The following is a 57,671-nucleotide window of genomic DNA, read 5'->3' as shown; positions in this document are numbered from 1 at the left end:
GCATAATCGATTGCACCGGCACTAAATGAGAAACCATCATGAATGCCAAGTGATGTTGTAATGAATAAAGAAAGACCTGTTAGTACAGCATGAATACCATATAATACTGGTGATAAGAACATGAATGAGAATTCAATAGGCTCTGTAATACCAGTTAAGAATGAAGTTAATGCTAGACCAGCTAACATACCAGTAACTGCTTTACGCTTTTCTGGTTTAGCAGCTGCAATCATTGCGAAACATGCTGCTGGTAAACCGAACATCATAACTGGGAAGAAACCAGTCATAAACATACCTGCTGTTTTGTCACCTGCAAGGAAACGAGCAATATCACCATTAACAACATTACCTGCTGCATTTGTAAAGTCCCCAAATACAAACCAGAAGTATGTGTTCATTACGTGGTGTAAACCAATTGGGATTAATAAACGGTTTAATAAACCAAATAATCCTGAACCAATTGCACCTAAATTAACAATTCCATGAGCTAATGCATCAATACCATTTTGAATTGTTGGCCAAATTTGTGCAAATAGAATTCCTAATATCAGCATCACAACTGATGTAACAATTGGAACGAAACGTTTTCCAGCAAAGAAACCTAACCATTCTGGAAGTTTAATCTTATGGAATTTATTATAAAGAAGTCCTGCTATAACACCAACAATAATACCACCTAAAACTTTCATATCTACTTTAGTCGATAATTCAGCAGCCTTAGATACTTGTGTCATTGTATCTGCAAGCTTAGATGGATCTACATTTGCGCTATTACCTATTAAATCTTGGACTTTACCTAATTTACCTTGTAATTCAGCAGTTGAATACCCTTTGCTAAGTGCATCAATACTATTTTTCATAACAAGATAACCAATTGCACCTGCAAGACCTGCTGCACCACTACCATCCACTGAAAGACCGATTGCAATACCAATTGCAAAAATAAGTGCTAAGTTATCAAAAACTGCTGCGCCGGCCTGTGCCATAACAGGAATATCAAATACATCTGGTTGCCCTAAACGAAGCAATAATCCTGCTGCTGGTAGTACTGCGATCGGAAGCATTAAAGCTTTACCAATACGTTGTAAAAACTGCAACATTTTAATTCCCCCTAATTAAATTTATGAAATCGTTATCATTATAAGTACGCTTTAGAAAACGCTTTCTATTACATAACCATAATAACATATAGTTGTATAGATGTGTAGTTTTTATTTCTGAACTTTTTATGGATAAATCTCCTATTTCCAAACTGTTATATAAAAGGAAAATTCTCCTTTTTAAAATACAGAATACTCGAAACGAAGGACCTATTATATCACATTGAACTTTCGTTTTATCATTCCACTTTTTCATGTTATTATTTATTTCCGAGCATATCGGGAAAAGTAAACTTAGTTAATTCAAAATAGGAGCGTTGGTACTATGCAGTGCATTGAAACAAACAACTTACAACAGTTGTTAGAACAAGTAAAACCATATACGAAAAAAGGAAAACTTGCTACTTATATCCCCGAACTAGGAAATGCAAATCCAGACGATTTAGGGATTGCCATTTTCCATAAAGAAACAGAATATATCCATGCAGGCAACTCACAAACACTATTTACTCTTCAAAGTATTTCCAAAGTAATTACACTTGCCCTTGCCCTTTTAGACCGTGGTGAAGAATATGTATTTTCTAAAGTTGGAATGGAACCAACGGGTGATCCATTTAATTCTATTATTAAGTTAGAAACAACAAGTCCGTCCAAACCCCTTAATCCCATGATAAATGCAGGAGCATTAGCTATTACAAGCATGTTAGCAGGAAAAGATAACGAGGAAAAAATGGAACGTATTCTTCACTTTGTACGTGAAATAACAGATAATCCTACTATTAATTATTCCTCTAAAGTTGCCGATTCAGAACTAGAGACAGCTTATCTAAACCGTTCACTTTGTTATTATATGAAACAAAACGGAATTATCGATTGTGATATTGAAGAACTTATGGATTTATATACTCGTCAATGCGCAGTTGAAGTAAACTGCATCGATTTAGCACGTATCGGCTTAATTTTTGCAATGGATGGATATGATCCATATAAAAAGAAACAAATCATCCCTAAACATATTACAAAAATTTGCAAAACATTTATGGTCACATGTGGTATGTATAACGAATCTGGTGAATTTGCAATTCGTGTTGGTATTCCTGCAAAAAGCGGTGTAGCCGGTGGTATTTTTGGCTGCGTAAAAGGAGACATGGGAATCGGTATTTTCGGACCAGCTTTAGATGCAAACGGAAATAGTATTGCTGGTTTTAAAATTCTTGAACTTCTTTCTGCTCAAGAAGGTTGGAGCATTTTTTAATCGCGAGTTATCCTGCTATACTAGCAGGATTTTTTATTTCGCCAAAACCTCACTTTTGTCAGTTATCAATCTTCTTATAAAAACAGTGCTGAAAGTTTCTCTATATCATGCATATTTGTTCCCCCCTCCTGAATAATATAGTACAACCTAGCGCTATATGTGGAGGTGTGAAAGATGAAACTAATATTTCAAATGGGAAAACAACCTGTTCTTGAAAAAACAATCCTTCTTTTTATATTGAGTATTGTAGAAAGCTTGAAGTTAAAAGTTGTTTCACTCGACGAAGCTCACCGATACATATTCAATTTAGAAGTACTTGAATTATTAATGGATCGGAACATCGATGATCAAGTACTTGAACTTATTCATTTCGGGATGGGACTTGAAGACATTTATCACGTGCTTCCTGAAGAACTTGAGCATACGATTGAGGAATTAAAATGGCTTTGCATTCAAGTATTAAGTGAGTACAGTATGCATGAAGAATCGGAACAATTAATTGAAGATATACGGTAAAAAAGCACCTATGTAGGTGCTTTTAATGTTTTTTTAAACTATTTTTATACGCCTCAATATTTACTGGTAGCTCTTCCTCTTCCAAAGTATGTTCATTTACATCTTTATGAATGAACGCACCTTTAGGTGGTTGATGATCATGCCCTTTTTTCTTATGATCAAATGCTTTCCCGCGTCCCATACAAATCCCCCTTTCTTAAAAGAAATCCGTATTAGTATGGAGAAAAGTACGTCGATATATGCAATCCCTTGCTGTATTTCCAAGGAAATACTCGAACCTTGTTTTCTACTCTCCTTACAACAACTGATCGATCCCAATAAGAATTAATAATACTCCTGCGATAATTGTCGCCCATTTCCCTAAGTATTCTGCTAAAAATCGTTTTCCTACATACGCAAAACCACTAATACAAATAAAACTAAACACCCCAGAAATAGTCGCTGTAAGCCAAAGATTTAAATTTGTTATCCCAGCATCAAATCCACCTGCAATATTATTAATAGACAACGCAATCCCTAATACAATTGCTTCTGAAAAACTAATTGTTTTAGAACCATCAAAATCTGCTTTTTCTGGATCACGTAAAATTCCCATAAGTACATTACCATCTTTAGAGCCTACGGTATTTCTTTGCCCCAAGAAAGGCTGGCACAAAATAAACACCCCGATTATCCCTAAAACTATCGCTCCAATCAGGTTTGCTGTAAACTCTGAAATAAATAACGCAATCCAGTTCCCAAAAAATCCAGCTAATAAAGTAAATAAAAACCCCAAAAATGCGATGATAAAATTGTTGAACCACGAAATTCTAATTTTACGAATGCCATATGCAATCCCAACACCTGCATTATCTAAATTAGAAGCAATCCCGATTAAAAAAATTGAAAATAGACCTGCCGTACTCATAAATAGCCACCCCTTTTCCTCACTTTTCCATGCATCTTATGAAAATGTTGAGCAACTGTGCCTGTCTGTTTCATATACATGTAATAAATGCTCAACATTTTTTCAACAATAAAAAGGAGTGCCTTCGCTATGCCTAAAGAAAATCCAAATGAGCGGCTTAGTAGATTAATAAAAAAACTTTTAAAAGAACGTGCCTTATCTATGCGCCAACTCGGAATGCTTACAAATATTGATCCCGCAACAATCTCAAGAATTATGAATGGTAAACAACCGCCAAAACAAAAACACCTACAAAAATTCGCAGAATGTCTACAAGTTCCACCCCAATTGTTATTTGATGAAATGTATCCTGATTCTCCTCACATTAATAAAGAAAAGACGGATATGTACACATCTCTTGATACAATTCAGCAAACTCTGCAATCCTCTAACTTATTCGATTTCGACTACACAACAACCCGCGTAAAACAAGAACTTGAAAACTATGAACGATATGCTCAAACAACAGAAGGTGAAAAGCGCATTCATGAAAGTTTCGCGAGCAAGTTAGAACAAATTGATAGTGCTGGCCCTTTCATTGAACAATTAACAGATATGTATCAACAATTTTGCAATGAAACGATTCCAAAAGAAGAGCGTGCAGTTCTTGGTGGCGCATTACTGTATTTCATTTTATCGACAGATATTATTCCCGACTATCTCTTTCCAATTGGCTATTTAGATGATGCGATTGCTGTTGAATTAGCAAAAGAGAAATTAATGGAACTAAAACGAAAGACATAGAAAAATAAAGAACTATTTCAGTTGTTTCTATTTAACTCTGAAATAGTTCACTAAAAAATCGTACAAGTATACATACCTGTACGATTTCAACATACTAATCTATTTTTTCATATGACACCATTCATATATAAATGCTGTTATTACTTTTGTAAATTCAATTAACTGCTCTACTTCTACTTTCTCATTTATTGAATGAGCTTCCTCTAATGTGCCTGGTCCGTAAATAACAGCCGGAATATGAAATTCACTAAACCAACCACCATCCGTTACCGTTGCAGACATATCTAAAATTGCGTTTTTAGAAAGAATTGATTCATGTACTGAGCTAAGCGTTTTTACAGCTGTATGTTCACTATCTATTTCTAAAGAAGGGAAAATTTCGCCACGATCCACAATCATTGATTCTCCGCCCCACTTAAATTGTGGTGGATTTTCACTTAGCCATGGATCGGCAGCTGCTACTTTACCGATATACTCTTCAATTTCTTTTATTATTTGTTCATGTGTTTCATTCGGATAAAAGTGCACTGTTATCCATAACCGGCACTCATCCGCAATAAAAGCTGCATGTCTTCCACCCTCAATAACAGCTGGATTAATTGTTGTTGTTCCAGACGGATAGCCTTCATATGTTTTCATAACTGCCCAATGACGCTCTAATTCTTGCAAACTTTGCACAATTTTCATCATTTTTTCAATTGCACTCGCTCCAAATAAACGTCCTCCAGCATGAATCATTTGCCTACGCATTGCATCATGAAACGTTTGAGGGCTTTTCACAGTAATCCAGCCAGTAATTACGCCGCCCTGTCCTTGCATATGTAAATTACTCGTATCCACTACGACTGCAAAATCAGCATCATAACCTCTTTTGCAGCATTGAAGTGTACCAGCTTCTCCAACTTCTTCTCCAATTACGGATTGAAAGATTAAATCTCCAGGTAATTCAATACCAGCTTCTTGTAATAGCTGAATAGCAAATAGCGCTCCAGCTAGTCCCCCTTTCATATCAGCTGCACCACGTCCAACTAACCAACCATCTTTTATAAATGGCTCAAACGGATTTGTTTCCCACGCCTCATCTGCCGATACTTCAGCTACATCCATATGTCCATTAATAATAAGACTTTTATATGAGTCACTTTTTGCCCCTTTTTTCACACCAACAACGTTCGGATCATTAGGATATACATCCCATTTATCAACACTAAAATTTTGTTCTCTTAGAAACTCTGCAACAAATTGTTGTGCCTCATTTGTATTTCTCGCCGGCGGTGCTGGTGTTTCAAAACGAATTAAATTCTTTGTAAGCTCTAGTAACTCATCTTTTCGTAAATCAATCTGCTCTAATAGCTGTGAAACTTTTTTATTCATCGCTAATTCCCCTTTACATACGTAGTATGTTTCCAACTTTATTTTCACAAAAAAAGAGACTGTTTACAAATCTTACAGTCTCCAAATTAATTCATATTAGAAGCTCTCTACTTCCGTCGTATTTGTCTTTTCAATATGTTCTACTTTACGTGCCTTATTTCTTGTCGCACGGTAAAACAGTAAACAAACAATCATAAATGGAATTCCGCAATACAATGCCATTCTTTGCTCTGGAATAAAGGCCATACCAATAATTACTGTTACATTTAATACTAGTGCAAGCAGTGGTACGAATGGATACAGAGGTGTTTTAAATTTCAATTCTTTCACATCCCCGCCCTGCTTTATGTATGACCTCCTAGCTAATAAGTTAGATAGAGCAATAGATGCCCAAACTAATATCGCCCCGAACCCAGCAATAGAAAGTAGCCATAAATAAACTGTATCTTCCGCATAAATACCTGATAGTAATGAAAGGCAACCTACAATTGTACTTACAATCAATGCATAAATAGGAACACCGTTTTTAGATAACTTACCAAAAATCGGACTAATCATTCCTTGATTAGACATAGACCATAGCATACGAGAAGTTGCATATAATCCTGAATTCGCAACGGATAGAACCGCTGTAATGATAACAAAATTTATAATATCTGCTGCATAAGGAATACCAATTTTATCAAATACAACTACAAATGGACTTTCTATTACTCCTGCTTGTTGCCAAGGGAATAGTCCAGCAAGAATAAAAATAGATAGTACAAAGAAAACAAGTATACGCCAAACTGTATTGTTAATTGCCTTCGGGATTGTTTTCTCTGGATTTTCACTCTCACCTGCTGCAATACCGACTAGTTCCGTTCCTTGGAAAGAAAAATTAACTGCAATCATCGTAATTAAAATAGCTGATAATCCATTTGGGAACAATCCACCATAATCAGTAAAACTAGAGAACATCGGTGCTGGCTCATTTCCTTTCATATCTAGAAAACCAAACATTGCTGCCCCGCCCAAAATAATAAATGCAATGATCGTAATTACTTTAATACTTGCAAACCAAAATTCAACTTCCGCAAAACTTCTTGAAGATAACGCATTAATAGCAAAGAGGAGTAACGCAAACACTACGCACCAAATCCATGAAGGTACATCTGGAAACCATCGCTTCATTAAAATACTAACTGCAATTAGTTCAATCCCTATCGTAGCTGACCAGTTTAACCATGACATCCATCCAACTACATAACCCGCTGCAGGGGAAATATGCTTCGTAGCATACGTTTGATAAGATCCTGCGTCAGGCATTGCAACAGCTAACTCTCCAAGACAGAGCATCGTTAAATACATAACAAATCCTCCAACAAGATATGCTACAATCGCTCCTCCAGGCCCAGCTTCATGAATTGTATACCCAGATCCTAAAAAAAGACCGGTACCAATAACGCCTCCAAGTGCAATCATAAATATGTGCCTGCTTTTCAATTCTCTTTTTAATCCTTGATTTTGATTCATCATATAAATCCCCCCTTTTCACTTTGTAAACCCATTTAATGTAAGCGTTTTTAAAATTATTCACCGTAAAAATAATGATTTAAAAGAGCAAAAATACACGTCACTTACATTAATCACTGCCTGTTACTAAAAGGTCATCCCTTACTGTTATTAATAACTTTTGATCAGCAATAGCTTGTCCTTCTACTACTTCTAATGATTCAATATAACCACTGATCCCTATCTTAATTTCTACTTTCTGTTTATCTATTGTTTCAATTAATGCTAATTTCTCCCACTCATATACGTAAGAACTTTCCGTAACAAATAACTTCTCTACTTTCCCGTAACAAGGACTATACACGCATTCTATAACCGTCTTCACTTTATACACTCCTCCTTCTTATTAGTTGGTACTGAAACGTTGCATATCCCTCCTTTAGATATATCAATTATTATTTATGCAAAATGCGTACCAATCTCCAATTCCTATTTAAAATGAAGGTTTCTCAAAAAAAAAACTTCATAACCGCAAAATTTTTCTATCATTTCAGAGATTTTAAAAGGAAAATAGCAAAAAATTTTTGCGATTTTATAAGAATTTTAATAAAATTATAAAAAGTCAGTCTTCATAGGGTGGAATGAGGAGAAGATAATCTATGCGTACAGAAGAAATTAATTTAAAACAGATCATTGAAATGAATATGCTATATGAAACTTTACTCAATGAACTCGACATCGGAATTCATATTATTAATGAGGAAAGTAAGACGATTATCTATAACCGCAAAATGATGGAAATTGAATCAATGGAGCGCTCAGATGTGCTATATAAAAGTCCTTTAGAAGTATTCGCATTTGAGGAAAATAAAAATAGTACTCTTATAGAGGCATTAAAATTTGGAAAAACAAAGAAAAATATAAAACAAACGTATTTTAACAATAAAGGACAAGAAATTACAACGATTAACGATACTTTCCCTATAATAGAAAATGGAAAAATTAAAGGCGCTATTGAAATATCAAAAGAAATTAGTAACTTAAAGCAAACGATAAAAATAGGTCCTTCTCGAAAACAAAGCACTAAATTTACCTTTGATCACATAATTGGTGATTCTGAAGCCATTCAATCAATCATTACAGAAGGAAAAAGAGTAATTCGTACATCTTCCTCCATACTTCTAGTAGGAGAAACAGGCACTGGTAAAGAACTATTTGCACAAAGCATCCATAATGAAAGTCAGCGTTCAACAAAACCCTTTATTTCACAAAACTGTGCCGCTATACCTGATACCTTAATGGAAAGCCTACTATTTGGCACAAATCGAGGTGCCTTTACAGGAGCAATAGATAAATCAGGCTTATTCGAAGAAGCAAACGGAGGAACTTTGTTATTAGATGAAATCAATTCATTAAGCCCAATACTTCAAGCTAAGTTGCTGCGGGCTATACAAGAAAAAACAATACGAAGAATCGGAGGTACACACGAAAAAGAAATTGATGTTCGCATTATAGCAACTATCAATGAAGATCCCTTTGAAGCCATCGCACATAATCGATTAAGAGAAGACTTATATTACCGATTAAGCGTCGTTACTTTATGTCTTCCGCCTTTACGTGAAAGAAAAGAAGATATTCCAGCTCTTGTTCAGCACTTTATTGAAAAATATAATACTCAATTCGGGCTCAACGTAACCGATGTAGATGTAAATGTAAGAGAATTTTTCTATGCATACGATTGGCCTGGAAACGTACGGGAGTTGGAACATATAATTGAAGGTTCCATGAACTTGATAGAAGATGAAACCATCATTACAGCGTTTCATCTTCCTACTCGCTTTCGCGAACGAATAAAAACAGAATTCAATATGCAACATGCACTAACTACTCACAATACTGATGCACCTAAAACTTTAAAACACACAATAGAAAAAATGGAAAAGAACTACATTAACCAAATTCTTAAAGAGAATCATGGCAACATCTCACAAGCTGCAAAATTTTTAGGATTAAGTAGGCAAAACTTACAATATCGAATTAAAAAACTGCATTTACACATATGAAATAAACATGTCTCCAAGTGTAAAAATAAATTGGTAAAATATGTTACAATAAACATATAACATGCTAGAAAGGGGCTATATATATGAGTAATGATAAAAAATTAAAGTTATTACAATACTTATACTTTTTCCCTGCCATGCTCTGTATGATGTTATTCATTAATGCCGATGTAAGCAGCTCTCCTTATGCAAAGCTATTAGGAACAATTTTTGGCTCCTTTGCAGCTATTATGCTTGCTGCTTTTTGGAATTTGAAGATACGTATAAAAAACGAAAAATCTTCTTAATACTAAAAAAATCGAGCTACTTAGCCCGATTTTTTTATTTGCCATTAAAACTCAACATTCTCTAAATACAACCCACTTGCCTCAGCAAGACAATTAATTTGATTGCGCTGCTTTTCCTCTAAAATGTTTGGAATTGCTTCAACATCTAATTGTCCTAATCCAACTTCAATTAATGCCCCGACAATTTTTCTTACCATATTATGAAGGAAGCCGTTACCACTTACTCTAATTTGTACAAACCCTGCCTCTTCCATCACATCAAGTGTATATACTTCTCGAACCATGGATTTTTTCTTTGATTTCGCATTTGAAAAAGCAGTAAAGTCATGTGAACCAACTAAATGTTTTGCAGCTGCTTTCATGCTTTTCACATTTAATTTTTTATTCACATGCATGCTGTATTTACGCATAAATGGATTTGTATGCTCTTCATTCCAAATTTTATACAGATATGTTTTTGCTTTAGAATTGTAACGAGCATGGAAACGATCATGTACTTCTTCCACATTCGTAATGCTAATATCGTTAGGTAAATATTGATTTAAATATTTTTTCACTTTATGTTCCACTAACTTCTCATCACTTTGAAAGTTAGCAACTTGATTCAAAGCATGTACACCAGCGTCTGTTCTACTACAACCGATAATTTCAATTTCTTTTCCGACCATTTCAGATATGACACTTTCGATTTTTCCTTGAATTGTATTATCGTTATTACCGAGACGTTGCCATCCTTTAAAACGTGCACCGTCGTACTGAATCGTTAATTTATAATTATGCATAATATTCTCCTTCATAGAAAATATTCCCTCATACCATGAGGGAATATTAATAAACTTTACTTTCTAACAAGCTTCACTACATTCTCAACATGCGCAGTATGCGGGAACATATCAACTGGTTGCACATACTCCACTTCATAGCTCTTCATTAATGCTTGTACATCACGTGCTAATGAAGAAGGATTACAAGACACGTACACAACTTGTTTCGGCTTCACTTTTAAAATTGTTTCCAGTAATTTATCATCGCAACCTGTACGTGGTGGGTCGACAACAATTACATCTGGACGCCATCCTTCTTTTACCCATTTCGGTAACCATTGTTCAGCTTTACCTGCTTCATATTTCGTATTTGTAAATCCGTGACGCTTTGCATTTTTTCTTGCATCTGCAATTGCTTCTGGAATTACATCCATACCACGTACTTCCGCTGCATCATTTGCAAGCCAAAGACCGATTGTACCAACACCACAGTACGCATCCACAATCTTCTCGTTTCCTGTTAACGCAGCTGCTTTTTTCGCTTCATTATACAAAACAACTGTTTGCTCTGGATTCAACTGGAAGAATGCACGTGCTGATAATTCAAATGATAAATCGCCAAGTGTTTCTTGAATGACTTCTTTTCCAGCTAATTTAAATGTTTTGTCGCCAAAAATAACAGATGTTTTACGCCAGTTTACATTTTGCATAATTGATTTAACCGCTGGCATCTGTTTTTGTACTTCTGCAATAAATTGTTCTTTATTTGGTAATTCTTCTTTTGTTGTAATAAGTGTAACTTGTACTTCCCCTGTTTGAACTGCAGTACGTGTTACAATTGTGCGTACTAAACCTTTTTGTTTTTTCTCATTGTAAATAGAAACATTTAATTTTTCTAAAATACGTCTTACAACTTTTGTCGCTTCATTCGTTGCTTTATGTTGAATCATACAGTGAGCGATATCAATTAACTGATGTGAGTTTTGTTTATATAGCCCTGTAATAACCTTTTCGTCTTTACGCCCCACTTGTAATTGACTCTTATTACGATAATGCCATGGATTTTCCATGCCAAGCGTTGGGCGAATTTTCTCTTCCATACTATTTTTCATGTACTTCTCAAATGCTTGTACAACGATATCACGCTTTTGATTCAATTGTTCTTTATAATCTAAATGTTGCAGCTGACAACCACCACACTCCTCATATACTGGACACGGTGCTTTCACACGATGCGGTGAAGCTTTACGAACTTTTTTCACTTTCGCTTCAGCGAAGCCACGCTGAATTTTCGTTGTTTCTGCAACAACTTCTTCTCCTGGTAATGCCCCTGGAATAAAAACAACTTGTCTCTTAAAATAACCAACGCCTTCTCCGTTAATCCCAAGACGTTTAATTGTCACAGGAAACGTTTGACCAACTTCCAACTTACTCTCATGTTGCTTTTGTATCATTATTACACCTCTACTCTATACTTTTCCATAAATATAACGCTGCATAACTGCAGTATGGTTCACACTCTTGTTTCACTTTTTCTAAAAATGCATCATCAGGTTTATCATCTAATTGAAATATACCTTGCACTGCACGCTGAATCCCAATGTCCGCTTTCGGGAACATATTTTTCCGTCCAAGCCCAAACATTAAAAAGTTTTGCACTGTCCATGCACCAATTCCCCTAATTGGCAACAATTGTGCTGAAATGTCTTCTTCCGCCCCATTTTCTATACTCGCTAAATTTAATGTACCCCTGACAATACTTCGACCTAATCCTACTATATATTCAGCCTTTCGCTGACTAAACTTCTGCTCTCTCAATTCTTCTATTGAAATATTTGCTACTATTTCCGGAGTGGGGAAAAAGAATACACCGTTCTTCTCTGTTCCATACCGTTTCACAAATTGTTCTGTTAACACAGTAGCAAATTTCAAATTTATTTGTTGGTGAATGATACAGCGAAGCAGACAAGCAAAATAATCAAATTCTAAAATAATTGGAGTATAAGCATATGTTTCAAATAGTGGACGTAATGATGTGTTTAAAAAATGATTTTGTATATCTTGAAACGGTTCATTCCAATGAAAAATGGCCCTCATTCGTTTCATGACTTTCTCTGGATCTCCTGTCTGACTAGAAATCCAAAACTGTGGATTTTGAACAGTACCAATCCCTTGTAAGCGAACAACAAACTGTTCCTCGTCTATACAAAGCGGGATATAAATAACTTTCTCATCTAATTGAATGACGTTAAGAGGATCAAAAGATAAACGTTTTAATACTTCTTCAAAATGATACGGATACTCTAACGTAACATGTTCGCTCCACATACGTTTCCCCATCCTTTTTACACATCATTATAGCATGAGAAAACCGTAAGCATACATGCTTACGGTTGATTGCCTTTTACTAAGTCATCTAGACTTTTAAAATGATACCCTTTCTCGCGCAAATCATCAATGATTTTCGCAAGTGCTTCTGCATTATCTTTTGATATTGCATGAAGTAATAAAATAGATCCTGGATGAATCATCGTCATTACATTATTATGCGCATATTGCCATCCTCTTTGCTGATCCACTTTCCAATCCAAAAATGCAAGTGACCAAAATACATTATAATAGCCCATTTCTTTCGTAAGAGCTAACGTTCTTTCACTAAATACACCGCGCGGAGGACGTACATATTTCACTTCTTTTTGCCCAGTTACTTTTTTAATTTCTTCCGTTACACTCGTTAATTCTTCACGAAGTTTCTCATCATTTACCGCTGTAAAATCAGGATGACTCCAAGAATGGTTTCCAATAATATGTCCTTCATCCTTCATTCTTAACAATAAATCTTTTTGCGTTTTAATGTAATGCCCCGTTACAAAGAAAGTTGCTGGTACTTTTTTCTCTTTTAATACATCTAATATTTTCCCTGTGTATCCATTCTCATATCCATTATCAAATGTTAAATAAATATCTTTTTTCTTCGTATCTCCTAAATAAAACCCGCCATTTTTTTGTAATAAATCTGTATATAACTTTCCTGCATCTGGTACTGTTTCATTTTTAGGACGCGGGATTCCCCAGTTATGTGGAGTATTTGTATAAGCCAGTGCTGAAACTGGAACAAGTGCCATCATAATTGAAAAAATGAGACCGATATATAACCATTTATATTTCATAAATAGTCTCCTTTCCATATATAATCGTACTTGTAGTTTCTGTTGCTACGCATTCTTTCATGCTGAACATGTTTTTCTATATATACCAAAAAAATGCATCTCGAATCATTCGAGATGCATTTTTTATTTACTTAAATACTGGCTCTTTAAAGCTAGCTAATTTTTCAAGTGATGTTTTATCAACATCTGCATGTAAGCTATTACCATGAGAGTCCATCGTTACAACTGCTTTAAACCCGTCGATACGTAAATGCCACATTGCTTCTGGAATACCAAATTGTAAGAAATCAACATCTTTCACTTCTTTAATACATTCAGCATAATATTGCGCTGCACCACCGATTGCGTTTAAATATACACCGCCGTGTTCTTCTAAAGCCGCTAATGTTTTCGCACCCATACCGCCTTTTCCAATGACAGCGCGAATACCGAATTTCTTCATAATATCGCCTTGGTACGGTTCTTCACGAATACTTGTCGTTGGACCTGCCGCTTTAATTTGCCAATTGTCATTTTCATCTTTCACAACAACTGGACCACAATGGTAAATAATTTGTCCATTTAAATCTACTGGACAATCATTATCCATTAAATGCTTATGGATTGCGTCACGACCTGTATACATCATGCCATTAATTGTTACAACATCACCAACGCGAAGTTCACGAATTTGCTCTTCTGTAATTGGTGCTTGTAATACAATCTCACGTTGCTCTGTTTTTTCTTGTACTTCATGCTGAAGTGTATCTTCACCTTCTTGATATAGCCAATCCATAATGTCTCCTGTTTCAGGATGGATTTTCACACCAAGGCGACGATATGCCCAGCAATTATACGCAACAGATACATAGAAACTAGCTGGCAAACGATTATAGACGCCAATTTTACAACCAAGTAAAGTTGTTTCTCCGCCAAATCCCATCGTACCAATGCCCAGCTTATTCGCATTTTCTAATACGTACTCTTCAAGATGTTGTAACTCTGGTACTGGATTGACATCATCTAATGTACGGAATAATTGATTTTTTGCTAATTCATAACCTGATGTGCGGTCTCCCCCGATACCAACACCAATTACACCAGCGCTACATCCTTGCCCTTGTGCTTGATATACTGCATGAAGAAGGCATTTACGAATCCCTTCTAAATCACGGCCAGCTCGTCCAAGTCCTTCTAGTTCACATGGTAAGCTATATTGAATATTTTTATTCTCACAGCCACCACCTTTTAGGATTAAACGTGCATCAATATAATCTTTTTCCCATTGTTCAAACTTAATCACCGGTGTACCTGGTCCTAAATTATTTCCACTATTATCTCCAAAAAGAGAATCAACAGAATTGGGACGAAGTTTACCATCTTTTGTCGCCCGCTCAAGCGCATTATAGATAGCTTCCTTCAACTTTAATTGATTCACACCAACTGGTGTATAAATTTTAAACGTTGGCATCCCTGTATCTTGGCAAATCGGCGAGATGTTATCATCAGCCATTTTAATATTATTTGTAATTGTGCCAAGTGCCATCGCAGAACGAGTCCCTGCATTTTCTCGCTCTTTCGCTTGTTGAATCGCACGACGAACATCTTTCGGTAAGTTCGTTGACGTTTCAACAATTAGTTGATACATGCTTTCTTGAAGCTTTTCCATTGTTACTTCCCCCTCAATTGTGAACGCTACCAAAACGTTATGAGCTGAAAATTCAATTGTTATGCTCTTTAGCTATTTATTTGTTTCACGCTATTAGAGCATAAATGAAATTTTTCACAACTTGATTATACCTCTTTTTCTATCGTCCTTCTATTACCCGAACAGAAAAAGGCTACCAAATTGGAATTGGTAGCCTTTTTAATATATTATTCGTCTTTTTTAAATTGCTCACATTTTAATTCTAATTCATCTAACATTGCAAGAAGACGATCTACATCTTCTAATTCTACTTCTTCAGGTTCAATTGTATCAATTACTTCAATGAACATATTTAAACGTTCTTTTAAATATACTAATTGTGTATCTTTATCTTGAATTGCTTTTCCCATGAAGGCACTCTCCTTTTAATTCGAGTTGCTTTTATTATACCGCAAAAACGATTGCTATGGGCATGAAATTTCATCAATTTTGTCACAGTCATCCACTATAATGTAAGCCCTCTCTCTTTCCATGCTAAAAAGTTTCACTTTATAAAAAGCACATATTCTTCTATTATAGAGAATGGACAAATTGTTATTTCAATAGTCAAAGGAGTATTTCATATGACGATATCACAAAAAATGAAGCCGATTACTCCTTCTTACGATCCATGGGAAGCGTATATGGACCTTGAAGAGTACGGCAAACTACTATTAACAAATGTTGAATTTACAACGACGACGTTATGCAACATGCGCTGTGAGCATTGCGCTGTTGGTTACACGTTACAGCCGAAAGACCCAAATCCGCTTCCGATGGATCTTTTATTAAAACGATTAGATGAGATTCCTCATTTACGTTCTTTAAGTATTACTGGCGGCGAACCTATGCTTTCAAAAAAATCCGTCGACAACTATGTAACACCACTCTTAAAATATGCCCATGAACGAGGCGTTCGCACTCAAATCAACTCTAACTTAACTATAGATTTAGCACGTTACGAACAGATTATTCCTTATTTAGACGTATTGCATATCTCTCATAACTGGGGAACAATTGATGACTTCGTTGAAGGCGGATTTGCAATGATGGAGCGTAAGCCTACTTACGAACAACGTGCAAAATTATTCGAAAGAATGATTACAAATAGTAAGGCTCTATCAGATGCAGGTGTACTTGTATCGGCCGAAACAATGCTAAACAAAAGAACTCTACCACATATTGAACATATTCACCGCCAAATCGTCGAAGAGATGGGCTGTAAACGTCATGAAGTTCATCCAATGTATCCAAGTGACTTCGCGAGTAATCTAGAGATTTTAACAAAAGCTGAAATTCGTGATGCGATTGAACATTTACTAGAAATTCGCGATGAAAATGTATGGATGCTATTTGGAACTTTACCTTTCTATGCTTGTAGCGATGACGAAAAAGACATAGCTACATTTAAAAAATTGCAAGAGAGCAAAAATGTAACTGTTCGTAACGATCCAGATGGTCGTTCACGCTTAAATGTAAATATTTTTGATGGTAATATTATCGTTACTGATTTTGGTGATGTTCCACTTCTAGGAAACATACAAACAAACACATTACAAGAAGCGTATGAAAAATGGAGCGCTTCAAAAACAGCAAAATCATTAAGCTGTCACTGTCCTGCAGTAAAATGTCTTGGACCAAATGTTCTTGTAAAAAACAGCTACTATCCGACAGAAGATTTCTTATCAAAAACAGCAAACATTACATTATAAAAAAAACGTCAGCTTATAAGCTGACGTTTTTTTTGTTATTGCGAGTGAGAAGAAGAAATAAATTTAAAAAACAAATGATCATGAATTGGAATTGCCGCTCCAATTCCTTGAGAAGTAATATTTTTCACAACAAGTCTTTTTTGATTTCCCTTTAATACAAGATACACTTCTCCAAATGTTACTTTTCCCTTTTCATTTACTGCTGGTGTATAAGCGTATAAATATCCAAGTTGACTCGGACTAATATTATACACACGCTCATGTCCAGTACCATAACCAATAGTTGTTTTAAACGAAAGGGGCAATTGTACTTTTTCAAGCGCTTTGAGAAGCATCATTTTTTTCACATCTGCAGCATCTTTCATATCTGCTGTTAAATCGCCTTCAACCGTCTTTTGTGTTTCTTGCTTATAGCGAAGTGGATACAAACGGTCTCCTCCGCGATTATCATACACATTTCGATTCACTTGTTTATATTCCCAATTAATCGATGTGTCTACTGATTCATAATGTAAAGCCCATTGACCTAAATAAATTTTTGCCCGATACCCTACTGCAAGCGGAGCATTTGAAATTGTCGTTTCATTAAACATCCGAATTAAGTCTGGATTTTCAATTTTAATATTAGCCGTTTTCAATAGCTCTTGAGCAAATTTACTTGGTTGTAAACGTGGCAAATCTTGCGCATCATTTGGAAATGTATTGTCTTTTGAAATATTTAAAACAGATGAAGGCATTTTTGTTCCTACTGTTGTCTTTGCAAAACTCATGTTAGGAAATAATAAAATAAACGAGACCATAGTTGAAAGACATATGCTGTATACTCGTTTCACCTGTCTGGCTCCTTCCTATGTAGGTATATATACTACTTCGTTTATTGTTTTCTCTGAGCGCAATTGTTATGCCTATTTTTCATAATAAATAAAAACCAATTCCCATAATGACATACGCCGCTAGTAAAGTGCCACCTTCAAACCAGTTTGTATCTCCATCATTGGAAATCGCAATCGTTAAGAAAACGGCTGTAATCATAGACACAAGTTCTGGTATGGTAAATACTAAAGGCATCCTTTGCGCGAAGAACATAGATAGCAATACTAATACAGGAGCAACAAACATGGCGATTTGTAATGTAGAGCCTATTGCAATTTCGACTGCAATATTTACTTTATTTTTATAAGCCATAATAATTGCAGACGCATGTTCCGCTGCATTCCCAACAATTGCAACGATAATAACCCCTATAAATAACTCTGACCAACCAAATGACTTTGCAACAGTTTCAAAAGTATGTACGAGTGCCTCTGACACATAAGCTACTGCCAGTGTTGCTATCGCTAAAATAAGGAGCGCCTTCCCTTTTGACCACTCTGGCTCTTCTTCATGCGCTACTTCGTCACTTTTATGTTGATATACACCACGGTGCGTAACTAACTTAAATAGTAATGCAGCAAGGTACATGATAATCATAATAATAGAAACACCTATACTTAATTGATACGTCTTGCCAGCGTCCATCTTCATTGAAAAGATCTCTGGAATAACAAAGGCCACAACAACAGCAAATATTAATAAAGCTGAATTATGCCTTGCATCATATACATTAAAACTTTGTCTTTTGTATTTAAGACCTCCAACAAAGAAAGATAACCCTCCTACTAATAATAAATTTCCAAGTACAGAACCCGTTAAAGAAGCTAACACCACTTCAATTAACCCTGCTTGAAGTGCAAAAATTGAAATGATAAGTTCAACAGCATTACCGAAAGTAGCATTTAATAATCCACCTATTCTAGGACCAGAAACAATTGCTAGACTCTCTGTTGCTCTACCCATAAAACCAGCTAATGCGATAATCGTAATACAATACACAGCGAACATAATTGTTTCTGGCCAATGAAGTGTTTTTCCAAGTACAGATAGTGGTACACCTATAAGCGCTACTATAAGAAATATTTTATTAAACATGCTTTTCATCCTTCCATCGTATGTATTTCTCCTCAATATTATTATTATTCTTCTCCTAACTTGTCCGATTTCATCACAATTACGTTTAAAAAATCGGATTGAAGAAAACAGTATGAAAGATATTTAAATTATCTTGTTTAAACAGACAGAATTATAAATTGTGAAAAGGGGTTAAAATTATGCACTTAAAAGAAAAAATCGCAACTATTATTCAAGGTCAACGTACTGGTGTATTATCTACAGTACGAAATGAGAAACCTCATAGCGCCTTTATGATGTTTTTCCATGAAGATTTTGTACTGTATGTTGCAACAGATCGACAATCAAAAAAGATAACAGATATTGAACAAAATCCTAATGTCCATGTACTACTCGGACGAGAAGGGAAAAAATTAGATGAAGATTATATTGAAGTTGAAGGATTGGCTTCAATTGAGGAAGACTCGACATTAAAAAACAAGTTTTGGAATAATAGCTTAAAACGTTGGTTACTCGGCCCTGAAGACCCTAATTACGTATTGTTAAAAATCAACCCCGACACAATTTATTACATCGATGGTGCCGGTACGACGGAGCCTGAGTTTTTACGACTATAAAATAAAACAAGCCCCCCTTAGGTGGGCTTGTTTTGTCGAAAAGTTCTTTTAAAAAAACAATAAAATAGGTGGAACTTTCTAAAGATTCTGTTATATAATAGCATTAACTTAAATAAACTGTATTAAAACAGATTGAGAGGAGAAATAAAATTGATGAAGAGAGAAGAACGCAAAAACATGATTGAGTTTATTGAAAAGAAAAAAGGGATTGAGCGTGACGAATTACTGTTTATGACAGACGATGAAGTAGAACATATTTATAATGTAACGTACTTTTTATATGAGGAAATTGCAGAGTAGTATAATAATCCCCACCTTATTAAAAATATAAGGTGGGGATTATTTCGCTATTTAGCCCACTATTTACAGGCAGTAAAACTCCCACCTTAAAATTCAGGTGGAGCAAGAAGTTAAGTTGAAGTCGTGCTTCCTATAAAGCTCAATTGCTTCAACTTTATACATGAGAATCATTTTCATGTATAATACTGTAAGATTGGAGGAATTTTACTATGAGTTCGTGGCTCTTATTTGCACTATTATCAGCAATTGCTGCTGCCCTTGTATCGATTTTTGGAAAGTTTGGTTTAGACGGCATCGATGCAAACGTTGCAACAACAATTCGATCTATTATTATGGCATTATTTATGATAGGCGTTATTATCATACAAGGTAAAATTCAAAATATCGGCGACGTACTGCTAAATAAAAAAGCACTGCTATTTATCACATTAAGTGGGATTGCAGGTGCTTCTTCATGGCTATTTTATTTTCTTGCCCTCAAAACAGGAAAGGTTTCACAAGTAGCTCCTGTCGATAAATTAAGCGTCGTATTTTCTATCATTCTCGCTATGATTATCCTCGGTGAAAAGTTAAACTTTATGACCGGCGTTGGTGTAGTCTTTATTACAGCTGGTGTATTATTTATTGCTTTCAGCTAAAAAAACCGCTATTAGCGGTTTTTCTTTTTCTTTATGTACAACCATACAACACATGTAACAACTGCTGAAATTAATAAAATCCATATTCCATAATGATGTAAACTATACTCAACGAAGCGCCACTTCTCGCCTAACTTCCAGCCAAGCCCAATAAAAACACTTATCCAAATGAGCGCACCACCGTAAGCGTACAAACAAAAACGCCAAAGTGTCAAATTTGATACCCCAGCAAAATATGCTGTTAAATGACGTACGCCCGGTATAAAATAACCAATCATTAAAAGAAATGGCCCATATTTTTCAAATAAAATATGTGTTTTTTCAATGTGATGTTCTTTAATTCTAATTTTCGGCCCATATTTCTTTAAAACAGGGAGCCCAAGTTTTAAACCTAATATGTAGCTTAACGTGATCCCTAACATCGCACCAGCCATCCCACTTAAAAAAGCAGCAGTTCCTGACATAACTCCTTTTGAAACATTATAACCAACAAAGGTCAATAAAAACTCGTCTGGTATCGGTAATCCGACAATCCCACCAGCCAAAGCTATAACAATTCCAAAATAGCCATAATGCGCGATTAACTCGCCAATATGTTGTTCCATTCGGAAGACACATCCTATGCACGGTCGTTATTCCACATTGTACCCTTTCTATCTTTAAGGCAAACATGGTATACATATTCACTATACATTGTTTTTATAATGAACTCTACTTCTATTCTTTCCTTTAACAGAGATAAAGTAAAACTTTACTCAGTGGGAGTTTTGTTCATCCTCTACTAATTATTAACCTATGCCAATCTTGCTTTTACAGACATCCCGACTCCACATAACTCACTTACATTCATCAATTTTGAGATTAGATTCTTATTGCCCGCAAATAACCCGATAAAAAATAAAAATTCATATGCGTGTTTTTTTGTTACAATAAAGGAAAGTTACTTTTCGCAACGGTTTAACTCTCAAGAAAAATGATATATCTAGCAAAAACATAGTTTGGTCTATATAATGCAACTTCTACCTATTAAAAGAACATACACCCTTTTACATACAACATCATTTTTCTAAATTATACAGGGGGGAACGAACATGACCATTGAAAATCAATTTATTCAAAAAGTTTACTATAAAACATTTTTAACAGAAGAAACTTCTACTCCTGCATCGGAAATACTCGGTGAAGCATATATAAATGAATCTAAAAATGAATTCTCCAACATTTCTAATATTCGATTTGCTCAAGGTGAATTTTATTATCAAAATAAAGATTTTGAAGCAGCTATATTTAAATGGGAAAAAGTAAATAATGCTCTTGCACTTTGGGCGACAAAAAATATTGCAGATGCTTATTTTGAACTAGGATTCTTACCAAAGGCAGAAGAAATTTATCAATCTATTCAAACGGAAGATACGACTCTTACGATGGAGGTTTCCTTACAACTTCTTTCTCTTTATATCGAACAAGATCGTTTAGGACTCGCTTTTAAGACGATTAGTGAAGCTGTTGCATTCCAACCGGATTACCCAAATATTACTGCAATTGCACGTTCTTTCTATGAAAAACAAGAAGATTGGAACAACGCTATCGAACTAGCTGTTCAAGAAGGTATCCGAACACAATCTTTACACTGGTTTGATACGTTAATAACTTACATAAACAAAGGATTTACAAAAAACATTAAGCCTGAATATTTCTATGAGTCTTTAAAAGCTCTATATGCTGTTGATCAAGCTCAATTTAAAGAACTTGTTATTGCTCTTTGGAATAGCTATCAACATGAATCCTTATACCTTCCTTGGATTCAAAGTATTAATCATTTATTCTTGCATATTGAAACAGACAATAATGACGATTGGAATGAAATTTCTACTCGCTACCAAGAAACATACTTTGCATTAATTACCGGAAATCATTTTATGCATGAATTAAACGGACTTGTACCAAATCTATTAACAAATTGGTTCAGTTTAACGAAAGCAAAAGATTCTCTAGTTGTCTCTGCAGCAGTGTTAGCATGGAATGAAGTCTCACCTACAACTTTAGAATCATTACTCGTAAAAAGTGCTGGATCCTTACTTTCTAATACATCAGCTGAAGCAGATGTAAATATGGAAACAGTTTCTCATTTATTCGAAACAATCGCTGTATGGGCTGAGAAAAATGATGTAGATTTAAGTCATCAATTTACGCTACTCGTCCATGAACTATGTGATTTAAATGTCACACCAATACTAATAGCTGGAACTAGTGACCATGATAAAACATCATTTGTTAATTCAATATTAGGAGAGAACATCTTAACTGAAACTTTAACAACTCCTATTCTATTTAAAGACGCTAGTCAAACTGAAATAACAGAATTTACCGATTTAGATATAAGAAATATCCCTAACCTTGATGAATTCCATCAAATAACGGCTACATCTGCTCAGTCAGAACTTGAGAAAAAATGTATAGAAATTAAGCTACCAAGTAGGTTTTTAAGAAAAAATAAGTTTACATTTCTTATTACACCATCCATTCAAGCACAATTGGATAAAAACAATGCATACTTTGAATACTTACAAGCAGCAGATAGCCTTGTATACGTATTAAATTCTTCTTCACCATTGCATAGTCAAGAAATTGATACGTTAATTTATTTACGTGAACAAGTACCAAACTTACAAATTCACTTCGTATCACACACAAATAATACGACTACTAATGAAAAACTAATTAGTAAACTTAAAGTACATTTTCCAGATGCACAATTCTTCCCATACTCTCCTTCGCAAGAGAGTAGCCAGCAACTTGGAGATGTAACAGAATCTATTCTTTCTAATCTTGCAAAACGCGATATAGAAAAAGAACGTATAGAAAAGCTAATATGGTTTACGCAAAAGACAATTGCTTATCTCATAAATGAACGTGTGGAATTAGAAAATACATTAGTAAAATCCGTACGCTGGAATAAACACATCTCAGTGAAACTTACTGGATTTATTAATAACCTTACTGCTCTTGAAAAAGATAAAATTCGCTCTATTACCGAATCCTATCTTTTAACGAAAGAAGAAATTACACGAGATATACATTCTCAAATTCCTGAATTATTACAGAGCTGCTCTGATCTTGTTCAAGAAGATAGTGATTTCAAATTAGTTCATGAAGAATTAAATGCTGCAATGAATGAACGAGTTCAAAAGCATGTACAACAGGTACTTCTTCCTAAATTTACTGGGTCTATTCAAGAATGGATTGAAACAGCACATAATGAATTTATTCAAGCTCAAGCTTATTTAGATGAAATGAGTGAAACGTTTAATAAATTATATAAAGAAGAACGTATGAAACTTCCTTGCGATTTCAAATTATTAGATGATTGGAATCGAGATGTTGTACGAATGACAAATCGAATTACAGTAACGAACATCAATATTTTATTACGCTTTACACCGACACAGTTTTTCTTAAAAAGTGCCGGAAAATTATTTGGTAATATGCAAAAAAACCAATCTATGCTCGCCAACAAATATAAACAATATATTGAAACAGAAGACTATACAGAAATTGCTCACACAATTTCAAAACAATTCTTCCTTCAATTTGAAGTATTTGAAGGTGCATTAGAACGTGATATCATGATGTTCTTCAAAGATCCACTTAACATATTGAAACAAAATGTAGATGCAGCTCAACTTGAGATAAAGGAAGACGAGCAAACATTAGCAACGCTAAGAAGCAATCCAGAAACATATCATGATCCTTTGGCGTTATTTAAACTACAATTGCTACAACATAAATTCGTTTTAAGTACTACAAAGAAACATGAAGATATTTTTGTATCAAACGAATCTCCTACTGTTTAACAAAAAAACCAAGCAAACTAAAATTTGCTTGGTTTTTTACTTTATTATTTTCATATGTTCAAACGGATAATAAATGCCTGCTAACTTTCCTAACACATCTTCTCTATCAATAAAACCTAAACCATTTCTACTATCTTTACTTATTAAGCGATTATCTCCCATAACAAAAATCTTATTTTTAGGAACTGTAATCGGTCCAAAGTCCTCTGTTAAATTCATAAGTTTTTTTTCTGCTTGTTTTTTATTACTATCCAAATACTCTTCATCTTTCACTTCAGAATTTACATATAATTGATCATTTCTCATCTCAATTATATCTCCAGATAATCCAACCACTCTTTTGACATAAAAATTATCTGTTTTCACAACAATAATGTCTTCTCTCCCATAGCTTTCAAATTGTTTTGCTAACTTATTAACAATTACCTTATCTCCATCTTGCAACGTTGGCCTCATAGATGCTCCTTTTACAGTCGTAGGGAAAAACACAAAAATTTTCGCCAAAAACACCAATAAACATGCAATTGCAATAGTTCCAAAGAATTCACGCCAACGTTTTTTCTTTTGCATCATTTCACCATCTCATCATCTTTTTACTTTTATTATAAATAATACAACCGATATTTTTCTACAAAATTCTGAATTATAAAATTATAATATTAGAAATTTCAAAATGGTAATACTGATCAAATTAAACAAGCAAAAAAGATACTCTCAAAATAGTCTATCCACTATTTTGAGAGTATCTTTTTATAATCCCACATATACAATACACATTTGAGCAGCTACATATGTAAACCAAATCCAAAGTGGCTCATACTTCAATTTACGCCCTCCGATATCTGTCACGCCAATAATAAAATCAGAAATCACAAACAGTAAACCACCAAACGCTGGTATCCACCATATTCCTGTATTTTCATAATATAAGGCGAATGCAAAGCAAGCCATTCCTCCAACCCACAATCCGTAAATTAGAGCTCCTATCGTAAACAATTTATCCTGTTTATCATTTCGGATAAAGAAGAACCATCCTACAATTAGAAAGAGCCCATATACGAGTAAACCAATCCAAAAACCATTCCACGAAATTCCTGTTTGCAAAAATGCTTTTACATAAAAACAATGAGCAAGAGCGAAAGTAACCATCCCTCCAATTAACCTGTGACCAATTGGAATCAGCCCAGCCATAAACAAATCTCCCACAGTCGATAAAGTCATACCAAGTGCAACCCACGTACTATACTCTACAGATGGATCTTGTAACCATATCCAAATTGCACTACCTGTTAAAGAAAAACTAAGAATAAGACGGATTGCTAAAGGTAACGGCATATTATCTTTCGTTCTTTTTGTCTGCCGCATTGCATAAATTGCACCAATTAAAAAAAGAAGTATTTGCCCAATTAACACCACGTAAAGTAGATTCATAATATGTTCTCCTCAATAAATGCTTTTTGTATCTTTTTTCGTTACACTTAGTCTATTATCCTTTTTCTATAAAAAAAGAAGAACAGTACTGTTCTTCCATTGTAATCGCTTTTCTGCTTTCTATGCTACTTGTTTTTCTTTCTCTATTTTTTGCTTAGCTGGCGTCCGATTTACCACAATAATTCCCGCGGCTACACATGCTAAACCGAGTAACACAAATGAATGAATTGCTTCACCTAAAATCATGCTCGATAATAACACACCAAATACGGGTATAAAGAACATATACATAGATACTTTTCCAACCTTATTGTACTTCATAATTGTATTCCAAATGCAAAAACCAGCTGCAGATAAGAAAGATAAATAAATCAGCATAAGTAGTGCATGTAGACTAAATGTAAATGGCATGACTCCAACTTGTAAAGCCCCTATACATAATAATCCTATAGAACCAAACATCATTTGGTATGCTGTCATATAGCCAACATCTAATGTTTTACTACCTTCTTTTGCTAATATGTTTCCATATGAATACAGCATTGCTGCACTAAGAAGTAATAAGCTTCCGATTCCAAAATGAAATGATAAGCTACCATCACTCGGCACATTTACTAAAACGACGCCACAAAAACCAATCGATACCCCAATTATTTTTCTTCTATTGAGAGCATCATCTTTATATAAAAAATGGGCGAGTAAAATTTGAAAGAATGATGATGTCCCTGAAATGATAGCTCCTTCAATTCCTGAACTATAACTCATTCCAATGTAAAAACAGATATATTGAAGAAACGTTTGGAATAAACCAATTTGTATTAACTGTTTCCCCGTTCCTTTTTTGAAGCTCATATCTTTTCCTAACACTTTAAAGAATAATAAGAGCATGACTCCAGATAACAAGAAACGATAACCGGCAAATAATATTTGTTCTCCAACTTCTTGTGGTTGAATTCCAAGTTCAGCATAACTTAACTTAATAAAAGGAAATGCGCTTCCCCATAAAAAAGTTGCTACTATTGCAGCAATAAATACGCCAATCGGATGGGTAAAAAATTTCTCTGTCTTCACTTGTTGTCTTCCTTTCCGACCTTTTTATGAACAATATTCATATATACCAAAGGAATTGCGAAAACACAAGTTTTCCGTTTATACTTGAAACAAAACCGTACCATCTCATAAAAACATATGATATACTATAGAATAATTACAACATAATAACTATTAAAAACAGATTCAACAGAAATGCTGCTATCCATTATGGATGGCAGCTTTCGTCGTTTTATAGGGGTTTCGATTTTGATTATTTTTCTCAATAAGAATTCGGAAGGAGCGAGTAGTAATGAACTCAGAAGTAAAAACGTTACACGCAAAAGAAACAATTTCTCATCCCTCTTTATGGGACACATTAAAAAAACATTATGAACTTGTATTTGCATTGGCATCTGGTATTTTTATTTTAGCTGGCTGGCTATTCACAAAGAACGATGCAATGAATGCAGGTATTACTTGCTATATCCTTGCTTATATAGTTGGTGGATATGCAAAAGCGAAAGAAGGAATTGAAGATACGATTGAAGAAAAAGAGCTAAATGTTGAAATGCTAATGCTCTTTGCAGCTATCGGTGCTGCAATTATTGGCTACTGGGCAGAAGGGGCTATTTTAATCTTCATCTTTGCGCTCAGCGGTGCTATGGAATCTTATACATTAAGTAAGAGCCAAAAAGAAATTTCCGCTCTTCTTGACTTACAACCCGAAGAAGCATTACGCATTTCCAACGGAACAGAGGAACGTATTCCTGTTGGAGAGTTACAAATTAACGACATTATTTTAATTAAACCAGGTGAACGTGTTCCTGCTGACGGTACGATTCATAACGGTGAAACAAATATCGATGAAGCAGCAATCACGGGAGAACCTATTCCAAATGAGAAAAGACATGGCGATGAAGTATTTGCAGGTACTGTAAATTTACGTGGTGCTATCGAAGTTAAAATTACGAAGCCGAGCGATCAAACATTATTCCAAAAAATTATCCGTCTCGTACAAAGTGCACAAAGTGAAAAATCACCATCACAACTATTCATCGAAAAGTTTGAAGGAACATACGTAAAAGGTGTACTACTCGTTGTTGCGCTTATGATGTTCGTTCCTCATTTCTTACTTGACTGGAGCTGGAATGAAACGTTTTATCGCGCTATGATCTTACTTGTAGTCGCATCTCCTTGTGCACTCGTTGCTGCCATTACACCAGCAACGTTATCTGCAATTTCTAACGGAGCAAGAAATGGAATTCTCTTTAAAGGTGGCATACATTTAGAACGCCTCGCTTCAGTAAAAGCAATCGCCTTTGATAAAACAGGAACATTAACAGAAGGAAAACCTACCGTAACAGATATATATGTTCGAGAAAATATGACAGAAAAAGAAGTACTTTCTATTACAGCATCAATTGAAAGTCACTCTACACATCCTTTGGCTGAATCTATTGTTAAATATGCACAACATGCGTACGACATTACATTAAAAAAACCAGAAAAGGTTGAAGATGTAACTGGTTTTGGGCTAAAAGGAATATTCGAAAACAACGCTTATAAAATAGGTAAAGCTGATTTTATCGGTGAAGAAACAAAAACATTTCATAATGGTATTTCTGCCTCACTTGAAAAGGAAGGTAAAACTGTCGTTTATATTAGTGATGAGGGAGGCATTCTTGGACTTATCGCTTTAAAAGATACGCTTCGCCAAGAAACAATAGCTGCTATTCGTGATTTACAAAGCATTGGTGTCGAAGCAATTATGATTACTGGAGATAATGAAGAAACGGCAAAAGCAATTGCCTCTGAAAGTAATATAAAGGAATATTACGCATCATGCTTACCAGAAACAAAAGTTGAAACGATTAAAAAGTTAAAAGAAAAATACGGTACAGTAGCAATGGTCGGAGACGGTATAAATGATGCACCTGCACTAGCTACTGCTAGCATTGGTGTCGCAATGGGAGAAGGAACAGATGTAGCTTTAGAAACTGCGGATGTTGTACTGATGAAGAACGAACTATCTCGTCTTTCTCAAGCAATCCGTCTATCAAAACGAATGAATCGTATTGTGAAGCAAAACGTAATCTTTTCGCTAGTCGTTATTGCCATGCTAATTTGTTCAAACTTCTTGCAATTTTTAGCTCTTCCATTCGGTGTTATTGGCCATGAAGGAAGTACGATTCTTGTCATTTTGAATGGCTTACGATTATTAAAAGGAAGCAAATAAAACGGGTCCCTCATAGAGGACCCGTTTTTTTTAATGATAGCTATTATGACCGTTCGCACTGCTACTCGTTTTATGCTTTGGATGCGAACTGCTCTTTTGTTTATTATTACTTTTATTATTATGGTTCTTTTTATTATTACTCATGAAATATCCCCCCTGTTCCTTTTTATTATGGAACAAGAGCTCATTATTCATTACGGGAATTATTGTCACCGGTTCTATAATGGTGGAGTAAACCATTAATTTCACCGCCAAGTAAAATTACCCATCCAGTTAAGTAAAACCATAACATTAAAATAATGATACCACCGAGACCACCATATGTATTGGCGTAATTCGCAAACTTATCTACATAATAAGCAAATGAGTACGATACCACAATCCATCCTACAGTAGCAAATAACGCCCCTGAAATAACTTCTCTTCTTTTTAACTTTCGATCTGGTGCAAATGTATATAAGAAACTAAACAAAGCAAATAGCACGAAGAAACTCGCTACTAATCGTGTAATGCTCCATACGAAAGAAAAGCTATCTGATAAACCGAGTGCTTTAAACACTGCTGCTCCAATAACTTGTCCGAATACCGGAACAATTAACGCAAAGACAATCATAAAAATAATAGCTAATGTAAACACAATTGATAACGCTCTTGTTGTAATAAAAGAACGTGTTTCCTTCACGTCATAAGCGCGGTTAAAAGCATTCATAACCGCATTAACACCATTTGAGGCAAACCATAACATGGATAATAAACCAAATGATAATAAACCACCATTTTGCTGGTTTACAACTTTATCTACATTTACCTCAATTAAGTTCATTGCATCATCTGGTACATAAACCTCTAATAAACTAAGCACATCCTCTGTTTGAATGGGAATAAATCCAAGAAGCGTAATTAAGAAAACGAGCCCAGGAAAAATTGCAAGCAAGAAGAAATAAGCGAGCTGTGCTGCCAAGCCCGCTACATCATCGCGCATCGTCCGGTCATACAAATCTTTACCAAACGAATAAGTACGATTTCTTCTCACCTTTTCTAAAATTTTTCTCATATATGTTTAAACGCTTTTCTTCTCTTCTTTATCTTGCTTTAACTCAATGTACGCTTCAGTTTTTTTTTCCACTGCATTTGAGTCTTTCATAAATAATTCACGCGCTTCTTTCATACCACCATCTTCAGCAACTATTGGCTCTTCTTCTACTTTCAACTCATCTACCTTTGGAGATACAGCTTGAATTTCAATCGTTTCTGGCTTTTCTTCTGGCTCAACTTTTTTCTTACTAAAAATTTCTTTCGTTTCTTTTAACGTCTCTACAACAGATGGCGTTAATTTTTTAATTTCTGCTACTTTCGCTTTTACCACATTGAAATCAGCAAGTTCGCGTCCTTTATCTGTAACAGTTTGCACTTTTTCTTTGATCTTTGCATTTTCGCCAATTTCAATCATCTTTGTTTTTGCTTTTTCTGCAGTATTTTTTACTTTTTCACGATTTTCTTTCTTCAACATAGATACAGCTACACCTGCCGCTACACCAATCGCAATGTTTCGAGCAATATTATTTTTCTTTGCCATATTCCTTCACCCTTTCATTTCTTATGTTAGAAAGTATTTCTTTCTAAGCTTCCTCATATTCCTTGTTCATTTCGAATGAAAGCTAATAGCTTTGCACACCCTTCTGTTACAAGGTCATATACTTCTTGGAAATTCCCTGTATAGTAAGGGTCGGGAACGTCTGTCCAGCCACCGTCTGGAACAAAATCGGACAGCCTACCAATATAGCCTCCAGTTTTACCTAAACTTTTTAAATCTGCTATATTCTTGTTGTCCATGGCAATAATATAATCAAACTTTGTTAAGTCTTCTTTTTCTACTTGCCTTGCTTTAATTCCTTCAAAAGTGACTGCATTTTCTTTTAAAATTTTTTGTGTTCCTTTATGTGGCGGATGGCCAACATGCCAATCTCCAGTTCCTGCAGAATCAATGACAATTTTCTCTTCAAGTCCCTCTTTTACGACAAGATTTCGAAAAATCGCTTCTGCCATCGGAGAACGGCAAATGTTCCCAAGACAAACAAACAATACTTGAACCATATTTTTGTTTCTTCCCTTCTTGGTGCATTTCTTAATATATACTTATAGTATAAACAACCAATTATTAAATATAAAGGAAATCCCTACTAATTTAATGGGATTGAAAAGATTCATTAACGAAAATGATAAAAAATGTTAAGATAGCCTTATGTTATTTTAAAGGGGGACACTTCGGTGGATTTATCCGTAAAGTCAGAAGAAAACGTTGAATACATGGTCGAAGCTATTAAAGAAAAATTACGTATGGTTAATGCTGGAGCGATGAGAGCCGCTAGTTTTAACGAAGAAATGTACGAAGATTTACGTGACATTTATGATCATGTTATGAAACGTGAAACATTCAGCATTAGTGAAATGCAAGCTATTACAGAAGAATTAGGTACATTAATTAAAAAGTAAAAAAGCCTCTCTTATATGAGGCTCTTTTTTATTTCCAACAAATTCATGACAACTCTTCTCTTTCCCTCAACCAACTGTAAAATATTGTACAATAGAAGTAGAACCTCACCTTAGATTTTTTCTCCATACATACTACTCACAAATAATAGCAACACTACCATTGCTAACTGTTTTTACTGGAGGTGCTTACTTATGAGCAATTGGTACAGTAAGACGAAAGATCAAACATTAATTGACCTAGAAACAAACGAACAACACGGTTTAACAGATGAAATTGTAAGTGAACGTTTAAAGCAATACGGTTCTAATGAATTAGCTACAAAACAAAAACGCACTTTATTGCAGCGTATTTTCGCCCAAATTAATGACGTCCTCGTATATGTCCTTATTATTGCAGCCCTTATTTCTGCCTTTGTAGGTGAATGGGCAGATGCAAGTATCATTGCGCTCGTTGTAGTTTTAAATGCTGTTATCGGTGTCGTCCAAGAATCGAAAGCAGAACAAGCCTTAGAGGCATTGAAAAAGATGGCGACACCTAAAGCTATCGTCAAGCGAGATGGTGAACTAAAAGAAATTCCATCTGAGCACGTCGTTCCAGGTGATATCGTTATGCTCGACGCCGGACGATATATCCCATGCGATTTACGCCTGATCGAAACCGCAAATTTAAAAGTTGAAGAATCTGCTCTAACTGGTGAATCTGTCCCTGTTGATAAAGATGCAATCTACCACCCTTCCATGCAAAGTGATGAGCAAGTACCACTCGGTGATCAAAAGAATATGGCCTTTATGTCTACTCTTGTTACATATGGACGAGGCGTCGGTGTTGCTGTTGAAACTGGAATGAACTCACAAATTGGTAAGATTGCTACCCTTTTACATGAAGCTGACGATGATATGACACCACTTCAAAAAAGCTTAGCACAAGTCGGAAAGTATTTAGGCTTTGTTGCTGTAGCTATTTGTATCGTGATGTTTCTCATAGGCTTTTTACAAGGACGAGATACACTAGAAATGTTTATGACTGCAATTAGTTTAGCCGTTGCAGCTATTCCAGAAGGTTTGCCAGCTATCGTTTCCATCGTTCTTGCAATTGGTGTGCAACGTATGATTAAACAAAACGTTATCATTCGGAAACTACCAGCTGTTGAAGCCCTCGGTTCTGTCACAATTATTTGTTCAGATAAAACAGGTACGTTAACGCAAAATAAAATGACCGTTACTCACTTTTATAGTGATAACACATACGATCGTTTAGAGAGTTTAAATGTAAATAATGATGCGCAACGTCTATTGTTAGAAAATATGGTGCTATGTAATGATGCGTCTTACAATAACGAATCACAAACGGGAGACCCGACTGAAATTGCTCTTCTCGTTGCCGGAACCACCTTTAATATGCAAAAAGATCATTTAGAAAAAATACATGAACGTGTTAACGAAGTACCTTTCGATTCAGATCGTAAAATGATGTCAACTGTACATACATACGATGAAAGCTACTATAGCATGACGAAAGGCGCTATTGATAAGCTCTTACCCCGATGTACCCATATTTTTAAAAACGGCAAAATCGAGATTTTAACTGATTCTGATAAAAATCAAATATTAAAAGCTGCCAGATCAATGTCTCAAGAAGCTTTAAGAGTACTTTCATTCGCATTTAAACAATACGATTCAAACGATGTGGATATAAATCATCTTGAAAAAAATCTTATCTTTATTGGTCTTGTCGGTATGATTGATCCACCACGAACTGAAGTGAAAGATTCAATTAAAGAATGTAAAAAAGCCGGTATTCGCACAGTTATAATTACTGGTGACCATAAAGATACCGCCTTTGCAATTGCCAAAGAACTTGGCATTGCTGAAGAAATATCGGAAATTATGATTGGAACTGAATTAGATAACATTTCTGATACAGAACTAGCTAGCAAAATTAATCATTTAAATGTATTCGCTAGAGTCTCTCCAGAGCATAAAGTGAAAATTGTAAAAGCATTACGCGCGAAAGGAAATATCGTTTCTATGACTGGTGATGGTGTCAATGACGCTCCATCTTTAAAGCAAGCTGATGTTGGCGTAGCGATGGGCATTACAGGAACAGACGTTGCAAAAGGGGCAGCAGATGTCGTGTTAACAGATGATAATTTCTCATCTATTGTGAAAGCCGTTGAAGAAGGTAGAAATATTTATCGTAACATAAAAAAATCAATTCTCTTCCTACTCTCTTGTAACTTCGGAGAAATTATCGCTTTATTTTTAGCGATTTTACTCGGCTGGGCAACACCACTACGACCTATTCATATTTTGTGGGTGAATTTAATTACAGATACACTGCCTGCATTATCACTTGGGGTTGATCCTGAAGATCCAGATGTGATGAAGGAAAAACCACGACATGCGAAAGAAAGCTTATTTAGTGGCAGCGTTCCTTTCCTGATTTTCAATGGAGTTATCATTGGACTTTTAACGCTAATAGCTTTTATCGCCGGAGCAAAATTCTATACTGGAGATACAAATTTATTCCCTCTTTTCCCAGAGCGAATTGATGACGATGCTCTATTACATGCTCAAACGATGGCATTTGTCGTTCTTAGTTTTTCTCAGCTCGTTCATTCATTTAACTTGCGTTCAAGAACGAAATCGATTTTTTCAATTGGGATCTTTACAAATAAATATTTAGTCTTCTCCCTCCTTATCGGTGTTCTTATGCAAGTTTGTATCATCTCCATCCCGCCCCTTGCAAATATATTCGGTGTACATGCATTAACGATGCGAGATTGGGGATTTGTTCTCTTATTAAGTATCATTCCGCTTGTTGTGAATGAAATCATTAAATTAGTGAAGAAAAACTAAAAGGCAATGAGGAATATTCCTCATTGCCTTTTCATTTACCCTTGTAATTCTTTTTTGATATTCTCTGTTAATGTAGCCATACGCTTACGGCTTTCTTCACGCTCACGTTTGTTTTGCTCTTCAATTTGTTGTGTTTCTTGCATACCTCTTGAAATAATGTTCCAAGTTTCCTCAAGTGTTTCCATCTTAATACTAGAAGAACCTGATAATCTCGCTACTTCTACACTTTGCGTTGCGATATTTTGTGCATTTTTCTTAAGTAATTCATTTGTACGGCGATCCAGTTCAGCCATAGAATCCGCAACAAGCTTTTGACGCTTGGCATTTACCGCTTGAATGATACCATTTTTAAAGATAGGAATCGTTGTAATAAATGCTGTATTAATTTTACCAATTAATTTATTATTACCACGTTGAATCATACGAATTTGTGGTGCTGTAAGTAACGCAACCATACGTGCTTTTTCTAAATCGTCAATACGCTGTTCTAAAATTTCAACAGAGTTTTTAAGCGACTCTAATTCAATACCTGCTAATTGATCATTATTACGTACACGCTCTTCATACATCGGAACTAACTCTGTATTTAAACGCTCTAATAACATTTCTCCTGCTACTACGTACTTCTCTAAGTCTAGATAATATTTTAAGTTTTGCTCATACAAGCCATCTAACGTACCAATTGATTTTTTCATCTCATCTTGGTACTTCGTAATTTCCACATAAACTTTATCAATTTCACGGCCCATCGTTTGATACTTGCTAAAAATTTGTTCAATCATTTTATCCGCTTTTTTAAACATACGTGAAAAGAAACCGCTTTTCTCTTCCGCAAAGTCTTTACTATCGAATCGGTCCATAATTTTACCAAGCTGTTTTAATAATTCACCAGAATCTTCTATCTTTGATAATGACATTGTATGTAAAATTTGATCAGCAAAACGTGAAATTTCCATAGAAGGTTCTTTTCCAAGTTCAATTAATTCTAATTGATCTTTAATATCTACCGCATTATAAATACGTTGTACATCCGCATCTTGTCTAAGTTGTAAGCGAACATCTTGTGCTGTTTGTTCATTTAATTCTGTTTTCGGATCTAGTACGACTGGGTTATTCATATGGCATTCTCCCTTTCCTTATAAAAATGGACGAAATAGTCCTTTTATTGTTTGTGATAAATTTTTATAGGCTGATGAACCATGAAACTCAAGATCGAAATTAACCTCTTCAAGCCAATGTGAATCAAATGCCCCCGCTTCAATATACGGTTCAATATCGTTTCTTCCCGTTGGATTGAAATGAAATACATCTACTCCAATTTGATTCAAAAATAGTAATAAAACAGCATCAGAACGAGTTAACTCTCCACTCTTCTCATTATTAAATATAACAATTTTCGGTACATCTTGTGAATAATCAAATTTCTCAAGCTGTTCTAAAATATTCGGTGGTATTTGAGAAAGTTGCGCGAAAACATATAGCGCTACATCTTGTTTCGTCTCTTTCGCAATTGGTTTACACATTTCACTTTCACACGTATGGATAATCGCTTCTGCAATTCCATGCTGTAAACCTTCCGGTAAACGCTTATGCGGCCACCAATGGCTATTCATAATTAGATCAGGATGCAATTTCCCAGCTCGGTCCAATGCATCTCGATAATGATATTGGAAGTTTGCTTTTTGCTCTTTCGTAAATGGGAATGTATTAATTAATAAACTGTTATCAAATGATGTAACAGCCTTTAATCGTTGAAAATATTCTTTATCATTCTTTGAAACGCCGGATATTTTCGCAAATAAAGAAGGGATATAAATGTGTTTATTTTCAACAAAGAATGTCGGGCGTACAAACGCCTTTTCTTTCGTAATTAAAAAGAGTTCATCATATGTTGTTTTTAGTGTACGAGCTACAGGCGTATAGGAACGGAATTGCCACGGCTTGTACAGCAGTGAATTATCGTGGTGAAGTACTTGTTCAATTTCTTTCGAAGCTTGATACGCTACTGTTGCAACACGCTCACGGCGACGATCAGGGAATGGTTCAAGCGAAATGCGACTTGAATGAGATACAACAAAAGTTCTTCCCTCTTCATCAATATTTTCAAATCCATCTTTTCCTTCTGGGTGATAATAAAGCACATCACAACCGAGCATAATAAGAAAGTATAAGAAATATATACGGCTTTCCTGTGCATCACCGTACCAAATGATACGCGGCATTTGTTTCTTATAGTTAATCGTAGAGAACCACTTCGCTACGTAATTTTCGCTTAGTTTAATTATGTCGATTAAGAAACGACGGAAGCCTTCTGTCTTTAACGACTGATTATGTTGCTTCTCATATAATTTCAATAGTGAAATAAACGTCGTATGTATGTAATGCTGTAAATCAGGATTGTCTACTTTCGGTAAAAGTTGTTTCCCAGATAAGTGTGCAACTAGCCTATTTACTGTCAGACCATTTGGTGCTTCTTGATGTAATCCGAACACTTCTTGAATATGACGAAGCTTTTCCGAATCAATCACTTTGTTTAAATTTTGTTCGTGTAAAACTTCGATTCCTTTCGCTTCACTATAATCAAACAGTTCATTAAAATATTCATCTACATCATTAGGAACGCCAAGGATTCGACATGCTATATAACTAAATTTCATCTCATTCTCTGTCAGCTCATATTGTGGGCGTTTTTCTAAAAGCGTTTCAAATTGCTTTAAATCTGATTCATCTTTTAATGCATATGGTTGAAGTGTAAAACGTGAAAACACAACAGTTCACCTCCAAAAACATTTACGTTTTTTCTAAGTCCTTCTTCTATTATAAACTATTTTTGGTTATAAAAAATGGGCGCTCGCAAAACGAGCAAACCCATTTCAATTATTTATTGTCTTCTTTAGTAGCTGCAACTTCTTCTCTAGCTTGTCCAGAATTCTTCATGTAGTGAAGTATAAATGTTGCTCCAAATGCTACAACTAAAATAATAAAGAATAGTGTATGACTAATCTCAATCTCGATTAAAGACAGTAACATTTTTGCTGCAATAATTAAGATTAAAATGTATGCTGTCGTTTCAAGCTCTGGAATACGCTCTAACAATTTTAAGAATACACCAGCAATACCACGCATCATTAAAATACCTAGCATTCCGCCTAATAGTAAAATCCAAACTTCATTAGATACACCAAATGCAGCAAGTACGCTATCTACAGAGAATGCGATATCCATTAATTCAACCATCGCAACTGTTCCCCAGAAGACACCAAACATTCTAAAGAGAATACTATTTTGATTCATACCGTGAGCTTCGTCTTCTTCACTTGCACCTTTACGCTTATCAATAAAGTATTTTACTGATAACCAAGCAAGGTAAAGTGCACCAAGAAGTTTTACCCACCATAATTTAATTAAGAACATTCCGATTCCAATCGCAATAAAGCGGAACACATAAGCTCCAATAAGTCCATAGAATAATGCTTTTTTACGTTTTTCTTCCGGAAGGTGTTTTACCATTACTGCTAACACAAGTGCGTTATCAGCAGATAATAATCCTTCAAGTACAACAAGTGTACCAATTAATCCCCAAGATACTGGATCCTGCAACACTTTAATCCACATGTCCAAGTCGAAAAACTGAGCATACGTATCAAGGATTCCTTGCAAAATACTCATCTTACCTTTATCCCCTATTCTTTGCTAGATTTATAGAAAGGTCAAAAAAAGGAAACGAATATCGTTTCCTTTCTATGCATCCAAGCCATACGCTCTTACAAGCGCACCTAAACCACCTTGGAATCCACTTCCTACTGCATTAAACTTCCACTGTCCATTATGACGGTATAATTCACAAAAGACAACTGCTGTTTCGATGGAGAAATCTTCCCCTAAATCAAAACGAAGAACTTCTTCACTCGTTTCTTCATTCGCTAAACGAACAAACGCATTTCCTACTTGCCCAAAGTTTTGACTACGGCCTTCTGCATCATAAATCGTAACTGTAATAGCAATTCTGTGCACATCTGCTGGAACTTTCTTCAAGTCCACAACAAGTTGCTCATCGTCACCTTCACCTTCACCTGTACGGTTATCTCCTGTATGTAAAACAGATCCACAAGGAGACTGTAAATTATTATAGAAGATAAAATCAGTTTCCTTCGTACATTTTCCGTTTGCATCTAATAAAAAGGCAGATGCATCTAAATCGAAATCGGCTCCGCCGTCATAAGATTTAATATCCCATCCAAGACCAATTACTGCTTTTGTTAAACCAGGGCTTGTCTTACCTAAATCGATTTTCTGGCCTTTTTGTAATTGAATAACCATCTATATTCACCTCTATATTTTTATCTTTAAAAATATATCCATCAGTAAACATACATTTCACCGATGGATATATAAATCAAATCTATTACTCTACATCTAAACCAAAGTTATTACATAGAGACGCTAATCCACCTTGGAATCCACTTCCGATTGCATTGAATTTCCAATCACCTGCATGACGATATAATTCACCTACTACTACGGCTGTTTCAATAGAGAAATCTTCTCCTAAATCGTAACGAATTAATTCTGCATTCTTTTCTTCATCAAGAATACGTACGAAAGAATTAGAAACTTGTCCGAAGTTTTGGCTACGGCCTTCTCCATCATAAATTGTAATTGTGAAACAAATACGTTCGATGTGAGCAGGAACATTTTTCAAATCTACTTTAATCGCTTCGTCATCGCCTTCACCTTCACCAGTGCGGTTATCTCCTAAATGCTCTACAGCACCATTCGCACCTTTTGGATTATTATAGAAAACGAAATCTTCAGCTCCTGAAACTTTACCATTCGCGCCTACTAAGAAAATACTAACATCTAAGTCGAAATCGTTTTGTCCGTCATAACGATTCGTGTCCCAACCAAGTCCTACAAGAACTTTCGAAAGACCTGGATTCGTTTTTGTTAAGTCTACCTTTTGTCCCTTTTTCAATGAAATTGATGCCATATACAATTCCTCCTCGGTTATTTTATTGATAACGTGATACAATCTCACTTAAGTTTTTATCTTGCGTGCCTTCTCCAACTGCTGAAAACTTCCATTCACTTCCGTGACGATACATTTCACCTGCAATTAGAGTTGTTTTGCCAGCATAATTATCCGATAAATTATAGCGTGCTAATTCTTCACCAGTTTGCGGGTTTTGAATACGAATATATGCATTACGAATCATCCCGAAATCTTGACGACGATTTACACAGTCATAAATATTTACAACGAATACTAAACGATTAATACGGCTTGGAACTTTATGTAATTCTACGAAAATTGTTTCGTCATCACCAGCGCCTTCACCTGTTAAATTATCTCCTGAATGAATAATACTACCACAAGTAGAAAGTTTATTTCCGAAGTAAACTAAATCATTTTTGTTTAAAAAACGATCTCCTTCTAACATAACAACAGATGCATCACAATCTACATTTGGTTTACTTCCAAATAATGAAGACAGAAATCCACCTGATTGCCCAATTGGATCCCAGCCTAAGCCAACCTGTAGTTTTGCTACTTTTGGTTGTCCTTTCGTTAAATCGATCTTTTGACCTTTTTCTAAAATAATAGGCATGAAGTTTCTCCCTTTCTACAAAGCATTTTCCAAATCGGAAAATATTGTATTCTTCTCTTATATTGTAGCATTATTTACCTAGCGATAAAAAGGATAAATTCTCAGTTATATGAAAACATTCATATAATTTACTTATGATGATGTAAGAAGTGGTAAATAGCACCAATCATTCCTGCACAATTACCGTTTTGCGCAAGTTCAATCTCACAATTATTATAAATCTCTTGATTTAAGTATTTACTGACCTCTTCTTTTACTTCTTTTAAAAACTCATTTCCTCTATCGGTAATTCCTCCACCAATAATAATCGTTTCTGGATTAAAAATATAAGCAAGATTACTAATTCCGATTGCCAAATGTTTAAAGAAAATCCCAACTGCTTGAGCAACTTCCCGATCCCCTTTATCATACAACTCGAAAATTCTTTTCCCATTCCACTCGCCTTTTCCTTTATATTTGCTTACAAGTCGAATTAATCCTGCAATCGAAGCAACCTCTTCAAACGTTTTTCCTTCTATTAACATATTCCCCCATTCACCAGCACTAAATGAATGTCCTCGGTACAATTTTCCATCTATAAAAATTGCTCCCCCAATCCCTGTTCCAAGGGTGAGCATAATAAAGTTATCTTTCTCTCTTCCACTACCATTCCACTTTTCTCCAAACGCTGCACAATTCACATCATTGTCAATCGATACTGGAACTTTTAATATCTCTTGCAATCTATCAATAATAGGAATAGTACTATATCCCGGAATATGATCCGCACCTCCCGTCACAATTCCTTTATTAATATCAACAATTCCCGAAGTGCTAATACCAATTCCTGCAATAGTATGTTCATTCATTATTTTTTTTGATACATATATAAGTTTTTGAATAATTTGTTCTCCGCCTAAATGAATTTCTGTTGCAACTGTTTTATGCTTTAATACTCTCCCTATTTCTGAAACAATACCATACTTAATTTGCGTACCGCCAATATCAAACGCTATATACTCTTTCATCTGCTGCCACTTCCTCTACCGTTATGAATGTAAATTCTCCCCCTCTACTATTTGCAGGAAATCTACATTAACTCTTTTCTGCTTTGACAAATACACCACCTTTTTCTATATATAGTTTTTTTTGCATAAAACTCTTTTTCCTAAGAAATATTACAAAGGGATGTATTTTAGATGGAACATTAATCTCTTAGGAGGAAAACCATGACGAAAATCTTCATTTTAGCATCAACACTCTCTTTATCTTTTTTTAGCGGTTTAAATATCGGTAATGCTGCAACTGAAAACTTCCAACCATTAACAAACGCTATTGTACAAAATAGCGATCATTTTGCAGAAGGAAACTCAAAGGATAATAATATACCTCCAGGAAATAACGGTTCTCAGGACGATACTGGTTCTGGTGACAATGGTTCTGGCGGTAACGGTTCTGGTGGCAATGGTTCCGGCGGTAACGGTTCTGGTGGCAGTGGCTCTGGTGGCAATGGTTCCGGCGGTAACGGTTCTGGTGACAACGGTTCCGGCGGTAACGGTTCTGGTGGCAATGGTTCTGGCGGTAACGGTTCTGGTGGTAGTGGCTCTGACGGCAGCGGTTCCGGTGGCAATGGTTCTGGTGGCAACGGCTCTGGCGGCAGTGGCTCTGGTGACAACGGTTCTGGCGGTAACGGTTCTGGTGGCAATGGTTCTGGCGGTAACGGTTCTGGTGGCAGTGGCTCTGGTGGCAATGGTTCTGGTGGCAACGGCTCTGGCGGCAGTGGCTCTGGTGACAATGGTTCTGGCGGTAATGGTTCTGGCGGCAATGGTTCTGGCGGTAACGGTTCTGGCGGCAATGGCTCTGGTGGCAATGGTTCTGGCGGTAACGGTTCTGGCGGTAACGGTTCTGGCGGCAATGGCTCTGGTGGCAATGGTTCTGGCGGTAACGGTTCTGGCGGCAATGGCTCTGGTGGCAATGGTTCTGGCGGTAACGGTTCTGGCGGTAACGGTTCTCAAGGCGGCAATCGTGTTAAAGGTGATAGCAGTTCTCAAGGGGGTAATGGCTCTCAAGGTGGCAATCGTGTTAAAGGCGATAGCAATTCTCTGGAGGGCAACGGTTCTCAAGGGGGTAATGTAAAAGGTAATACGAAAAAACAAGGTGATAAATTACCTAATACTGCAACGCATTACCCTATATCTATTTTAATGGGGCTTTCAACATTCCTAATTGGTATGTTACTGTTTATTCGTCGTAAAAACGTAAAATAAGAACAACATCCTTCCATCTAAAAAGTACATGAAATACTGTATAAAACTAAAAAGGACTTTGGATTACATTTTATTATGCAGCCCAAAGTCCTTTTATCACCTATCAGAAAAAGTATTAATACGCTTTTCCCCAATACACCATTTGTTTAGCTTCTTTACCACAACAAATACATTCTTCAGCTAAATGCTCTTGCTCAAAAGGCATACAACGTGAAGATACGCCAACTTCTTCTTTTAGTTTTTCTTCACAAGCTAATTCCCCGCACCACATTGCCTTAATAAAGCCTTGCTTTTCGTCAGCTATTTTTTTCATCTCTTCGAAATTTGTCGCAACATACGTATTCTCATCGCGAAATGCTTTTGCTTTATTAAATAAAGCAATATGAATTTCTTCAAGTAATGCTGGAATACGTTCTTCTAATTGATCCATTGGTACAAACTCTTTTTCCTTCGTATCTCTTCTTACAAGTACAACTTGATTCTTTTCAATATCTTTAGGGCCAACTTCTAATCGAATTGGAATCCCCTTCATTTCATACTCATTAAATTTCCAGCCTGGTGTTTTATTACTAGCATCTATTTTTACTCGTGCAACCTTTTGAATATGTGCTTGTAACTCTGTTGCTTTTGCTAAAACTCCTTCTTTATGCTGAGCAATTGGTACAATAACAACTTGCACTGGAGCGACTTTTGGTGGCATTACAAGTCCATTATTATCACTATGAACCATTATTAGCCCGCCTATCATTCTTGTTGATACACCCCAAGATGTTTGGTGCACATATTGCCACTTACCGTTACGATCTAAAAACTTAATATCAAATGCTTTAGAGAAATTCGTTCCAAAGTTATGAGAGGTTCCTGTTTGAAGTGCTTTTCCATCATGCATTAAACTTTCAATTGTATAAGTTGCCTTTGCTCCAGCAAACTTCTCTTTTTCTGTTTTTTGTCCTTTAATAACTGGTATTGCTAAATAATCCTCACAGAAAGAAGCATATAAGTTTAAAATATTTAATGTTTCAGCCTGCGATTCTTCTGCCGTTTCATGGATTGTATGACCCTCTTGCCATAAAAATTCAGTCGTACGAAGGAATGGCCTAGTTGTCTTCTCCCAACGAACTACTGAACACCACTGATTATATAACTTTGGCAAATCATTATAGGATTGCACAATTTTTGAAAAGTGCTCACAGAATAAAGTTTCAGATGTAGGACGTACACAAAGTCTTTCCGCTAACTTTTCATCTCCGCCATGCGTAACCCATGCTACTTCAGGAGCAAATCCTTCAACATGATCCTTCTCTTTTTGCAATAAACTCTCTGGGATAAACATTGGCATATATACATTTTCATGGCCAGTTTCTTTTAACTTCTCATCCATCACCTTCTGCATATTCTCCCATAAGGCATAACCATACGGACGTAAAATCATGCATCCTTTTACACTTGAATAATCAACAAGTTCGGCTTTTTTTACAATATCGGTATACCACTGCGCAAAGTCCTCTTCCATCTTCGTAATGGCTTGCACTTGTTCTTTTGCCATAGTCAGTCTTCCTCCTTCTAGAAAATACAAAAAAGCCCGCGTCCCTAAATAGGGACCGAGCTTTGTCGGCGTTACCACCCTGATTCATGCACAAAAATTGCGCATGCTCTCTTTTTGATAACGGGAAATTCCCGCTGCATATGCAGAACTCAAAGGCAGGTTCCATATTGCCTTTTTAAGAATCTTTCAGCCTGACGGATTCTCTCTCTGCTAAAAAGGTTGAACATGTACTAGTCCTTTTTCATCGTTATAACGAAATAAATTTGTTGATTATCATAATATAAATTTCAACCCAAAACAAGAGTGAATTTTCTTATTTTTATATTCTTTTCATTTTTTACAGTTTTATACGTAGCTTTTTCGCGTAATTTTTACAAGTTGATGTGCAATCATACCGATAAGTGTACCAAGTAGGACGAAGAAACCAATAAATCCATATCCCATTCCTTCCCACCCACCAATAACCATCATTGTAACGGGAAAGGATGCTAAGCAAAGAAGTATTAAACTAAGTGCAAATATAATATCGAACTGTTTGTCTGGAAACCGTTTCTTTAGTAAATATGAAATAGCAAATACAAGGATAATCGTGACTCCGCCAATGATGTAAAAGATACCAAATCCATCTAACCAATCCATAGTGTTTCCTCCTTCCATAGATTCCCTTATACTTAATTATATGTTTAATTTTTCTGAAAATAAATAATAAATTTTCACATAGAAATATATTTTTATTACTAGGTATTAATAGTAATATATAAGAATAGGTTTTATATAATCAGGAGGGAACTTTATGGATAAAGCATTAACAAACCATGTCATTATTTTATCATTCGACTGTTTATCAGCTTTAGATTTTCCTATACTACAAAAACTACCTCATTTCCAATCTCTAATAAAAAAGGGCACGGTTGTCGAAAAAGTAGAACCAATTTATCCTTCTGTAACATATCCAAGCCACTCAACAATCGTAACCGGTAATTACCCTAACAAGCACGGTGTTGTTAGCAATACGTTACTTCAACCAGGGCGTGAATCACCTGATTGGCATTGGTACCGAAAATCAATAAAAGGAACAACATTGTATGATGAAGCGCGCAAAGCAAATTTAACGACAGCTGCCCTTCTATGGCCTGTTACTGGAAGAGCGAATATTGATTACAATTTACCAGAAATTTTCCCCAATAGACCTTGGCAAAATCAAGTGTTAGTTTCCTTATTTAGCGGTAGCCCACTATACCAATTAGATTTAAATCGTCGTTTCGGCCATATAAGAAATGGTTTATCACAACCAGAACTGGATGATTTCGTCCTCGCCTCTGCTGTGCATACAATCCAGACGAAAAAGCCTAATGTCATGTTTGTACATTTCACCGATTTAGACACACAAAGACACTATCACGGCTTTGAATCTAACGAAACAATAGCTGCTATCCAGAGACACGACGAACGTCTAGGGAAAATTATTCAAGCACTAAAAGAAAGTGACTTATACGAAGAAAGTACAATTATTGCCCTTGGTGATCATAGCGCTTTAAGTGAAAACAAATCCATCCAATTAAATGTGCTATTCCATCAAAGAGGACTTATATCTCTTAATAAAAAAGGAAAATTAGTAGACTGGAAAGCCTATTGCCAAAGTTGCGACGGCTCTGCCTATGTATATGTAAAGGACAAAAATGATACGGATACAATTCGGGAGGTACAACTACTCCTTGAAGAACTACTTCAAAATAAACAAAACGGAATTGAATTTATACTTCATGATGAAGCTGCCAAAGACTGCGGTGCAGATGGTAATTGTTTATTCATGTTAGAAGCACGAGAAGGGTATTATTTCACTGAAAACTATACAGGAGATTTTATAAAAGAAATTACCGAAAAAGATGTTACGCCTAGTAAAAAATATACATTTGGTACGCATGGATACTCTCCAACAAAACCTAACTATGAAACAATTTTTATCGCTGCTGGGAAAGGGATAAAAAGCGGCATTACCATACCGTATATGAGACTTATTGATGAGGGCCCAACTATCGCTAGACTACTCGGTTTACACTTAGGTGAAACAGACGGATCAATTGTAGAGGATTTACTCCAATTGTAAAGAACTGTGTATATATGTAAAAGTTATGTAAAATTCATCATTGTTTCTCTTTTTATAATTTTTATTTTTGTACACTGTTAGTAAAACAAATTTGAGGGGGAACATTATATGAAAAAAATGTCCAGACAAGAAAAAAGCTGGATATTATACGATTGGGCGAACTCCGTATATTCGCTCGTCATTACAACTGCATTATTTCCAATTTACTTTAAAGCAGCTGCAAAAGAAGCGGGTTTATCTGGGGCAACTTCAACAGCATATTGGGGATATGCAAACTCATTCGCAACACTTTTAATTTCTATACTTGCTCCTATTCTTGGCACAGTTGCTGATTATAAAGGATTTAAAAAACGTTTTTTCACATTCTTCTTTGGACTCGGTATCGTATTTACAAGTATGTTAGCAGTCGTTCCAACCTCTCAGTGGTACTTATTGCTAGGGTGCTATATGCTCGCCTTAATCGGCTTTGCTGGAGCAAACATTTTTTATGATGCATTTTTAGTAGATGTCACTTCTGAAGATAGAATGGATCGAATTTCTACGAGAGGTTTCGCTTTAGGCTATATTGGGAGTACTATTCCATTTATCGGTTGTATCACTCTTATCATTCTTGCTCAAAAAGGAACTATCCCTTTATCAGTTGGCATTGCTAGTCAAATTTCATTCGCGATAACAGCTCTTTGGTGGGGGTTATTTACAATTCCAATGCTAAAAAACGTAGAGCAAACGCACTATATTGAACGTCATCCAAGACCTATTAGAATGAGCTTCAAACGCCTTGCTGATACTTTTAAAAATATTAAAGAATATAAAACTGTATTTATGTTTCTAATCGCTTACTTTTTCTATATTGACGGAGTCGATACGATTATTACTATGTCTACCGCTTACGGAACCGATCTCGGTATTAGTGCAACGAATCTATTAATCATATTATTTGTAACACAAATTGTCGCTTGTCCATTTGCTTTACTATATGGAAAACTATCTGAAACATTTACTGGTAAAAAAATGTTATATGTCGGTATCATTATTTATATCATTATTTGCACATATGCTTATTTCTTAAAAACGACACTTGATTTTTGGATTTTAGCAATGTTAGTTGCTACATCTCAAGGTGGTATTCAAGCACTAAGTCGTTCATACTTTGCAAAACTAGTACCTAAAGAATCTGCAAATGAATTCTTCGGATTTTATAATATATTTGGCAAGTTTGCCGCGATTATGGGTCCAGTATTAGTCGGTGTTACAACCCAATTAACAGGAAAAACAAACGCTGGTGTTCTTAGTATTATTGTTCTGTTTATTATCGGAGGATTTTTACTAACTAGAGTTCCAGAAAATAATACATCCGTTACACCACCTAGTCCAAAGACTAAAACGCTATAAGAAAAGATCCTCTTCTCATAAGAAGAGGATCTTTTTTATTTTTAAAGGTGCGACTTATAATGAACGACTCTACTGCTTGTACAAAAATAATTTATCAACAGTTGTTCCTAATACTTCAGCTAAACGGAATGCTAACGCTAAACTTGGATCATATTTATTATTCTCAATTGCATTTATCGTTTGTCTAGAAACCTTACATTTATCAGCTAATGCGCCTTGTGAAATATTATTTTCAGTGCGTAATTCATAGATCTGATTTTTCACACCATTGCTCCTAACCTGTAAAATCGTTTTTACAACATCAGTATATAATTGGCTCATATAGTTGTCAAAAGTTCCTCAAAGAAAAAGGGAGCAATATTGCTCCCTTACAATAGTTATTTCGAAGCTAACGAATTTGTTAGTGCCTCTTTATTAGCAACATCTTCTTTTTTTATTTGCATACGTAGAACTGGCCCTATCGCTAATAAAATAAGTGCCATTGCTATACAAAACACAGTAACTAGTGAAGTTAGTTCCTTTAATCCTCCAGCTAGTGAAGTTCCAATTAGCATTGCCCCCATAAACAGTGGTAAAATCGTCCCATTTACTCTTCCAACCATATTTTCTGGTACAAGTTGAATCATAAGCGTACCGACAACAATATTAACACAAGCTAAACAAATACCTGTTCCAAACCTCATGAAACTAGTAATCCAAAATGATGTAGATAGCCCTTCTACTAAAAATGACATTGCTAATATGCCCATACCGAATACAAACATTTTTTTCGGATTCACTTTTGAAGCGAAAATTGCAGCAACAATACCACCAATTAACATACCTATTCCATCAGCTGCAGCTAAATATTGAACTGCTTCCTTTTCCATTCCAAGGCGTTCTATTACAAGAAACACCTCTAATGGAGTTGTTAATCCAACAGCTAAGCCTATAATGGTGAAAGTGATCGTAATCATACGTAAATTTTTCGTATGAAGAACATACTTCCAACCTTCTTTTATATCATTTTTTAATGAATCTCTCGCCACTTGCTCTTTTTCAACCCATTTTGGTAAAAATGAAAGGGCGATAGCAGATAACAAAAATAAAATGATTAAGCTATATAGTGACGTAAATAAACCAAGTTGTGTATACACAAGCGATCCTACCACTGGTCCAAAAATCAGAAATAATGACTGTAATGTTTGGTTAAATGCAATTGCATTTGCTACCTCTTCTTCTTTTACATAGCGCTTAAATATGCGCGAAGATGAGGGCTGAGAAAACTGGCCTACAATCGCGGAAATGAGTGTTGCAAAAAATATAGCCTGCCAATAATCCAGCTTTAACAACAGGACAATTCCTATAATAGACAGTACACTTAATACATCTCCAGCGACCATTGTTCTTTTCGGATTCCAGCGATCAGCTAGCGCACCACCGATAAACGAGAAAATAAAAATAGGTGCATATTCCATAACTGATAACAAAGAAACAGAAACCGGATCATTATTCGTTCGCTCCATTATGAAATATAAAAGAGCCATATTTCTGATCCAAATTGCAAATTGTTGTAAAATATCAGATGCCATAACGAGCATAAATGCTCGGTTTTTAAATAAAGCGTTCATTTTCATCCCCCTTTTACAAACCGACCGTTCGGTCTATTTTATTTTGTAAGAAAAGCAACTGACCTATTATTCAGCTGCCATTCCTTTTAACAATACATCTATTGCCTTTTTATAAATACGCTTCAACTCTTTATAATCTAGCTCGTAGTAAAGTACTCCAAGCCCTGATAATAATCCATTCACAATATACATAAGATCACGAGTATTATCTTCACGGAACTCTCCAGACTGTATACCTGCTTCAATTAATTTCTCAAACATAACATATGATTCTCTAGTTAAAGCTAATAGTTCCTCCAAAATCTCTTTACTTACAACTTGACTCATAGAGAATTCCTCTATTGCATTTGAAATTGGTTGCTGTATGTCCTCTACATGATATTCCGCGAGACCATATAGTTTTTCAGTACTAGTGCTATACAACTTCTCTTTTTCATTCCATTTTTCAACCCAATCATACGTATGCTGTTTCACTACAAATAAAAATAATTCTTCTTTACTTTTAAAGTGATAATAAATGCTTCCTTTACTTCGCTCTGTAATTTCACAAATCTCTTCCATAGATGTAGCTGCGTAGCCTTTCTGTGAAAATAGACTTTTTGCTTTATATGCAATTTCTTTCTTTATCTCTTCTGCGCTTCTTCTCATATTCACACCTCTTTAAACCGACCGTTCAGTTTAATAATAACAAATCAAAAACCTCTATCGCAAGAGGCTATATTCCTTATTTAAGAAAACGTACTTTCAAACCAAGTTCGAATCATATGTATGGTTCCAAACTTAAATGCTAATTTAACAAAAAACACGCCTCCCGCAGCTAATAAAAATAACACTATTTTCCCCTTATTTTTCACTTTCGGTTCCCTTTTCATTTCCATTCCCCTTAGTATGTTAAAAATATTAATCAAACGTTTGTTTAACTGTGTTTATGCATATGTAAGCCAACTAATCAAACGTTTGTTTAAAAAGAAATACGCCTATATAAGGCGCATTTTCATCAATCACCACCGCCACCGCAGCTTCCCCCGCTATCTCCCCCAAAAGACCCTCCACAATCATGTGAACCGCCATCATGCGAGCTATCATTATCCGATCCAGCAAAGAAAAATAATGGTGATGAGCTGTTAGATGAATTATGTATGTTATTTTGTTTCGCCAAGTTCACCTTCTTTTTGTTCGATCGAACTGCTGTTACGATTATTCCAACTACAACAAATAATAGTATGACAATAATAAATCCCATATAAAAGCCTCCCCTATTCCTCGAATAATTGAATGATTCTCTCTAGATTTTCAAGTGAAATGAAGCGTGATTCACGAAGAATTTCTTTTCCATTATGAAATAATAAAATTGTTGGCCCTGTAAATACTCCATATCGCCCCGCAATCTCTTGCATGTCTTGTAGTAATATCTCTATTTTCTCTACGTAATCATAATTCTCTAATACGCAATTTACTTTTCTTAGCATAACATCACAAACACCACAATTTTCCGTTTTAATAAACAGAAGTACCAATTGTTGTTCTTCGATATAGTTCGCTAATTCTTCTATCGTTTTAAATGTAGTCATCTTATCCCTCTTAGCGTAATTTACGAAATACTTTGTCTTGATACATACGAAAAGCTGAACTATCTTTAATCTTTCTCTTTTCCATTACCTGCTGAAAACGAAGCGTTTTTGCTGTTAACTCTTCTCGTAATTTCTTTCTCTCTTCTTCATCATAACAGCAAGCAATTAGATCCTCTATTTTTAATATATCTTTTTGTAGTTCCATTTCTGGTGGAATCATTCCCGCATTTTTTAAAATTTTATAACTCATTCTAAGTTCTGGAGGTACCATTGAAAGATCTTCTAATTGTAGTGGTTTTCCTTTTCCCGGAAGATAATCAAGATCACCATTCCGTATTGCTTGTCGAATTTTTTCTTCAGCAATGTTCAAAAACACATCCACACTATTCCCTCCTTTACATATTTTTACTATTATTTTACATGATATTTCCTTATCTTTCTATGCCTTTAATAATTGGCTCCATACAATTTTTTCTCAAATTTATTTATAATGAGCTTTTTCCTCCCATACTGATCTTTCGTTTTCATATACAGTTTGTATTCAAGCCTTTTTGTATTGAGAAAGTCTTTTTCAATTTAATAAAGCGTTTACACTAAATCTTACATTTGTTACGATTTAATCACCCCCAGCTCCCTTGTATAGACTTCGTGATGTCTGATCATTTTATCTAGACGTTTTATACGTCTAGATTCATTTTGATTTATTGGCGTATGCCTTTAAATATATCTTTTATTTTGAAAGGAGAAATGGCTATGAGGTCTCAAAAATTCACACTGTTATTACTATCCCTACTACTTTTCTTACCTCTTTTTCTCACAAATTTTATTAATCCAAATCTCGCATTAGCAGATTCACCAAAGCAAAGTCAAAAAATTGTTGGATACTTTCCTTCGTGGGGCGTTTACGGACGTAATTATCAAGTTGCTAACATTGATGCATCAAAACTTACTCACCTTAACTATGCTTTCGCGGATATTTGTTGGAACGGAAAACATGGAAACCCTTCTACTCATCCTGATAATCCAAATAAACAAACGTGGAACTGTAAAGAATCTGGTGTACCATTGCAAAATAAAGAGGTTCCTAATGGTACTCTCGTACTCGGTGAACCATGGGCTGATGTTACCAAATCGTATCCTGGCTCAGGGACAACTTGGGAAGATTGCGATAAATATGCCCGTTGCGGAAATTTCGGGGAACTAAAACGATTAAAAGCTAAATATCCTCACTTAAAAACAATTATTTCCGTTGGTGGCTGGACTTGGTCTAACCGCTTTTCTGATATGGCCGCTGATGAAAAAACAAGAAAAGTATTTGCTGAATCTACAGTAGCTTTTCTTCGCGCATATGGGTTTGATGGCGTAGATTTAGACTGGGAATATCCGGGCGTTGAAACGATTCCTGGTGGTAGTTATCGTCCTGAAGATAAACAAAATTTCACTCTCCTTCTTCAAGACGTCCGAAATGCTTTGAATAAAGCAGGTGCTGAAGATGGCAAACAATATTTACTAACAATCGCTTCAGGTGCAAGTCAACGCTACGCTGATCATACAGAACTAAAGAAAATTTCTCAAATACTCGATTGGATTAATATTATGACATATGATTTCCACGGCGGATGGGAAGCTACTTCTAATCATAATGCAGCTCTATATAAGGATCCAAATGACCCAGCAGCAAATACGAATTTTTACGTAGATGGTGCTATAAATGTTTATACAAATGAAGGTGTTCCAGTCGATAAACTAGTATTAGGCGTACCCTTTTACGGACGTGGCTGGAAAAGTTGTGGCAAAGAAAATAACGGACAATATCAACCTTGCAAACCAGGTAGTGATGGGAAACTTGCTTCTAAAGGTACTTGGGATGATTACTCTACCGGTGACACAGGTGTGTATGATTACGGTGATTTAGCAGCCAATTACGTTAATAAAAATGGTTTTGTACGCTACTGGAATGACACAGCTAAAGTACCTTACTTATATAATGCAACTACAGGCACATTTATTAGCTACGATGACAATGAATCTATGAAATACAAAACAGACTATATAAAGACGAAAGGTTTAAGTGGAGCAATGTTTTGGGAACTAAGCGGAGATTGCCGTACAAGTCCAAAATATAGTTGCAGTGGTCCAAAATTACTTGATACGCTAGTAAAAGAATTACTTGGTGGACCTATTAGTCAAAAAGATACTGAGCCACCAACGAATGTTAAAAACATTGTAGTTACGAATAAAAACTCAAACTCAGTTCAATTAAACTGGACTGTATCTACTGATAACGTAGGAGTTACGGAATATGAAATTACTGCTGGAGAAGAGAAATGGAGTACAACAACAAATAGCATTACAATTAAAAACTTAAAACCTAATACGGAATACAAATTTTCGGTAATTGCCAAAGATGCAGCTGGAAATAAATCACAACCTACCGCTCTTACTGTCAAAACGGATGAAGCTAATACGACACCTCCTGATGGAAATGGTACTGCTACATTTTCAGTCACTTCGAATTGGGGCAGCGGTTATAACTTCTCGATTATAATCAAAAATAATGGAACGACTCCTATTAAAAATTGGAAATTAGAATTTGATTATAGCGGCAATTTAACACAAGTTTGGGATTCTAAAATTAGTAGTAAAACAAATAATCATTATGTAATTACAAACGCAGGATGGAATGGTGAAATTCCTCCTGGTGGATCTATTACAATTGGCGGTGCAGGAACAGGTAATCCTGCCGAACTTTTAAATGCCGTCATTAGCGAAAACTAGACGTAATATCCATTAATTACTTCAATAAAGTTTGAATTTAGGTTTGAGCAATACCTCCTAAATTCAAACTTTCAATTTTATGAAAAATCAGAAATATCACAATGACCTACTATAATTATATTTAATTTCTAATATGAAGTTTATATGAAGTTCATTTGAATTTTACATGAATTCCCTTTAATTTCTATTGTCTTCCTATAATATCCATATTATCCTTTACATAAAGGAATTATTTTTATTCCACTTTGAACTATCTATATATATAAAGAAGGATAGTCACCTGTTAGGGAAAGGCTTTCGTATTATAAATATAACAAAAGAAAAAGCACGCTTATAAGCGCACCATAAGAGTGCTTCTTCATACAATTCTCATGTAAGAGTTCTCGAAAATCATGTTAATCACAAAGAAAAGGCATTAGCTCATAAAAGCTAATGCCTTTTCTTTATTCATATTGTTGAGTATTCCATTCTTCTATATTTCATAATTTTGTTATCTACGATTCATAGAAAGAAGGTTCATGTGAGACAATTAAAACCGTTCCTTTGTATTGTTGTAACGCTTCCTGTAAAGCCATCTTAGTTTCTACATCCAAATGATTAGTCCGTTCGTCTAAAATTAAAACATCAGCTTTTTCTATTTTTTCATATAAGGAGCTAACACACTTAAAATCTCTTCTTTATCCTTTTTTAATTCGAGTGATGTTAACATATCCATCGTTCTCGGCCTAGGTAATTTCACTTGTACCTCGCCAACTATTGACGCTGGTCTTTGAGATAAAATAAATACGCGATCTGAAAGCAAGATTGCCTCATCTAAGTCATGTGTCACCATAACGATTGTTTGCTTTTCTTGATGCCAAGAGTTTAAAAGCCAGCTATGTACTTCCATTTTTGTAAATGCATCTAATTTACCAAAAGGCTCATCAAGCAGCATAATTGGCTTTTCACATAAATATGTGCGCAGAAAACTAATTCTTTGACGCATACCACCAGATAATTCATCTGGATAATGGTCTGCATATTCATCTAGTTCGAACTGCTTTAATGCTTCCATTCCTTCTGTCAGCCTTTGTTTTTTCGGCTTTCCTTCAATTTCTAACGGAAGAACGATATTTTGCAAAGCTGATCGCCACGGTAGTAATAAATCTTGTTGTGGCATATAACTAACAACATCTTGCTCTTGTACTTGCTTATCGTTATACGTTACGTTCCCTCTTGTTGGTTTTTCAACATTTGCAATCATGTTTAATAATGTGCTTTTCCCGCAACCACTCGGTCCTACAAAGGAAACAAATTCTCCCTCTTGTATAGAGGCACTAATATTCTCTAATACATTCTTTCCGTCGAAAGATTTCACTATATTTTTTATTTTTAATCCGCTCATTTTTCACTTGGAAGGAATTCATTTGTAAAAGCATCTTTTACATCGATTTTCTTTTTAATAACTTTGTTGTCATATAAGAAATTCATGTAATTCGTCCAAATTTCTTCCTTCTGTACTCCCCATGCTTTAGCATCATCTTGATACTTCGTACTTAACCATTTTTGGCTTTCTTGAACTAAATCTTTATTTACATCTGGAACAGCTTTAATTAAAATATCAGCAGCTTCTTTCGGTTCCTTAATTGCAAAATTATAACCTTCTGTCGTTGCACTCATAAACTTTTTCACAAAGTCTTTATCTTGCTTCGTATGTTTTTCACTCGTAATAATAACAGGACTATAGAAATCAAGCGCTGGATCTAAGTCCTTCACCATAATCGTATTTAACTCTTTTCCTTGGCGCTTCGCTTCAATACCATCCCAACCGTAATAAATCCATTCGAAATCTGCATCACGACCGATTGATTTAAAGAAATCTGTTTGTCCTAAGATGATTTTTTCAACTTTATTAAAATCAGCTTGATGTTTATCCATAATCGTCTTTAATGTCGCTTCTTCTGCTGGTCCTCCCCAGCCGCCGTAACGTTTACCTTCAAAATCTTTCGGTGACGTCATATTATCTTTCTTAAGCGATGCAAACGCTGAAGTGTTATGCTGAATAATCGCTCCTACAGATACAACAGGAATTCCTTCCACACGAGCTAACGTTACATTTTCTTGTGCGCTTATTGCGAAGTCTGCTTTTCCTGATGCTATCATTTGCTCTGCTGTTACATTGTCACCTGGTTGAATAATTTCTACATCTAATCCTTGCTTTTTGTAATAATCTTTCGTTTGCGCTACATACAAGCCAGTATGATTCGTATTTGGAAACCAATCTAATACCACTTTTACTTTTTGATCTTTACTTGCACTTTCTTCTTTCTTCGCCGGATTACATCCAGCCACACCTACCGCTACTAAGGCAGCTAACATAACTTTCAAACCTTTTTTCATTTTCTGCCGTCCTTTCTATATATCCATGGTGCTGTTATTCTTGCCATAAACTCTACGATAAAATACAGGCATAATGTCACCATAACGATGATTGCTGCAACACCAAATACTCGGGCAGTCAAAAAGGACTTTGTAGCCCTCGTAAGCATAACGCCTAATCCTTCACTTGCACCGAGCCATTCTCCGATAATTGCCCCCATTACGCTATATGTAACTGCAATTTTTAAACCTGAGAAAAAGTATGGAAGCACTGCTGGAAATTTTACTTTCTGGTAAACTTGCCATTTTGTCGCCTTCATTGTTTGTAACAGTTTCAGCATGTTTTTATCTACTGTTTGAAAACCTTCTAAAATACTAAGCGCAATTGGGAAGAAACAAACAAGTATTACGACCATTACTTTCGGCAACATCCCATATCCAAACCAAATAATAAATAGCGGTGCAAGTACAACAATTGGAATTGTTTGCGAAATAACGAGCAATGGATTTATTAAAATACGAAATAACGGTATAACGTCCATAATAATTGCGATGCTCGTCCCCAATAAAATTGCAAAGAATAGTCCAATTATAACTTCCTGCAGTGTTTGCATCGTATTTGGTAATAGTAAATCTTTCATCCCAATTAATTCTTGAACAATGGCAGAAGGCTTTGGTAAAATCCACGGTTCGATTTTAAATAATGAAACAGATCCTTCCCATATCGCAATGAGAAGGATAAGCCAAATAGTTGTAATAAGTTTAGATTGCTTCTGGTTTTGCATATTCATCACGGTACTTCCAAACCTTTTCATCTATCGTTACACCAGTGCTTGGACGATAATGGATTTTAATAGAAGTAATCACTTCTTCTGCTCCAGCATCGACGCAAGCTTGTTGCGCACGTTTAACGACATCAAGAAGTACATCTAATTCTCCTTCCAAAGTTGTTTCCATTGCCCCTACTTCATAACGAACTCCCGATTGTTGCACAACTTCAATTGCTTTATCGACAACAGAATATACATCTTTCGTTTTTGCTTGTGGTACTACTGAAAATGACATTGTAACTTGTTGTGACATAATAAAATCCCCCTTATAAAAATAAATTTCAAAAATAAGAAAAGGCTTTCCTACTGCGTAGGAAAGCCTTGTATGCAAGTTATTACAGAATAACATATGCTACATCACTTTAAGTAACTCCCTACGCTGGCATTATCCAGATCAGGTTGAGGGTCGATGTTTACTTACATCCTCTCAGCCAATTGGCTCCCCGGTCCTTAATTCGTTTTCATTGTAGCATGATTTATTTTATTGAACAAACAAAAGCATGCATAATCATTTCATTATTTTTGGAAAATAACCAACTTTTTCACCATGAGCTAATAACTGCTGAATAAATTCTTTATTAATTGCTGGTACTATCAATTCTTTTTTCTTAATCCATTTATTCGTTCTACGCGTACCCATTACAATTTCAGATTGCTGCGCTCCATCTCCTGCAACTTGAGAAGCAATTAACTCTGCTATTACTTCATTTCCCTTCGCTAATGCAAGTCCGGTATTTACATATTCTGAAAGTGGAACCATTTCAAGATTGTATCCACACTCTCCAATTAGCTGTATAAATTGTTCAAACTCAATTTGATGTGGATGACAAATATGTAACGTCTCTCCTATAATTTGCGAATCTTGCAAATACGATACAATTGATTTACTAGCAAAATCAATTGGTGTGAAATCAACTTTCCACTTCACATTTGGTGCTTTCCCAATTAATAGCATTGTTTTAATAAGACGATAAAATGCGTTTCCTTCAATATTTTGTTGGAACGAACCTGTTTCTGAATGACATGCTAAATTACCTGCACGATAAATATTTCCACGCAAACCATTTTTCATTGCTTCACGAACAATGTTTTCCGCTTGTAGTTTACTATTTGAATATACATTCTC

59 protein-coding genes, 1 pseudogene, 1 riboswitch and 1 other annotated feature (2 of these 62 cut by a window edge) are annotated in these 57,671 nt (G+C 35.4%); of the genes and pseudogenes, 17 read left to right on the top strand and 43 right to left on the bottom strand.

Going from position 1 to position 57,671, the window contains the following annotated elements; translation table 11 throughout:
* Together nagE and NST90_RS02435 are read right to left on the bottom strand one after the other, a co-directional pair.
* Window positions 1-1,100, bottom strand: partial view of an N-acetylglucosamine-specific PTS transporter subunit IIBC gene (gene nagE, locus NST90_RS02440; protein ID WP_000938900.1) — the 5' portion only. Its footprint begins 403 nt before the window's first position; only the first 1,100 of its 1,503 coding nucleotides appear in the window; it begins with the start codon at window positions 1,098-1,100; its stop codon lies beyond the left edge, outside the window.
* A gap of 141 nt (window positions 1,101-1,241) precedes the next feature.
* A pseudogene (locus NST90_RS02435) lies at window positions 1,242-1,356 on the bottom strand (transcriptional regulator).
* Between the two features lie 69 nt (window positions 1,357-1,425).
* On the opposite strand from NST90_RS02435, the gene glsA reads away from it, so the two are divergent.
* Together glsA and NST90_RS02425 are read left to right on the top strand one after the other, a co-directional pair.
* A complete protein-coding gene (gene glsA / locus NST90_RS02430) occupies window positions 1,426-2,355 on the top strand; it encodes a glutaminase A (protein WP_001149850.1) in 930 nt (309 codons plus the stop codon).
* A 174-nt stretch (window positions 2,356-2,529) separates the two neighbouring features.
* A complete protein-coding gene (locus tag NST90_RS02425; protein WP_000766604.1) occupies window positions 2,530-2,871 on the top strand; it encodes a DUF3969 family protein in 342 nt (113 codons plus the stop codon).
* A 22-nt stretch (window positions 2,872-2,893) separates the two neighbouring features.
* On the opposite strand, the gene NST90_RS02420 is transcribed toward NST90_RS02425, so the two are convergent.
* A complete protein-coding gene (locus tag NST90_RS02420) occupies window positions 2,894-3,052 on the bottom strand; it encodes a hypothetical protein (protein WP_000532409.1) in 159 nt (52 codons plus the stop codon).
* Between the two features lie 114 nt (window positions 3,053-3,166).
* Complete coding sequence (ytaF, locus tag NST90_RS02415) at window positions 3,167-3,778, bottom strand: sporulation membrane protein YtaF (protein WP_016121798.1); 612 nt, start codon at window positions 3,776-3,778, stop codon at window positions 3,167-3,169.
* A 129-nt stretch (window positions 3,779-3,907) separates the two neighbouring features.
* On the opposite strand from ytaF, the gene NST90_RS02410 reads away from it, so the two are divergent.
* Entirely contained in the window at window positions 3,908-4,561 is a 654-nt protein-coding gene (locus NST90_RS02410; protein ID WP_001123718.1) for a helix-turn-helix domain-containing protein, read from the top strand.
* Window positions 4,562-4,660: 99 nt separating this feature from the next.
* On the opposite strand, the gene NST90_RS02405 is transcribed toward NST90_RS02410, so the two are convergent.
* The 3 genes from NST90_RS02405 to NST90_RS02395 all read right to left on the bottom strand — a co-directional run bounded on the left by NST90_RS02405 (window position 4,661) and on the right by NST90_RS02395 (window position 7,814).
* Window positions 4,661-5,983 (bottom strand): acetylornithine deacetylase, encoded by a 1,323-nt coding sequence (locus NST90_RS02405; protein ID WP_116269191.1) that lies wholly within the window; start codon window positions 5,981-5,983, stop codon window positions 4,661-4,663.
* Between the two features lie 48 nt (window positions 5,984-6,031).
* Window positions 6,032-7,453, bottom strand: coding sequence for an amino acid permease (locus tag NST90_RS02400; protein ID WP_000981860.1), 1,422 nt, complete (start codon window positions 7,451-7,453; stop codon window positions 6,032-6,034).
* Between the two features lie 106 nt (window positions 7,454-7,559).
* On the bottom strand, window positions 7,560-7,814 hold the full coding sequence (locus NST90_RS02395; RefSeq protein WP_000859480.1) for a biotin/lipoyl-containing protein: 255 nt from the start codon (window positions 7,812-7,814) through the stop codon (window positions 7,560-7,562).
* A 274-nt stretch (window positions 7,815-8,088) separates the two neighbouring features.
* On the opposite strand from NST90_RS02395, the gene NST90_RS02390 reads away from it, so the two are divergent.
* Both NST90_RS02390 and NST90_RS02385 read left to right on the top strand, forming a co-directional pair.
* Window positions 8,089-9,492 (top strand): sigma 54-interacting transcriptional regulator, encoded by a 1,404-nt coding sequence (locus NST90_RS02390; RefSeq protein WP_001258445.1) that lies wholly within the window; start codon window positions 8,089-8,091, stop codon window positions 9,490-9,492.
* An 83-nt stretch (window positions 9,493-9,575) separates the two neighbouring features.
* Window positions 9,576-9,779, top strand: coding sequence for a hypothetical protein (locus NST90_RS02385; RefSeq protein WP_000063860.1), 204 nt, complete (start codon window positions 9,576-9,578; stop codon window positions 9,777-9,779).
* 44 nt (window positions 9,780-9,823) lie between these two features.
* On the opposite strand, the gene truA is transcribed toward NST90_RS02385, so the two are convergent.
* The 6 genes from truA to NST90_RS02355 all read right to left on the bottom strand — a co-directional run bounded on the left by truA (window position 9,824) and on the right by NST90_RS02355 (window position 15,750).
* Entirely contained in the window at window positions 9,824-10,561 is a 738-nt protein-coding gene (truA, locus tag NST90_RS02380; RefSeq protein WP_000553119.1) for a tRNA pseudouridine(38-40) synthase TruA, read from the bottom strand.
* Between the two features lie 56 nt (window positions 10,562-10,617).
* A complete protein-coding gene (rlmD, locus tag NST90_RS02375; protein WP_000615206.1) occupies window positions 10,618-11,997 on the bottom strand; it encodes a 23S rRNA (uracil(1939)-C(5))-methyltransferase RlmD in 1,380 nt (459 codons plus the stop codon).
* A 10-nt stretch (window positions 11,998-12,007) separates the two neighbouring features.
* The gene (locus tag NST90_RS02370) at window positions 12,008-12,871 is read right to left on the bottom strand and encodes a DNA-3-methyladenine glycosylase (RefSeq protein WP_046392331.1); all 864 of its coding nucleotides are present in this window, start codon (window positions 12,869-12,871) and stop codon (window positions 12,008-12,010) included.
* Between the two features lie 59 nt (window positions 12,872-12,930).
* Complete coding sequence (pdaA, locus tag NST90_RS02365) at window positions 12,931-13,713, bottom strand: delta-lactam-biosynthetic de-N-acetylase (protein WP_000875956.1); 783 nt, start codon at window positions 13,711-13,713, stop codon at window positions 12,931-12,933.
* Between the two features lie 127 nt (window positions 13,714-13,840).
* A complete protein-coding gene (fumA, locus tag NST90_RS02360) occupies window positions 13,841-15,361 on the bottom strand; it encodes a class I fumarate hydratase (protein WP_000413523.1) in 1,521 nt (506 codons plus the stop codon).
* Between the two features lie 206 nt (window positions 15,362-15,567).
* A complete protein-coding gene (locus tag NST90_RS02355; protein WP_000513558.1) occupies window positions 15,568-15,750 on the bottom strand; it encodes an SE1561 family protein in 183 nt (60 codons plus the stop codon).
* 213 nt (window positions 15,751-15,963) lie between these two features.
* Between NST90_RS02355 and yfkAB the strand changes: the two genes are divergently transcribed.
* Window positions 15,964-17,091 carry a radical SAM/CxCxxxxC motif protein YfkAB gene (gene yfkAB, locus NST90_RS02350; protein ID WP_016125372.1) on the top strand — a complete coding sequence of 376 codons (1,128 nt, stop codon included), beginning with the start codon at window positions 15,964-15,966 and terminating at the stop codon, window positions 17,089-17,091.
* Window positions 17,092-17,126: 35 nt separating this feature from the next.
* Here the strand turns inward: yfkAB and NST90_RS02345 are convergent, their stop codons facing one another.
* Both NST90_RS02345 and cax read right to left on the bottom strand, forming a co-directional pair.
* On the bottom strand, window positions 17,127-17,924 hold the full coding sequence (locus tag NST90_RS02345; protein WP_002083605.1) for a YfkD famly protein: 798 nt from the start codon (window positions 17,922-17,924) through the stop codon (window positions 17,127-17,129).
* Between the two features lie 79 nt (window positions 17,925-18,003).
* Entirely contained in the window at window positions 18,004-19,059 is a 1,056-nt protein-coding gene (gene cax, locus NST90_RS02340; protein WP_000482133.1) for a calcium/proton exchanger, read from the bottom strand.
* Window positions 19,060-19,238: 179 nt separating this feature from the next.
* Between cax and NST90_RS02335 the strand changes: the two genes are divergently transcribed.
* From NST90_RS02335 to NST90_RS02325, 3 genes are all read left to right on the top strand, one after another.
* Entirely contained in the window at window positions 19,239-19,655 is a 417-nt protein-coding gene (locus NST90_RS02335) for a pyridoxamine 5'-phosphate oxidase family protein (protein ID WP_046392330.1), read from the top strand.
* Between the two features lie 153 nt (window positions 19,656-19,808).
* Window positions 19,809-19,955 carry a BH0509 family protein gene (locus tag NST90_RS02330; protein ID WP_000817786.1) on the top strand — a complete coding sequence of 49 codons (147 nt, stop codon included), beginning with the start codon at window positions 19,809-19,811 and terminating at the stop codon, window positions 19,953-19,955.
* Window positions 19,956-20,164: 209 nt separating this feature from the next.
* On the top strand, window positions 20,165-20,593 hold the full coding sequence (locus NST90_RS02325) for an EamA family transporter (protein WP_046392329.1): 429 nt from the start codon (window positions 20,165-20,167) through the stop codon (window positions 20,591-20,593).
* An 11-nt stretch (window positions 20,594-20,604) separates the two neighbouring features.
* Here the strand turns inward: NST90_RS02325 and NST90_RS02320 are convergent, their stop codons facing one another.
* The gene (locus NST90_RS02320) at window positions 20,605-21,198 is read right to left on the bottom strand and encodes a DedA family protein (RefSeq protein WP_000434878.1); all 594 of its coding nucleotides are present in this window, start codon (window positions 21,196-21,198) and stop codon (window positions 20,605-20,607) included.
* A gap of 486 nt (window positions 21,199-21,684) precedes the next feature.
* Between NST90_RS02320 and NST90_RS02315 the strand changes: the two genes are divergently transcribed.
* A complete protein-coding gene (locus tag NST90_RS02315; RefSeq protein WP_046392328.1) occupies window positions 21,685-24,447 on the top strand; it encodes a GTP-binding protein in 2,763 nt (920 codons plus the stop codon).
* A gap of 36 nt (window positions 24,448-24,483) precedes the next feature.
* Here NST90_RS02315 and lepB read toward each other — a convergent pair whose 3' ends face one another.
* From lepB to NST90_RS02300, 3 genes are all read right to left on the bottom strand, one after another.
* Complete coding sequence (gene lepB / locus NST90_RS02310; protein WP_046392327.1) at window positions 24,484-25,020, bottom strand: signal peptidase I; 537 nt, start codon at window positions 25,018-25,020, stop codon at window positions 24,484-24,486.
* A 177-nt stretch (window positions 25,021-25,197) separates the two neighbouring features.
* Window positions 25,198-25,878 (bottom strand): lysoplasmalogenase, encoded by a 681-nt coding sequence (locus NST90_RS02305; RefSeq protein WP_001051080.1) that lies wholly within the window; start codon window positions 25,876-25,878, stop codon window positions 25,198-25,200.
* Between the two features lie 120 nt (window positions 25,879-25,998).
* Complete coding sequence (locus tag NST90_RS02300) at window positions 25,999-26,949, bottom strand: DMT family transporter (protein ID WP_046392326.1); 951 nt, start codon at window positions 26,947-26,949, stop codon at window positions 25,999-26,001.
* Between the two features lie 271 nt (window positions 26,950-27,220).
* On the opposite strand from NST90_RS02300, the gene NST90_RS02295 reads away from it, so the two are divergent.
* On the top strand, window positions 27,221-29,146 hold the full coding sequence (locus tag NST90_RS02295) for a heavy metal translocating P-type ATPase (protein WP_025710259.1): 1,926 nt from the start codon (window positions 27,221-27,223) through the stop codon (window positions 29,144-29,146).
* Between the two features lie 187 nt (window positions 29,147-29,333).
* Here NST90_RS02295 and NST90_RS02290 read toward each other — a convergent pair whose 3' ends face one another.
* The 3 genes from NST90_RS02290 to NST90_RS02280 are packed head-to-tail and all read right to left on the bottom strand — an operon-like array spanning window position 29,334 to window position 31,240.
* Window positions 29,334-30,200, bottom strand: a complete 867-nt coding sequence (locus NST90_RS02290) for a YihY/virulence factor BrkB family protein (RefSeq protein WP_001226536.1) — start codon at window positions 30,198-30,200, stop codon at window positions 29,334-29,336.
* Between the two features lie 6 nt (window positions 30,201-30,206).
* On the bottom strand, window positions 30,207-30,722 hold the full coding sequence (locus NST90_RS02285) for a DUF4075 domain-containing protein (protein WP_001085389.1): 516 nt from the start codon (window positions 30,720-30,722) through the stop codon (window positions 30,207-30,209).
* A gap of 53 nt (window positions 30,723-30,775) precedes the next feature.
* On the bottom strand, window positions 30,776-31,240 hold the full coding sequence (locus NST90_RS02280; RefSeq protein ID WP_000250916.1) for a low molecular weight protein-tyrosine-phosphatase: 465 nt from the start codon (window positions 31,238-31,240) through the stop codon (window positions 30,776-30,778).
* A gap of 174 nt (window positions 31,241-31,414) precedes the next feature.
* Here NST90_RS02280 and NST90_RS02275 point away from each other — a divergent pair, with 174 nt between their 5' ends.
* Both NST90_RS02275 and NST90_RS02270 read left to right on the top strand, forming a co-directional pair.
* Complete coding sequence (locus NST90_RS02275; RefSeq protein ID WP_000366196.1) at window positions 31,415-31,639, top strand: DUF1128 domain-containing protein; 225 nt, start codon at window positions 31,415-31,417, stop codon at window positions 31,637-31,639.
* Between the two features lie 192 nt (window positions 31,640-31,831).
* Complete coding sequence (locus NST90_RS02270; RefSeq protein WP_283748304.1) at window positions 31,832-34,498, top strand: cation-translocating P-type ATPase; 2,667 nt, start codon at window positions 31,832-31,834, stop codon at window positions 34,496-34,498.
* Window positions 34,499-34,533: 35 nt separating this feature from the next.
* On the opposite strand, the gene NST90_RS02265 is transcribed toward NST90_RS02270, so the two are convergent.
* From NST90_RS02265 to NST90_RS02235, 7 genes are all read right to left on the bottom strand, one after another.
* On the bottom strand, window positions 34,534-35,616 hold the full coding sequence (locus NST90_RS02265; protein WP_001064409.1) for a toxic anion resistance protein: 1,083 nt from the start codon (window positions 35,614-35,616) through the stop codon (window positions 34,534-34,536).
* 18 nt (window positions 35,617-35,634) lie between these two features.
* Window positions 35,635-37,266: a YceG family protein gene (locus NST90_RS02260; protein WP_000492859.1), complete on the bottom strand. Its 1,632-nt coding sequence runs from the start codon at window positions 37,264-37,266 to the stop codon at window positions 35,635-35,637.
* 109 nt (window positions 37,267-37,375) lie between these two features.
* Window positions 37,376-38,167, bottom strand: coding sequence for a TerC family protein (locus NST90_RS02255; RefSeq protein ID WP_000025704.1), 792 nt, complete (start codon window positions 38,165-38,167; stop codon window positions 37,376-37,378).
* A 72-nt stretch (window positions 38,168-38,239) separates the two neighbouring features.
* Window positions 38,240-38,818: a TerD family protein gene (locus NST90_RS02250; protein ID WP_000236643.1), complete on the bottom strand. Its 579-nt coding sequence runs from the start codon at window positions 38,816-38,818 to the stop codon at window positions 38,240-38,242.
* Window positions 38,819-38,903: 85 nt separating this feature from the next.
* Entirely contained in the window at window positions 38,904-39,488 is a 585-nt protein-coding gene (locus NST90_RS02245) for a TerD family protein (protein ID WP_000146726.1), read from the bottom strand.
* Window positions 39,489-39,510: 22 nt separating this feature from the next.
* On the bottom strand, window positions 39,511-40,107 hold the full coding sequence (locus tag NST90_RS02240) for a TerD family protein (RefSeq protein WP_001121586.1): 597 nt from the start codon (window positions 40,105-40,107) through the stop codon (window positions 39,511-39,513).
* Between the two features lie 128 nt (window positions 40,108-40,235).
* Window positions 40,236-41,114 carry an ROK family protein gene (locus tag NST90_RS02235; protein ID WP_074618909.1) on the bottom strand — a complete coding sequence of 293 codons (879 nt, stop codon included), beginning with the start codon at window positions 41,112-41,114 and terminating at the stop codon, window positions 40,236-40,238.
* Between the two features lie 201 nt (window positions 41,115-41,315).
* On the opposite strand from NST90_RS02235, the gene NST90_RS02230 reads away from it, so the two are divergent.
* Window positions 41,316-42,353 carry a cell wall anchor protein gene (locus NST90_RS02230; RefSeq protein ID WP_339201049.1) on the top strand — a complete coding sequence of 346 codons (1,038 nt, stop codon included), beginning with the start codon at window positions 41,316-41,318 and terminating at the stop codon, window positions 42,351-42,353.
* A gap of 115 nt (window positions 42,354-42,468) precedes the next feature.
* On the opposite strand, the gene proS is transcribed toward NST90_RS02230, so the two are convergent.
* Window positions 42,469-43,899 (bottom strand): proline--tRNA ligase, encoded by a 1,431-nt coding sequence (proS, locus tag NST90_RS02225; RefSeq protein ID WP_001040985.1) that lies wholly within the window; start codon window positions 43,897-43,899, stop codon window positions 42,469-42,471.
* A gap of 47 nt (window positions 43,900-43,946) precedes the next feature.
* Window positions 43,947-44,153, bottom strand: a binding site (T-box leader).
* A gap of 91 nt (window positions 44,154-44,244) precedes the next feature.
* Window positions 44,245-44,538, bottom strand: coding sequence for a YesK-like family protein (locus tag NST90_RS02220; RefSeq protein ID WP_000383865.1), 294 nt, complete (start codon window positions 44,536-44,538; stop codon window positions 44,245-44,247).
* Window positions 44,539-44,692: 154 nt separating this feature from the next.
* Here NST90_RS02220 and NST90_RS02215 point away from each other — a divergent pair, with 154 nt between their 5' ends.
* Both NST90_RS02215 and NST90_RS02210 read left to right on the top strand, forming a co-directional pair.
* Window positions 44,693-46,006: an ectonucleotide pyrophosphatase/phosphodiesterase gene (locus tag NST90_RS02215; protein WP_000356414.1), complete on the top strand. Its 1,314-nt coding sequence runs from the start codon at window positions 44,693-44,695 to the stop codon at window positions 46,004-46,006.
* A 108-nt stretch (window positions 46,007-46,114) separates the two neighbouring features.
* A complete protein-coding gene (locus NST90_RS02210; RefSeq protein WP_000738816.1) occupies window positions 46,115-47,398 on the top strand; it encodes an MFS transporter in 1,284 nt (427 codons plus the stop codon).
* Window positions 47,399-47,467: 69 nt separating this feature from the next.
* On the opposite strand, the gene NST90_RS02205 is transcribed toward NST90_RS02210, so the two are convergent.
* The 7 genes from NST90_RS02205 to NST90_RS02175 all read right to left on the bottom strand — a co-directional run bounded on the left by NST90_RS02205 (window position 47,468) and on the right by NST90_RS02175 (window position 50,961).
* Window positions 47,468-47,719 carry a helix-turn-helix transcriptional regulator gene (locus tag NST90_RS02205; RefSeq protein WP_002023181.1) on the bottom strand — a complete coding sequence of 84 codons (252 nt, stop codon included), beginning with the start codon at window positions 47,717-47,719 and terminating at the stop codon, window positions 47,468-47,470.
* 56 nt (window positions 47,720-47,775) lie between these two features.
* A complete protein-coding gene (locus tag NST90_RS02200; protein ID WP_044307350.1) occupies window positions 47,776-49,008 on the bottom strand; it encodes an MFS transporter in 1,233 nt (410 codons plus the stop codon).
* A gap of 66 nt (window positions 49,009-49,074) precedes the next feature.
* Entirely contained in the window at window positions 49,075-49,656 is a 582-nt protein-coding gene (locus tag NST90_RS02195; protein WP_001254452.1) for a TetR/AcrR family transcriptional regulator, read from the bottom strand.
* Between the two features lie 80 nt (window positions 49,657-49,736).
* On the bottom strand, window positions 49,737-49,880 hold the full coding sequence (locus NST90_RS02190; RefSeq protein ID WP_000817973.1) for a hypothetical protein: 144 nt from the start codon (window positions 49,878-49,880) through the stop codon (window positions 49,737-49,739).
* Window positions 49,881-50,005: 125 nt separating this feature from the next.
* Window positions 50,006-50,251 carry a hypothetical protein gene (locus NST90_RS02185; RefSeq protein WP_000505774.1) on the bottom strand — a complete coding sequence of 82 codons (246 nt, stop codon included), beginning with the start codon at window positions 50,249-50,251 and terminating at the stop codon, window positions 50,006-50,008.
* 13 nt (window positions 50,252-50,264) lie between these two features.
* Window positions 50,265-50,579, bottom strand: coding sequence for a thioredoxin family protein (locus tag NST90_RS02180; RefSeq protein ID WP_000206514.1), 315 nt, complete (start codon window positions 50,577-50,579; stop codon window positions 50,265-50,267).
* A 10-nt stretch (window positions 50,580-50,589) separates the two neighbouring features.
* Complete coding sequence (locus NST90_RS02175; protein WP_000382375.1) at window positions 50,590-50,961, bottom strand: DUF1992 domain-containing protein; 372 nt, start codon at window positions 50,959-50,961, stop codon at window positions 50,590-50,592.
* A 371-nt stretch (window positions 50,962-51,332) separates the two neighbouring features.
* Here NST90_RS02175 and NST90_RS02170 point away from each other — a divergent pair, with 371 nt between their 5' ends.
* On the top strand, window positions 51,333-53,357 hold the full coding sequence (locus tag NST90_RS02170) for a glycosyl hydrolase family 18 protein (protein ID WP_061113718.1): 2,025 nt from the start codon (window positions 51,333-51,335) through the stop codon (window positions 53,355-53,357).
* Between the two features lie 634 nt (window positions 53,358-53,991).
* Here NST90_RS02170 and NST90_RS02165 read toward each other — a convergent pair.
* The 5 genes from NST90_RS02165 to NST90_RS02145 all read right to left on the bottom strand — a co-directional run.
* A complete protein-coding gene (locus NST90_RS02165) occupies window positions 53,992-54,741 on the bottom strand; it encodes an ABC transporter ATP-binding protein (protein ID WP_065224798.1) in 750 nt (249 codons plus the stop codon).
* Window positions 54,738-55,736 carry an ABC transporter substrate-binding protein gene (locus tag NST90_RS02160; protein ID WP_000715573.1) on the bottom strand — a complete coding sequence of 333 codons (999 nt, stop codon included), beginning with the start codon at window positions 55,734-55,736 and terminating at the stop codon, window positions 54,738-54,740. The genes NST90_RS02165 and NST90_RS02160 overlap by 4 nt, the downstream gene beginning before the upstream one ends.
* On the bottom strand, window positions 55,733-56,506 hold the full coding sequence (locus tag NST90_RS02155; protein WP_001057166.1) for an ABC transporter permease: 774 nt from the start codon (window positions 56,504-56,506) through the stop codon (window positions 55,733-55,735). Before NST90_RS02155 ends, NST90_RS02160 begins: the two co-directional genes overlap by 4 nt.
* Window positions 56,478-56,798, bottom strand: a complete 321-nt coding sequence (locus NST90_RS02150) for an MTH1187 family thiamine-binding protein (RefSeq protein ID WP_000082906.1) — start codon at window positions 56,796-56,798, stop codon at window positions 56,478-56,480. Before NST90_RS02150 ends, NST90_RS02155 begins: the two co-directional genes overlap by 29 nt.
* Window positions 56,799-56,899: 101 nt before the next feature.
* A riboswitch (TPP riboswitch) is annotated at window positions 56,900-57,001 on the bottom strand.
* A 52-nt stretch (window positions 57,002-57,053) separates the two neighbouring features.
* A protein-coding gene (locus tag NST90_RS02145; RefSeq protein ID WP_283748314.1) for a non-ribosomal peptide synthetase crosses the window boundary here: on the bottom strand, window positions 57,054-57,671 show its end. Its footprint extends 2,964 nt past the window's final position; only the last 618 of its 3,582 coding nucleotides appear in the window; its start codon lies beyond the right edge, outside the window; it ends in the stop codon at window positions 57,054-57,056.

The sequence above is a fragment of the Bacillus sp. FSL E2-8900 genome, assembly GCF_037966225.1.
Taxonomy (GTDB): domain Bacteria; phylum Bacillota; class Bacilli; order Bacillales; family Bacillaceae_G; genus Bacillus_A; species Bacillus_A cereus.
This window is presented reverse-complemented; position numbering and strand designations above follow the sequence as displayed.

Excerpts from the sequence above, each read along its gene's own strand:
- glsA (WP_001149850.1), top strand. The coding sequence starts at position 1,426 with ATGCAGTGCATTGAAACAAACAACTTACAACAGTTGTTAGAACAAGTA.
- NST90_RS02425 (WP_000766604.1), top strand. The coding sequence starts at position 2,530 with ATGAAACTAATATTTCAAATGGGAAAACAACCTGTTCTTGAAAAAACA.
- NST90_RS02420 (WP_000532409.1), bottom strand. The coding sequence starts at position 3,052 with ATGGGACGCGGGAAAGCATTTGATCATAAGAAAAAAGGGCATGATCAT.
- ytaF (WP_016121798.1), bottom strand. The coding sequence starts at position 3,778 with ATGAGTACGGCAGGTCTATTTTCAATTTTTTTAATCGGGATTGCTTCT.
- NST90_RS02410 (WP_001123718.1), top strand. The coding sequence starts at position 3,908 with ATGCCTAAAGAAAATCCAAATGAGCGGCTTAGTAGATTAATAAAAAAA.
- NST90_RS02400 (WP_000981860.1), bottom strand. The coding sequence starts at position 7,453 with ATGATGAATCAAAATCAAGGATTAAAAAGAGAATTGAAAAGCAGGCAC.
- NST90_RS02390 (WP_001258445.1), top strand. The coding sequence starts at position 8,089 with ATGCGTACAGAAGAAATTAATTTAAAACAGATCATTGAAATGAATATG.
- NST90_RS02385 (WP_000063860.1), top strand. The coding sequence starts at position 9,576 with ATGAGTAATGATAAAAAATTAAAGTTATTACAATACTTATACTTTTTC.
- truA (WP_000553119.1), bottom strand. The coding sequence starts at position 10,561 with ATGCATAATTATAAATTAACGATTCAGTACGACGGTGCACGTTTTAAA.
- rlmD (WP_000615206.1), bottom strand. The coding sequence starts at position 11,997 with ATGATACAAAAGCAACATGAGAGTAAGTTGGAAGTTGGTCAAACGTTT.
- NST90_RS02370 (WP_046392331.1), bottom strand. The coding sequence starts at position 12,871 with ATGTGGAGCGAACATGTTACGTTAGAGTATCCGTATCATTTTGAAGAA.
- pdaA (WP_000875956.1), bottom strand. The coding sequence starts at position 13,713 with ATGAAATATAAATGGTTATATATCGGTCTCATTTTTTCAATTATGATG.
- fumA (WP_000413523.1), bottom strand. The coding sequence starts at position 15,361 with ATGGAAAAGCTTCAAGAAAGCATGTATCAACTAATTGTTGAAACGTCA.
- NST90_RS02355 (WP_000513558.1), bottom strand. The coding sequence starts at position 15,750 with ATGGGAAAAGCAATTCAAGATAAAGATACACAATTAGTATATTTAAAA.
- yfkAB (WP_016125372.1), top strand. The coding sequence starts at position 15,964 with ATGACGATATCACAAAAAATGAAGCCGATTACTCCTTCTTACGATCCA.
- cax (WP_000482133.1), bottom strand. The coding sequence starts at position 19,059 with ATGTTTAATAAAATATTTCTTATAGTAGCGCTTATAGGTGTACCACTA.
- NST90_RS02335 (WP_046392330.1), top strand. The coding sequence starts at position 19,239 with ATGCACTTAAAAGAAAAAATCGCAACTATTATTCAAGGTCAACGTACT.
- NST90_RS02330 (WP_000817786.1), top strand. The coding sequence starts at position 19,809 with ATGAAGAGAGAAGAACGCAAAAACATGATTGAGTTTATTGAAAAGAAA.
- NST90_RS02325 (WP_046392329.1), top strand. The coding sequence starts at position 20,165 with ATGAGTTCGTGGCTCTTATTTGCACTATTATCAGCAATTGCTGCTGCC.
- NST90_RS02320 (WP_000434878.1), bottom strand. The coding sequence starts at position 21,198 with ATGGAACAACATATTGGCGAGTTAATCGCGCATTATGGCTATTTTGGA.
- NST90_RS02315 (WP_046392328.1), top strand. The coding sequence starts at position 21,685 with ATGACCATTGAAAATCAATTTATTCAAAAAGTTTACTATAAAACATTT.
- lepB (WP_046392327.1), bottom strand. The coding sequence starts at position 25,020 with ATGATGCAAAAGAAAAAACGTTGGCGTGAATTCTTTGGAACTATTGCA.
- NST90_RS02305 (WP_001051080.1), bottom strand. The coding sequence starts at position 25,878 with ATGAATCTACTTTACGTGGTGTTAATTGGGCAAATACTTCTTTTTTTA.
- NST90_RS02295 (WP_025710259.1), top strand. The coding sequence starts at position 27,221 with ATGAACTCAGAAGTAAAAACGTTACACGCAAAAGAAACAATTTCTCAT.
- NST90_RS02290 (WP_001226536.1), bottom strand. The coding sequence starts at position 30,200 with ATGAGAAAAATTTTAGAAAAGGTGAGAAGAAATCGTACTTATTCGTTT.
- NST90_RS02285 (WP_001085389.1), bottom strand. The coding sequence starts at position 30,722 with ATGGCAAAGAAAAATAATATTGCTCGAAACATTGCGATTGGTGTAGCG.
- NST90_RS02280 (WP_000250916.1), bottom strand. The coding sequence starts at position 31,240 with ATGGTTCAAGTATTGTTTGTTTGTCTTGGGAACATTTGCCGTTCTCCG.
- NST90_RS02270 (WP_283748304.1), top strand. The coding sequence starts at position 31,832 with ATGAGCAATTGGTACAGTAAGACGAAAGATCAAACATTAATTGACCTA.
- NST90_RS02265 (WP_001064409.1), bottom strand. The coding sequence starts at position 35,616 with ATGAATAACCCAGTCGTACTAGATCCGAAAACAGAATTAAATGAACAA.
- NST90_RS02255 (WP_000025704.1), bottom strand. The coding sequence starts at position 38,167 with ATGAGTATTTTGCAAGGAATCCTTGATACGTATGCTCAGTTTTTCGAC.
- NST90_RS02250 (WP_000236643.1), bottom strand. The coding sequence starts at position 38,818 with ATGGTTATTCAATTACAAAAAGGCCAGAAAATCGATTTAGGTAAGACA.
- NST90_RS02245 (WP_000146726.1), bottom strand. The coding sequence starts at position 39,488 with ATGGCATCAATTTCATTGAAAAAGGGACAAAAGGTAGACTTAACAAAA.
- NST90_RS02240 (WP_001121586.1), bottom strand. The coding sequence starts at position 40,107 with ATGCCTATTATTTTAGAAAAAGGTCAAAAGATCGATTTAACGAAAGGA.
- NST90_RS02235 (WP_074618909.1), bottom strand. The coding sequence starts at position 41,114 with ATGAAAGAGTATATAGCGTTTGATATTGGCGGTACGCAAATTAAGTAT.
- NST90_RS02230 (WP_339201049.1), top strand. The coding sequence starts at position 41,316 with ATGACGAAAATCTTCATTTTAGCATCAACACTCTCTTTATCTTTTTTT.
- proS (WP_001040985.1), bottom strand. The coding sequence starts at position 43,899 with ATGGCAAAAGAACAAGTGCAAGCCATTACGAAGATGGAAGAGGACTTT.
- NST90_RS02220 (WP_000383865.1), bottom strand. The coding sequence starts at position 44,538 with ATGGATTGGTTAGATGGATTTGGTATCTTTTACATCATTGGCGGAGTC.
- NST90_RS02215 (WP_000356414.1), top strand. The coding sequence starts at position 44,693 with ATGGATAAAGCATTAACAAACCATGTCATTATTTTATCATTCGACTGT.
- NST90_RS02210 (WP_000738816.1), top strand. The coding sequence starts at position 46,115 with ATGAAAAAAATGTCCAGACAAGAAAAAAGCTGGATATTATACGATTGG.
- NST90_RS02205 (WP_002023181.1), bottom strand. The coding sequence starts at position 47,719 with ATGAGCCAATTATATACTGATGTTGTAAAAACGATTTTACAGGTTAGG.
- NST90_RS02200 (WP_044307350.1), bottom strand. The coding sequence starts at position 49,008 with ATGAACGCTTTATTTAAAAACCGAGCATTTATGCTCGTTATGGCATCT.
- NST90_RS02195 (WP_001254452.1), bottom strand. The coding sequence starts at position 49,656 with ATGAGAAGAAGCGCAGAAGAGATAAAGAAAGAAATTGCATATAAAGCA.
- NST90_RS02190 (WP_000817973.1), bottom strand. The coding sequence starts at position 49,880 with ATGAAAAGGGAACCGAAAGTGAAAAATAAGGGGAAAATAGTGTTATTT.
- NST90_RS02185 (WP_000505774.1), bottom strand. The coding sequence starts at position 50,251 with ATGGGATTTATTATTGTCATACTATTATTTGTTGTAGTTGGAATAATC.
- NST90_RS02180 (WP_000206514.1), bottom strand. The coding sequence starts at position 50,579 with ATGACTACATTTAAAACGATAGAAGAATTAGCGAACTATATCGAAGAA.
- NST90_RS02170 (WP_061113718.1), top strand. The coding sequence starts at position 51,333 with ATGAGGTCTCAAAAATTCACACTGTTATTACTATCCCTACTACTTTTC.
- NST90_RS02165 (WP_065224798.1), bottom strand. The coding sequence starts at position 54,741 with ATGAGCGGATTAAAAATAAAAAATATAGTGAAATCTTTCGACGGAAAG.
- NST90_RS02160 (WP_000715573.1), bottom strand. The coding sequence starts at position 55,736 with ATGAAAAAAGGTTTGAAAGTTATGTTAGCTGCCTTAGTAGCGGTAGGT.
- NST90_RS02155 (WP_001057166.1), bottom strand. The coding sequence starts at position 56,506 with ATGAATATGCAAAACCAGAAGCAATCTAAACTTATTACAACTATTTGG.
- NST90_RS02150 (WP_000082906.1), bottom strand. The coding sequence starts at position 56,798 with ATGTCACAACAAGTTACAATGTCATTTTCAGTAGTACCACAAGCAAAA.